This window comes from Kitasatospora sp. NPDC015120 (assembly GCF_043080305.1).
Classification (GTDB): Bacteria; Actinomycetota; Actinomycetes; order Streptomycetales; family Streptomycetaceae; genus Kitasatospora.
The window spans coordinates 946,216-1,001,804 of the sequence record NZ_JBIBVJ010000001.1; the positions used below are offsets into that span (position 1 = coordinate 946,216).

Sequence of the window (55,589 nt, forward strand, 5' to 3'; positions counted from 1 at the left end):
CGGCCACCTTGCGCCCGCACTTCGCCCGCCTGACCGGCACCACGCCGCGCGCCTACCGCGCCCGCCACCGCCGGGGCTGACGCCGCGCATCCGCTCGCCGCCCGGCCGTTCCGCCGGCCGGGCTCCGACTTCAGACCCCGGTCGTCAGCCCGGAGGAACGGCCGGCGGCCTCGGCCGGCCGCGGCTCCCCGCTCCACTCCGAAGCCAGCAGACCGAGCACGACCTCGTCCTCGAACGCCCCGTACACCCAGGCGGCCCGGCGCAGCGTTCCCTCCGGCACGAACCCCGCCCCCGTCGCGGCCTTGATCATCGGCAGGTTGCCGGCCAGGGTGTCGACCTGGAGCCGGTGCAACCCGCGCACGACGAAGCCGTAGTGACAGAGCAGCCGCACGATGTCGCCGGACAGGCCGCGCCCGCGGAAGCCCGGCCGCAGTGCCAGGCCGAGGTGGGCGCGCCGCTGGTGGGTGTCGATGCCCCACAGCAGCGCCTCCCCGGCCAGGTCGCCCGACGCGCGGTTCACCGCCGAGAAGCAGGCGGCTTCGTCGTCGCCCGCCCCCACGACGAACGGGGACTGCGGGGAGCCGGGCGGGATCGGCCGCCAGGGGCGGGTGTCGGCCCGGGAACGGGTGGGGACGTCGTCGTGGAGCTCGGTGTGGAGCACCGGGACGTCGTCGTCGTGACGGGCGCGCAGGATGATGCGGGAACTCTGTAGCATGTCACATTGCTAACAGTCGGGCGGCGATGCCCGCAATCGGATTTCCGCGCCGCCCGCCCGGGGGAATGACGGCGGCGCGGGCGGCCGTTGGCACCGAGGTGACCGTCGCGCCCGCCCTCCGCCTCTCCGTCCTGGACCGCTCCCGCACCCGCCGGGGGGAGGAGCCCGCCCGGGCGCTGCGCGACACCGTCGCCTTCGCGGTGGAGGCCGAACGGCTCGGCTACCACCGGTTCTGGGTCTCCGAGCACCACGGCGTGCCGGGGGTCGCGGGCTCGGCGCCGACGGTGCTGGCCGCCGCCGTGGCCGCCGCGACCTCCCGGATCCGGGTCGGCACCGGCGGGGTGATGCTCCCCAACCACCAGCCCCTGGTGGTCGCCGAGCAGTTCGGCGTCCTCGCGGCACTGTTCCCGGGCCGGATCGACATGGGCCTGGGCCGGTCGGTGGGCTTCACCGACGGCGTGCGCCGGGCGCTCGGGCGGGAGAAGGACGCCGCGGACCGCTTCCCCGGGCAGCTCGCCGAGCTGCTCTCCTGGTTCGACCCCGCCGCGCGCCGCCCCGGGGGTGTGCACGCCCGCCCGGCCGAGGGCCTGGACGTCCCCGCGTTCGTGCTGGCCACCGGCGCGGGCGCGGACGTCGCGGCCGAGGCGGGGCTGCCGCTGGTGATCGCGGCGGTCCGCGGCGAGGAGGCGATGCGGGCGGCGGTCGACCGCTACCGGGAGCGCTTCCGCCCCTCCGCCCGGGCCGAACGGCCCTACGTGGTCGTCTCCGGGACCGTCGCCGTCGCGCCGACCGAGGAGCGGGCCCGCGCGCTGCTCGTCCCGGAGGCCTGGTCGGCCGCCCACAGCCGGACCCACGGGGAGTTCTCCCCGCTCGAACCCGCCGAGGAGATCCTGGCCCGGCCGATGACCCCGCGCGAGCGCGCCGCCTTCGAGCAGGCCCTCACCGGCCACCTCGCGGGCACCCCCGGGCGCGCCGTCGCCGAGCTCGCGGCGCTCATGGAGCGCACCGGCGCCGACGAGTTCCTGGTGACCACCAGCACCTACGACCGGACGGAGCTGCTGGACTCCTACCGCCTGCTGGCCGAGGCCGCCGGCCTGGTCTGACGCGGGGCTGCTGCGGCGCCGGCCCGGTCCGGGCCGGGCCCGGACCGTCCGCAGCGGCGTGCGGCGGCCGGCGTCTGCCGCGCACCCGCCCGCCGGCGACGCCGCACGGCTCGGCGTGCCGCGCCGGATCCTGCCGGCCGACGGGCGGTGACGCCGGCTCACGCGACCGGGTCCGTCCGGAGGGTCACCACCTGCCGGAACGCCGCAGCCGGTCGGGGCTGGTGGTTTTGCCGGGAAAAATACCCCCACCGGTATAGTGGAGGCGAGGGAGAAACCCTCGTCTTCCCCGGATCTGAGGAGTCCTGCGATGTGTCGACGTACGACGTGCCGGAGCTGCGGCAAGGCCACCTACGCGGGGTGCGGCATGCACGTCGAGCAGGTGCTGGCCGGCGTGCCCAGGGCCGGCCGCTGCAGCTGCGACCGCGAGGCGCAGAAGGGCGGCGGCTTCTTCGCGAAGCTCTTCGGCCGCCGCTGAACGGGCGGACGCACACGCGTCGGGCCGTGCCGGGAATCCCCGGCACGGCCCGACGCGTGTGTACGGCCCGACGCGTGTGCGGGTCCCGGGTCGCCGCATGACGCCGCCGGCCCGGACCGCCACGGGGGCGGGCCGGGCCGGCGGCGGACCGACGGGGCTCAGTCGTGCGAGAAGGAGATCCTCGGCAGCACCCGGTCGAGCCAGGCCGGCGTGCGCCAGGCGGCGGCCCCGGTGAGACGGAGCAGGACCGGCAGGAGCACCAGGCGGACCAGCGCGGCGTCCAGGAGGACGGCGACGCCGAGCACGATGCCCATCTCCTTGGGCGGGAGCGGCCCGGACAGGGCGAAGGTGAAGAACACCGCGACCATCACGCCCGCCGCCGCGAAGATCACCCGGCCGGAGTGGGCCAGCGCGCCGACCATCGCCTCGCGCGGATCGCCGGTGCGCTCGTAGTGCTCCTTGGCGGACGCGAGCAGGAAGACCGTGTAGTCCATCGCGATGGCGAAGATCATCGCGAAGAAGAACACCGGCGCCCAGCCGTCCAGGAATCCCTGCGACGTGAAGCCGAGCAGCCCCGCGCCGTGGCCGTCCTGGAAGACCAGCCGGGCGACGCCGAAGGCCGCGCCGGTGGACAGCAGGCTGGCGGCCGTGCCGAGCGCCGCGATCAGCGGGGCGCGCAGCGCGACCAGCAGCAGGAGGAAGCCCAGGCCCATCACCACGCCGATGACCAGGGGGGTCTTCTCGGTCAGCAGGTGCTGGAGGTCCAGGTTCTCCACGGCGGCGCCGCCGACCAGGGTGTCGGCCGGCAGGCCGGCGCGCAGCGTGTCGACGGTGCGGCCCAGGCCGGGGCTGGACGGGTCCACGGTGGGCACGGCCTGGACGATCGACCAGCCGGAGCCGTCGGAGGCCGGCTGCGCGGGCATCACCCCGGCGATCCCGGGGGTGGCGGCGACGTCGGCGGCGACCGCCGCGGCCCCGTCCGTCGGGGTGAGGATCTGCAGGGCGCCGGGCGCGCCGGGGCCGAAGGCCTGCTGGACGGCGGTGTAGCCGGCGCGGGCGCTGGCGTCCTCGGGAAGCACGGTGATGGAGGGCATCGCCGTCCGCAGGCCGATGACGGGTGCGGCCAGCGCGATCAGCGCGGCGAGCGCCAGGGCGCCGTAGCGCAGCGGGTGCTTCCACAGCCGCTCGCCCCAGGCGGCGAAGCGCGGTGAACGGTGCTCGCCGGACTTCACCCACGGCAGGGCGAGGGAGTCGACGCGGTGGCCGAGCCGGCCGAGCACGGCGGGCAGCAGGGTGAGGGTGGCGGCGAGCACGAACAGGACGGCGAGCATGATGCCGCCGGCCATCGAACGGAAGGCGGGGGACGGCACCAGCATCACGGCCGAGAGGCTGACCAGGACGGTCGCACCGGACAGCAGGACGGCCTTGCCGGCGGTGTCCATGGTCTCGGCGACCGCCGTGGCGGCGGAGAGCCGGCCGTCCTGCCCCGGGTTCCGGCGGGCGGCCGCCGCCCGGGCGCTGCGGAAGCGGACCACCAGGAACAGCGCGTAGTCGATGCCGAGGGCGAGGGCGAACATCATCGCGAAGTTCATCGCCCAGACGGAGACCGGGAACAGATGGCTGAGGAGGACCAGCGAGCCGGCCGAGGCGGCGAGGCCGGCCATGGTGAGCAGCAGCGGCAGGCCGGCGGCCACCAGGGAGCCGAAGGCGAGGACCAGGATGGCCAGGGTGACCGGCCAGGACATGATCTCGGACTTCATCATGGCGTCGTGGTTGGCCTTGTTGAAGTCGCTCCACAGCACGGACGCACCGGTGGCGTGGACGTCGACGCCCTCGCCGGAGAGGGCGTTGAGCGGGCCCTTGAGGTCGTCGGCGGCCCGGACCATGTCGTCGGGGGAGGCCTTGGCGCCGGCGAGCAGCACGGCCGTCCGGCCGTCCGGGGAGACGGTCGCGCCGGGCTGCGGCGCCACCACCGTGGAGACGCGGGGGTCCGCCGCGGCGATCTCGCCCGCCCGGGCGATCACCTGCCGGACGTCCGGCTCGGTGACCGGACGGTCGGCGGCGACCACGATCTGCAGCGCCGAGGAGGCGTTCCCGGCGAAGTGCTGTTCGGCGACCTGGCGGACCTTCACCGACTCCGATCCGTCGGCCTGCCAGCCGGCCCCGGACAGCGCCGAGGTCACCTGTGGCGCGAAGGCGCCGAGGCCGACGACGACCAGCAGCCAGCCGGCCAGCACGGCCTTGACGTGGCGGACGGACCAGGCGCCGAGCCGTCCGAGCGGGCCCGGGGGAGGGGCCGGGTCGGACGGCGCGGCGGTGGCCGGCCGGACGGGTGCGGGGTCCGGGTGCTTCACGGGGTGCTCCGTTCCTGCGGCGCCCGAACGGGGCGCGAAAATACGGGTGGGGGTATAGGGGAGGCCGAATGAAGGGGCCCGCTCCGGCGGGCCCCGTCAGGTTCCTCGCTCGTTCGGCCGCTCGGGCGGCGCCGCGCCTCAGCCGGTGAGCGCGGCCAGCGCGGCGCGCAGCCGGGCGGCCGCCTCGTCGGCGACGGCCCGCAGCCCGGGCTGCCCGGTGACCGTGACCAGCAGCTGCGGGTCCATCGCCTCGACGACGGTGCGGTCGCCGTCCGCGCGGACCACGACGTTGCACGGCAGCAGCAGCCCGATGCGCCGGTCCGCCTGGAGGGCGCGGTGGGCCAGCGGCGGGTTGCAGGCGCCGAGGATGACGTAGTCCTCGGTCTCCTCCCCGAGCTTGGCCCGCAGGGTCGCGCGGATGTCGATCTCGGTGAGGATGCCGAAGCCCTGCTCGGCGAGCGCGGCGCGCACGCGCTCGACGGTCTCGGCGAAGGGCAGGTCGAGGGTGACGGGGATTCCGTAGTCCATGGGGTGCTCCATTCCTGGGGGAGGGGCGGCGGGGGTCAGGCGAGGGTGAGGAACAGCTTCTCCAGTTCGGTCTCGCTCATCGGCGGTGTGCCGCCGTCCGCGGCCGCGCACTGGCGCATGCCGCTGGCCACGATCTTGAACCCGGCCCGGTCGAGGGCACGGGAGGCGGCGGCCAACTGCGTCACGATGTCGCGGCAGTCCCGTCCGGCCTCGATCATCGCGATCACGCCGGCCAGCTGGCCCTGGGCCCGGCGCAGCCGGTTGAGCACCGCGCCCGCCGCGTCGTCGCCGACCCGTACGGCCGGTTCGTTCGCCGTCTCCTTCACCCTGTCCTCCTCGCTCACCGGTGCCGTCCTGCCCGCTCGTCCCCGCCGGGCTCAGGCGGCTGCGTCCCAGGCGGCGTAGCCGCCCAGCAGGTCGGCGACCTCGCCCCGGCCGTGGTGGCGGAGCAGGCTGGCCGCGATGGAGGAGCGGTGGCCGCCGGCACAGTGGACGACCAGCGGCCGGTCCTCCGGGATCTCGCCGAGGCGGCCGGGGAGCTCGTTGAGGGGGATGTGCACGGAGCCCTCGACGGCGCCCTCCGCGCGCTCGCCGCAGGTGCGGACGTCGAGCACCAGCGGCGGGCGCTCGCCGGCCAGCGCGCCGCGCAGCTGCTCGACGGTGAGGCGGGCCGCGGGGGTGAGCCGGTCGGCGAGCGCGGGCAGGGCGGCCTCGGGGTCGGCCAGGTGGCCGGCGGCGCGGTCGAAGCCGATACGGGCGAGGCGGGTGACGATCTCGCCCTCGCGGCCGTCCGGGGCGACGACGAGCAGGTCGGCGTCCGGCGCGAGCACGGCGCCGGCCTGCTCGGCGAAGCGGCCGTCGGCGGGGACGTTGACGGCGCCGCGCAGGTGTCCGGCGGCGAACTCCTGGGGGCTGCGGGCGTCGACCACGACCGCCCCGGCGTCCAGGCGGGCCGCGAACTCCTCGGCGGTCAGCGGGCGGTGGGCGGCCGCGGCGTCGAACAGGCCGCGGTCCTGCCGGTTGAGCGCGGCGTCGTGGCCGAAGTAGCCGGGGGCGGCGGACTGGCCGGCCGTGACGATCGCGACGAAGTCCTCCTCGCTCATCGGGGCGCAGGCGTAGTTGGTGGCGCGCTGCGCGCCGATGGTGGACCGGCGCTCGGTGGAGAGGTTCTTGCCGCAGGACGAACCCGCGCCGTGGGCGGGGAAGACCCGGACCTCGTCGGGCAGGCCCATCAGCTTGTGCTGGACGCTGTGATGCAGCATCCGGCCGAGCTCCTCGGCCGTGGTGCCCACGGAGGCCAGCAGGTCGGGGCGGCCGACGTCGCCGATGAACAGCGCGTCGCCGGTCAGCACGCCGTAGGGGACGGTGTCCGCGGCGTGCTCGAACACCAGGACGCTGATCGACTCGGGGGTGTGCCCGGGGGTCTCCATGATCTCCAGCGTGACCTCGCCCAGGGCGATCCGCTCCCCGTCGGCGAGCTTGCGGATCGAGTACTCGGTCACCGCCCGGCTCCCGTACCCGATCCACGCGCCGGTGCGCGCCGCCAGCTCCAGGTGCCCGGCGAGGAAGTCGGCGTGGAAGTGGGTGTTGATGACGGCCTCGACGGTGAAGCCGTGCGCCTCGGCGTCGGCGACGTACTCGTCGACGTCCCGGCGCGGGTCGATCACCACCGCGCGGCCGGTGGCCTCGTCGGCGACCAGGTAGGAAGCCTGGGAGAGGCAGTCGAGGTAGTACTGGGCGAAGAACATGGGGATCTCTCCTGCGTCCGATGGCTTCCGGTTCCGAGATACCCAGTGGGGTATCCGATCGCTTCCCACCATACCCCCGGGGGTAAATTTCCGCGAAGGGGGCCACCCGGCGGCCCGTCCGGGCCTCCCGGGTCGAGCGAGGGGGCCGGGGGGAGCGGAGCCCGCCGTCGGACGGGAGTTCGGCGCGAAGGCACTATTGTCAGGAAACTTTACTTTCTACTACGCTCCCCTCGCCGGTGGGCATGTGCGTGGTGTGCGCCGGTGTGCAGCTCTCACCGTCTCTGAGGTCAGGGAGTCCGAGGATGCGTCCTGGTGTCTCGGTAAGGCCTGTTCATGTCGGAGTGTTCGCCGCGGTTCTCGTGCTGATCGGCGGCCTGGTGCTCGGCTGGTCCGGGCGGGCGGGAGCGGCGGCCGATCCGCTGCTCTCGCGGGGGAAGGCCGCCACGGCCTCCTCCACGGAGGGGTCGTCCTACGCGGCGGCCAAGGCGTTCGACGGAAGCTCCACCACGCGGTGGGCGAGCGAGGAGGGAAAGGATCCGCAGTGGCTGCGGGTGGACCTCGGGGCGGGCGCCACCGTCTCGCGGGTGAAGCTCAGCTGGGAGGCCGCGTACGCCAAGGCGTACCGGCTGGAGGTGTCGGCGGACGGGGTGACCTGGACGGCGATCGCGGAGGAGAAGGCCGGCAACGGCGGGACGGACGACTGGACCGGCCTGGCCGGGAAGGGCCGCTACGTCCGGATGTACGGAACGGCGCGGGCCACCGCGTACGGGTACTCGCTGTACGAGCTGGAGGTGTACGGCACCCCGGACGCCGGCCCTTCGCCGACCGGGCCCTCGCCCACCGGCCCCTCGCCCACCGGGCCCTCCGGCGGGGCGTTCACGGTGGTCGCGGCCGGTGACATCGCCGCGCAGTGCACCGCCTCCGACAGTGGCTGCGCCCACCCGAAGACCGCCGCGCTGGCCCAGCGGATCAACCCGCGCTTCTACCTGACGATGGGTGACAACCAGTACGACGACGCCAGGTTGGCGGACTTCAAGAACTACTACGACAAGAGCTGGGGCGCGTTCAAGGCGAAGACCCACCCGGTGCCGGGCAACCACGAGACCTACGACCCGGCCGGATCGCTGGCCGGCTACAAGGCGTACTTCGGCAGCATCGCCTACCCGCAGGGCAAGAGCTGGTACAGCTTCGACGAGGGCAACTGGCACTTCGTCGCGCTGGACTCCAACGCCTTCGACCAGAGCGCCCAGACCGACTGGCTGAAGGCCGACCTGGCGGCCAACACGAAGAAGTGCGTCGCCGCCTACTGGCACCACCCGCTGTACTCCTCGGGCGGCCACGGCAACGACCCGGTCTCCCGGCCGGTGTGGCGGATCCTCTACGCCGCCGGCGCCGACCTGGTGCTCAACGGGCACGACCACCACTACGAGCGGTTCGCCCCGCAGGACCCGGACGGCAGGGCGACCGCGGACGGCATCGTGGAGATCGTCGGCGGGATGGGCGGCGCCGAGCCCTACCCGATCGAGCAGGTCCAGCCCAACAGCCAGAAGCGGATCAGCGGTGACTACGGCGTGCTGAAGCTGGACTTCACCGACTCCGGCTACGGCTGGAGCTACGTCGGGACGGACGGCCAGGTCAAGGACACCAGCCCGACCTACGGCTGCCACTGATGATGTACCTGGCCACCACCGGCCGCCCGGACGCGCCGCCCCGCCCTGCCGGGGCGGGGCGGCGCGTCCCCGGCACGGTCGTCGCGCTCGGGGCGGTCAGCCTGGTCACCGACGTCTCCTCGGAGATGGTCACCGCCGTGCTGCCGCTCTACCTGGTGCTGGGCCTCGGCCTCTCACCCCTCCAGTTCGGCTTCCTCGACGGGCTGTTCAACGGCGCCACCGCGCTGGTCCGGCTGCTGGGCGGCCGGCTCGCCGACCGGGGCGGGGGCCGCCACCGGACCGTCGCCGGGGCGGGCTACCTGCTGTCGGCGCTCTCCCGGCTCGGGCTGCTGCTGGCCGGCGGCGCGGCCGGCGGGATCGCCGCCGCGCTGGCCGCCGACCGGCTCGGCAAGGGCGTGCGGACCGCCCCGAGGGACGCGATGATCACGCTCAGCGCACCGCCGGAGGCGCTCGGCCGGGCGTTCGGCGTGCACCGGGCGATGGACACCACGGGGGCGCTGCTCGGGCCGCTGGTCGCCTTCGCGGTGCTGTGGGCGACGGCGGACGCGTACGACGCCGTCTTCGTGGTCAGCTTCGCCACCGGGCTGCTCGGCGTCCTGGTGCTGGTGCTCTTCGTCCCGTCCGGGGCGGCCCCGCGCGGCTCGGTCCGGGCCGCCGCGCCGAGGCCGGCCGGGGCATCGGTGCGGGCCGCCGCGCCGAGGCCCGCCCGGCCGGAGCACCGGGCGCTGCGCGACCCCGTCTTCCGCCGGGTGACCGTGGCCGCCGCGCTGCTGGGGGCCGCGACCATCGGCGACTCCTTCCTCTACCTGCTCCTCCAGCGCGGCCTGGACCTCTCGCCCGTGCTCTTCCCGCTGCTGCCGCTCGGCGCGGCCGCCTGCTACCTGCTGCTCGCCGTCCCGGCCGGCCGGATCGCGGACCGGACCGGCCGCCGCACCCCGTTCCTCCTCGGCCACGGCGCGCTGCTCGCGGCCTACCTCACCCTGCTGGCCCCCCTCGGCCCGCTCACCGCCGTGCTGGTGCTCGTCCTGCTGGGCGTCTTCTACGCCGCCACCGACGGCGTGCTGATGGCGCTGGCCGGGCCGGTGCTCCCGGCCGGCGGCCGGGCGGGCGGGCTCGCGGTGCTGCAGACCGGGCAGGCCCTGGCCCGGCTGGTCGGGGCGGCCGGGTTCGGCGTCGCCTGGACGTGGTGGGGGCCGCGTCCGGCCCTGCTCACGGCCGCCCTCGCCCTGGCCGCGGCCCTCGCCGCCGCCTGGAGGATCCTCCCCGGAAGGAACGACACATGACCCCGCCCGCGCTCGTCAGGGCGCGCTCGACCGTGCTGGTCCTCGCCGTGCTCGTCCTGCTGGGAGGCTCGGTCGGCTACGTCCTGCACGCCCGCGAGCGCGGCGGCGGGCACCGGCTCGTCGCGGCGGAGGCCTCGTTCACCCTGGACGAGCCCGGCCTCTACTACCGCGACGGCGCCACCGGCCGGGTCGCCCGCACCCCGGGCGCCCCGGACGGGCCGTCCTGCGAACGCTTCTACGCGGCGGGGGAGCGGGCCCTGTGCCTGCGGGCGCTGCCCGGCACCCCGGCCCGCACCCAGGCCGTGGTCTACGACCGGGCGTTCACCGAACTGCGGACGGTGACCGTGCCGGGCATCCCCAACCGGGCCCGGGTGTCGCCCTCCGGACAGGTGCTCTCCTGGACCACCTTCGCGGTCGGCGACTCCTACGCGGCGAGCGGCTTCTCCACCCGCACGTCGATCCTGGACCTGCGCACCGGCTACCTGGTCAAGTCGATCGAGGAGATCCCGCTGACCCTCGGCGGCGCCCGGCACCACGCCGCCGACGTCAACTACTGGGGCGTCACCTTCGCCGCCGACGACAACCGCTTCTACGCCACCGTGGCGACCGGCGGCCGCACCCACCTGGTCGAGGGCGACCTCGGCGCGTGGTCGGCCCGCACCCTGCGGGAGAACGTCGAGTGCCCCTCGCTCTCCCCGGACGGCACCCGGATCGCCTTCAAGAAGAAGGTCTCGGACGACCCGGCCGCCCCCTGGCGGCTGTACGTCCTCGACCTGGCGGACCTGCGGGAGCACCCGACGGCCGAGCCGCACAGCGTCGACGACCAGGCGGCCTGGCTGGACGGCGCCACCCTCGCCTACGCCCTCCCGGCCCGGCAGGGCAAGGGATCCGACCTCTGGTCCGTCCCGGCGGACGGCACCGGCGAACCGCGGCTGCTGGTCCCCGGCGGCTCCTCGCCGGTCACCGTCGCGCCGGCGCCCCGCTGACCCGGCGGGGCGGCCCGCACGCACCGTGCGGGCCGCCCCGGGCCGGCTCAGGCCTGCTGCGCCAGCCAGTCGGCGAACCGCGCCTCGGCGAGCTGCGCGCCCGGGCCGGGCAGCAGCGTGGTCTCCGCCAGCCCGGCGCCGAAGTAGCGGGCCCGCGGGTCCGTCACGACCGTGCGCGGGTCGTCCGTCCCCGCCAGCACCGTGCGGGCCAGCTCGTCCAGCCCGAAGACCTCGGGGCCGGCCACCTCCACCACCCCGTCGACGGGGGCACCGACGGCCGTACGGGCCACGGCGGCGGCCACGTCGTCGGAGCCGACCGGCCGGATCCTCGCGGCGGGCAGCCGCACGGTGTCCCCCTCGGTCGCCGCCGCCACGATGCCCTTCGCGAACTCGAAGAACTGGGTGGCGCGGACGATCGAGCAGGGCAGCCCGGAGTCCTTGACCAGGTCCTCCTGGGCCTGCTTGGCCCGGAAGTAGCCGCTCTCCTGGAGCCGGTCGGTGCCGACCACCGAGAGCGCCACCACGTGGGTCACCCCGGCGTCCGCCGCGGCCTTGAGCAGATTGGCGGTCGAGGTGCGGAAGAACTCCATCACGGGCCCGTCCTCGAACGAGGGCGAGTTCGACACGTCGACCACCACCGGGGCGCCCCGGAGGACCTCGGCCAGTCCCTCGCCCGTCAGGGTGTCGACCCCGGTGCCCGGCGCGGCCGGCACCGCCTCGTGGCCCTGCTCCCGCAGCCTGGCGACCAGCTTCGAGCCGATGAGTCCGGTACCGCCGATCACGACGACCTTCATGGGGGATCCTCTCTGAGACCGTTCCGCTGCGGACTGCCCCGCCCGCACCAGTAGGACAGCGCACCGCCCGGATCCGTGACAGCGGCCGGGGTGAACCGGGTGGTGTCGCCGGGCTCAGCCGTCCAGGGAGGCCACGAAGGGCGTCAGCTTGGCCGGGTTCATCACCCACATGATCCCCTCGATCCCCGCCGCGGAGACGTCCAGGCACTGCAGGGCCACGGCGGCGCCGCCGGCGGAGACGAGCGCGGCGGGACATCCGTTGGCCTGCACCCACCGCAGGTCCGTCCCCGGCCAGAAGCGCGGCGCGAAGGCCGCCAGGTACCTCGCCACCACGGCGCGGCCGGCCACCGGGATCCGGGAGGCGCCGCGGATCCCCCCGCCGTCGGTGCGGCTGACGACGCCGGCCGCGAGCAGTTCCTCCAGCACCGCCAGGTCGCCGGTCCGCGCGGCGCCGGCGAACACCTCCAGGAGCCGCCGGTGCTCGGCGCGGTCCACCCGCTCCCGGCGCGCGGCGGCCAACGGGTGCGGCTGCCGGGGGCGCCGGACACCGGCCGCGGCCGGTGTCCGGGGGCCGGCTCAGCCGAACTGGCCGGGCTGGTAGGACCCGGCGGGCTGCCGGGTGATGACGTTGATCCGGTTGTACGTGTTGATCACGGCGATCAGCGAGACCAGTGCCGCCAGCTGGTCCTCGTCGTAGTGCTTGGCGGCGTTCTCCCAGGCCTCGTCGGTGACGCCGCCGGCGGCGTCCGCGATCCGGGTGCCCTGCTCGGTCAGCTCCAGGGCGGCGCGCTCCGCCTCGGTGAACACGGTGGCCTCCCGCCAGACCGCCACCAGGTTGAGCCGCAGGGCGCTCTCGCCCGCGTGCGCGGCGTCCTTGGTGTGCATGTCGGTGCAGAAGCCGCAGCCGTTGATCTGGCTCGCGCGGATCTTCACCAGCTCCTGCGTCGCGTGCGGCAGCCCGGTGTCCGAGAGGACCTTGCCGGCCGAGTTGATGTGGCGCAGGACCTTGGCCCCGACGCCGTTGCCGAAGTAGTCGAGACGGGCGTCCATGGTGTGCTCCTCGTGTCGTGGGGATTCACCTCCTTGACCGGGAACACCGCCGGAATGTGACGGGCCTCCCGTGTGACCTGCGTCACGGCTGATTCGTGTCCCGGCCCTCCGGAGGGTGCGGAACGCGTGCGTCCCGTGGTCCGCTCGCCGCCCGCCCGGTCCGGAGGGGGTCCTCGGCGCCGCCGGGAACCCGCCCGGCGCGGGCGGCGGCCCGGGCGGGGCGGGCGAGGTGACGGATGGTCAGGCGCCGGTGTCGGTGGAGGCGCGGACGACGAGCTGGGGCCGGAAGCGCTCCACCCGCTCGGCGCGTTCGCGGCTCGGCGCCTGAAGCAGGGTCAGCGCGCGTTCGGCCATGGCGGAGAGCGGGTGCCGGATCGAGGTGATCGGCGGGTCGAAGAGTTCGAGTATCTCGGTGTCGTCGAAGCCGGTGACGGCGACCTCCCCGGGCACCGCGACCGAGGAGCGGTGCAGGGTGCTCACCAGGCCGACGGCGAGGACGTCCGCGCCGCAGACCACGGCGTCGATCCGGTCGCGCTGTTCGACGATGCGCCGCCCCGCCGTCCGCCCGGCGTCGGTGGTGAAGTTGGGCAGCAGCACGGTGGTGGCGCCGTCGCCCTGCAGTTCGGTGAAGGCCGCGAGGCGTTCCGCGCCCGAGGAGGAGGCCTGGTCCGCGGCGACCAGCGCGATCCGGTGACGGCCCGTCTGTTCCAGGTGCTCGACGAGCAGTCGGACGGCGGCCGCGTTGTCGAGGGTGACGGCGACCGTGCCCGACCCCTCGGCCCACCGGTCGAACAGCACCACGGGGCGGCGGGCGGCGGCGTGGTGGATGGCGGGCCCGGACTCCCCGGCCGAGACGGGGACGACGAACAGGCCGTCGACCCGGCCGCCGAGCAGGGTCTCGATCTGCTCGGCCTCGATCGCGGGGTCGTTCGCCGCGTCGGAGACCATGAGGGTGCCGCCGGCGGCCCGGACCTGCTGCGCGATGGCGTCGGCGAGCTGGACGAAGTACGGGTTGGCGAGCGTGGGGACGACCACGCCGACGGTGCCGGTGGTGCCGGTGCGCAGGGCCCGCGCGGAGTGGTTGGCCTGGTAGCCGAGCCGGTGGGCGGCTTCCTCGACCCGGCGGGCGAGCTCCGGGTCGACGTTGCGCGGCGTGCCGGCGAGGACCCGTGAGGCCGTCGCACGGGAGACGCCGGCGGCCTCGGCCACGTCGAGGAGTCGGGGCGCTGTCACGTGGGGTGTCCTTCGGATGGGCGGTGATGGGGGCCACGACATCGGGGCGGTCTTTTCACGAGGAGGCTACTTGACGGTTGGGGGGTGCTGGTACAGCATGTCGGAAATCGATCTCCCAAGGATTCCCCAAGGAGCGTCAATGCCGTCCATCACCGTCGTCGGTTCGGTGAACCGCGACCTCGTGCTGAGCGTCGAGGGACTGCCGCACCCCGGCGAGACCGTGCTCGCGCGGCACTTCGCCGAGGGCGCCGGCGGCAAGGGCGCCAACCAGGCGGTCGCGGCCGCCCGGCTCGGCTCGCGGGTGCGCCTGGTGGCCCGGGTCGGCGCGGACGCGGCCCCCCTGCTGACCGCGCTCGCCGCCGAGGGCGTCGACGTCGGCGCGGTGCGGTCGGACGAGCGGCACCCGACCGGCCTCGCCGCGGTGGTCGTCGACGGCGCGGGCGAGAACACCATCGTGGTGAACCCGGGCGCCAACGCCGCCCTCACCGCTGAGGACCTCCCCGCACGGCTGGTCCGCGAGCCCGGCGAGGTCCTCCTCGTGCAGAACGAGATCGCCCCCGAGGTGGTCGACCTGGCGGTCCTGCGGGCCCGTGAGCAGGGCGGGACCGTCGTGTTCAACCCCGCCCCGGCCCGCCCGGTCGACCCGGGGGTGCTGGCGGCGGTCGACGTCCTGGTCCCCAACCTCGGCGAACTCGCCTCCCTGCTGGGGGCCGCCCGGCCCGCAGGCCCGCGCGAGGCGCGGGAGCTGCTGGAGCGCGCCGTGCTCCCGTGCCGGGCGGTCGTGGTGACCCTCGGGGCCGACGGCGCCCTCCTCAGGGAGGCCCACAGCCCCGGCGGCGTCACCCACGTCCCCGCACCGCGCGTGGAGGCGGTCGACACCGTCGGCGCCGGCGACACCTTCTGCGGCGCCCTCGCCGACTCCCTCGGCCGCGGCACCCCGCTGCCGGCCGCCGTCGGGCGCGCCGTGCGCGCCGCTTCGCACGCCGTCACCGGCCTCGGCGCGCAGTCCTCCATGCCCTACGCGTCCCAGCTCGACACCCCCATCCTTCCCTCCGCCTCCTGACACCCACCCCCCACGGGTCCCTCACCAGCACACCGGAGAACCACCCATGAAGAACCTCAAGATCGGCCTGTTCGAGAACGCCCAGACCAACGCGAGCGGCACCGCCACCTGGCGCCACCCCGACAGCCGGCGGCACCTCTTCGACACCCTGGGGTACTGGCGCGAGCTCGCCGCGATCTGCGAGGACGCCAAGCTGGACTTCCTCTTCCTGGCCGACGCCTGGGGCTGGTCGGAGATCGACGGCACCCGCCCGCCGATCGCCACCGAGGAGACCCTCGACCTGCCGCGCCTCGACCCGGTGGTGGTGGCGTCCGCGCTGCTGTCGACGACCACCCACCTGGGCCTGGTGATGACCGGTTCCGTCCTGGTCGAGCCGCCCTACGCGTTCGCCCGCCGGATGGCCACCCTGGACCAGCTCTCCGGCGGCCGGATCGGCTGGAACATCGTGACGACGGGCACCGCCGACACCGCGGTCAAGGCGTTCGGCATGGAGATGGTGGCCCACGACGACCGTTACCGGATGGCCGAGGACTTCCTCGACCTCGTCTACAAGTACTGGGAGGGCGCCTGGGAGCCGGACGCGCTGGAGAAGGACAAGGACGGCCGCTTCGCCGACCCCGCCAAGGTGCACCTGGTCAGCCACGAGGGCCCGTTCTTCCGCTCCCAGGGCTACGGCAACACCGCGCGCTCCCCGCAGGGCACGCCGGTCCTCTTCCAGGCCGGGGCCTCGCCCGCCGGGCGCCGGGTCGGCGGCCGCCACGGCGAGTGCATGTTCGTGGGCAGCGGTTCCGTCGAGCAGCTCGCCGGGCACACCGCCTCCATCCGCGAGGAGGCGGTCAGGGCGGGCCGCCGGGCCGACGAGGTGAAGGTCATGTCGGCGTTCTCCTGCGTCGTCGGCGCCAGCACCTCCGACGCCGAGCGCCGCTACCGGCGGATCCTGGACGCCCAGCGGCCCGAGGTCACCGTCGCCAGCTACGCCATGTTCACCGGGCTCGACCTCTCCTCCTACGCGCCGGACACCCCCATGACGGAGCTGTCCACCGAGATGTCGCAGACCCAGGTGGCCCGCTTCGCCGGCAAGACCGTCGGCGACGTGCTCGCCGACTGGCACACCCACGGCGTCGGCGCCCGGCCGGTGGTCGGCACCGCCGAGGAGATCGCCGACGAGATCTGCGCCCTCGCCGAGGGCGCCGACCTCGACGGGTTCCTGCTCTCCCCGGCGGTCCAGCCCGCCTCGACCGTCGAGTTCGTCGAGTCGGTGCTGCCGGTCCTGCGCAAGCGCGGCGTCTTCCGCGGCGAGTACACGGAGGGCGAGAGCCTGCGCGAGCGGCTCACCGGGGCGGACGACCGCGCGCTGCCGGCCAGCCACCCGGCGGCACAGTACCGGCACTGAGAACAGCACCCGCGAGGAGAGGATGTCGATGACCATGGCCACCCTTGCCCATGACCAGGCCGCAGCGTCCACCCCGGCCGAGCTGGACGCGGCCACCCTCCGGCAGGCGTTCGGGGCCTACCCGACCGGCGTGGTCGCGATCGGCGCGCTGCGCGGGGGCGAGCCGGTCGGGTTCGCCGCGAGCTCCTTCGTGTCGATCTCCCTGCAGCCGCCCATGGTCGCCGTCAGCGTCGCCCGCACGTCCACCACGTGGCCGCGCCTGGCGCAGGCGGAGGTCCTGGGACTGAGCGTGCTCAGCCACGGCCAGGGCGCGCTCTGCCGGCGCCTGGCCTCCCGCGAGGCCAACCGCTTCGACGGCGTCGCGTGGACGGCGACGCCCGAGGGCGCCGTCCTCGTCGAGGACGCCGCGCTGTGGCTGACGGCCAGGGTGGGTGCGACCTACGACGGCGGCGACCACGAGATCGTGCTCCTGGAACTGCTGAGCGTCGAACTGTTCGCCGGCGTGGAGCCGCTGGTCTTCCACACCAGCCAGTTCCGCGAGCTGCTGCCCCATGCCTGAGGACCCCCTGCCCGGGCTCCCGGCCGCCCGCCCGCACCTCACCGGCACGGTGGTGCACGGCGCCGGCCGGGGCCACGGGCTCGGGTTCCCCACCGCCAACATCGCGGCCGGCCCGGACTCCCCGGTCCCGCCGGCCGCGGTGTACAGCGGCTGGCTGGTCCGCCACCGCACCGGTGCGGTCCACCCCGCCACGATCAGCGTCGGGTCGAACCCGACCTTCTGCGACACCGCCGACGTCCACGTCGAGGCGTACTGCCACGACCTGGCGGAGGACGTCTACGGCGAGCGGGTCACCGTCTGGTTCGCCGAACGGATCCGCGCCACCGTCACGTTCCCCTCTCCCTCGGCCCTGGTGCGGGCCGTGCGGGAGGACGTCCTGCGCTCCGAGGAGATCCTCGCCTCCGAGCGCGGGCGGCGCGTCCGCGACGACGCGCTCGCCGCCCACCGCGGCACCCCCACCGCTCCCTGAGGCCGCCGCGCACGGTCCTGCCCCCACCACCGTGCTCCGCGCCTTCCCGATCGGCCCGTCCCGGGCCGCAGCTCACACCCAGGCTTGTTCCCCCAGCAAACAAAGGTGTAGGTCATGAGCGCACTCGAATGGTTGAACGATCAGTTCAGCTTCTTCGGCATCCCCGTCTACTGGTCCGACTTCCTCGGCAACATCCTGGCGCTCGCGACCGTCTGGCTCGCGCTGCGGCGGTCGCTCGTCGCCTGGCCGGTGCAGATCCTCGGCTCGGTCCTGCTGCTCATCGCGAGCCTGAACGTCCACCTCGGCGGCAACGCCGCCCGGCAGATCGTGATCATCGTCTCGGCCTCCTGGGGCTGGGCCACCTGGCGGCGCAGCAGACAGCAGGAGGGCACGATCAACGTCCGCTGGGCCTCCTGGCGGGAGCGGGCGGTCCTCGGCGCCGTGATGGCCGTCGGCACCTTCGCGTTCGCCGCCCTGCTCAAGGCGAACGACGCCTCGTTCTACCCGGGCGCGCCCTGGTGGATGGTCCTCGCCGACGCCTGGATCTTCGTCGGCTCGATCCTGGCGATGTACACCCAGGCCCGCCGGTACGTGGAGTTCTGGTTCGTCTGGCTGGCCGTCGACCTGGTCGGCGTGCCGCTCGCGATCCACTCCGAGCTGTACTTCTCCGGCATCGTCTACGGGATCTTCTTCATCATGGTCCTGATCGGCATCCGCGACTGGGCCTCGCGCAGCAAGGGCCAGGAGATCGCCTCCCCGCTGGAGCCGGCGGTCGTCCTGGAGGGCCGCAACGACCGGGCTCCCGCCGCCGGGTCGTAGCCCGGCCCCGGCGGCGCGCTGACCGCCACGTCCTGCGAGCGGCTCTCCCGGGCCCGCAGGACGTGGCGTCGGCGCGCTACCCGCTCCGGCCGTGCTCGACGAGCCTCCGGACGGAGTCGGGGACGGCGGTGCCCGGCTTGACGTGCTGGTCCGGCCGGGCCGGCCCGTAGACCTGGCGGATCGGGAGGATGCCGCCCCAGGCCCTGCCGCCGTCCCAGTCGAGGTCCTCCTGGCCCTCGTGCTCCGGCCCGTCGGGGGCGTGCGTCTTGGCCCGCACCGTGGCGTCCCGGGTGAGGCTGACGGAGAGGACGCCGGTGGTCGGGGTGTGCTTCCCGTCGGTGTCCAGTTCGCCGCCCTTGCCGTCCTTGAGCGGCCGCAGTTCGCTCCAGCGGCCGGGGAAGACCTGGTGGCCGATCGCCTCGATCGCCTTGGCCCGGTCCTTCGCGCCGACCTTCCGGGCGATCCCGTCCACCACCACCGAGCGGTAGCCGAGCGAGGTGCTGATCGCCGCGCGCCCGACGACCAGGGCGTCGACGAGGGTGACGGTCAGGCAGACCGGAACCCCGCCGTCCCTCAGGAGGTGCTTCAGCGAGGGCGGCGTGGTGTCCGGCCAGGCGGTGGAGCCGTGCAGGTAGAGGAGCTTCTCCTCGCCCTCCTCGTGGTACGCGTAGACCATCGGGACGCACTTGGGCGCGGTCGTCGCGGTGTCGACATGGGCGACGACGCAGACGAATCCCTCCCTCAGGACGGCCGTGGCCTTCGTCAGGTCGTCCGTTTCCTTCGTCCGCTTGAGGTGCTGGCTCACGCCGTCTCCTTCTCCGCGTCCTCCTGCGCCTTGCGCAGGATGTCCTGGGCCGCGCCCGCCGGGTCCTGGCCGTGGAAGGGGCGGTCGAAGAGCCAGTTGTAGAGCATGTCCCGGGAGATCTGCGGCTGGTAGTACGGCACCTCGTGCCCGGAGTCGGGCACGGCGACCTGGGTGACGTTCTTCAGCGTCCGCACGAAGCCCTTCGGGTGCCCCTGCGCCTGCTTCCAGACCAACCGCTTGGCGTTGCCCCAGCCGTCCTTCATGATCTCGGCGAGGATCTCCTCGGTGCTCTGGTAGCCGCAGGCGGTGTCGAAGTCCCCGGTGTAGAGCAGGACCTTGTAGTTCTCCGCCGCCCGGATGAGGTCGGCGTACAGCGGTGAGGCGTCCGCCATGATGTCGGCCTTCAGTGCCTCGGCCACCGGACCGGAGTTGTCCGCGAACTGCCACGGGTGCTTGGCGTGCAGGGCCTCCTTGACGGCGTCGGTGCCGAGGTAGACGGGCAGCGCGCCCCAGGACACGTCCTCCCAGCGCCGCACGTCGTAGACGTCGAAGCCGCCCCCGAGCGCCAGCACGGCGTTGACCAGGCCGTTGCCGAGATCGGTGGCCTTCCTCAGGTGTCCGGCCCGGAGGACCTCCTGGAACTCGGCGTAGGCGAAGCCCAGGGCGGCCTTCTGGTTCAGGCCGAGGAACCCGGAGGCGTAGGCGTAGTCGATCATGACGCGGATCGAGAGCTCCGGTTTGATCCAGCCGTTGCCCACGGCGATCCCGCGCAGGTTGAGGTGCTTGCCGGTGCGGCTGCCGTTCTGCTCGTGGATCCTCTTGGCGATGTACGGCACGTACTTGCCGGCGTAGCTCTCCCCGCAGACGTACAGGGGACAGGCCAGGTACTCCGGGTAGGTGTCGAAGAACTGCTGCAGCGCCAGCCAGAACATCTGGCTGAGGGTCTCCTCGTCCTGGACGTAGGTGTCCTTGGTCTCGCAGTAGCTGTATCCGGCGCCGACGGGCTGGTCCCAGTAGAGGACGTGGGCCTCCTGGTTCCAGCTGTCGGGGCTGACCGAGATGGTCCCGGCGGCGTCGTCGGCGATGCGCAGCGGGCCGTTCTCCAGGAACAGTCCCGCGAGCGAGGAGGCACCGGGCCCGCCGTTGAGCCAGATCAGCAGGGGCGTCTGCTCGATCAGCTCCTTCTGCTTGCCCGGGTCGAGGTTGGGATCGCAGGTCTGGCTCTCGAAGAACCAGTGGAACAGGTGGCTCTTCGCCGCTCCCGGGCCGTCGACGTCCGCGTACCCGGCATAGGTCCGGGCGGTCCTCGGGAGTCCTTCCTCCTCCTTCTTGGCGGGGTCGGGGGAGAAGTGGATCGTCTGGGTGTTGGCGGCGTTCGCCGGGATCGAGTAGACGGGCTGACGGGGCATGGGTCGTCTTCCGTTTCGGGAGGGGGTCAGGAGGCCGGCGTGATGCGCCCGGGCAGCGGGCGGACGTAGCGCTCGAAGTGGCGCTCGGTGTGCGCGACCTCCTGGAGGACCCCGATCCGCTGGCCCAGGAGCAGCTGCAGCGCGGGGAACCGGCCCGCCTCGAAGAGCAGGATGTTCAGTGACCCGCCGTACTGGAAGTAGCCGATCTCGTCGCCCTTCGTCACCTGGACCGGGGGCGAGTCCTTGGTGATCCCGCGGAACGGCTCGCGGAACGTCACGGAGCCGATCGAGTTGAGGCCGACGGGCACCAGGGCGACGTAGCCCTTGCCGTCCGGGTTCCCGAGGTGATCGAGGTACGGCGTCTCGATGATGACGTATCCGCGGCGGAAGTCCTCGAACAGGCTGTAGTCGTACCCGTAGCCGACGTTCCCCTTGTTGAGCAGGTCGGGGAAGTCCCGGATCCCGTAGTAGACGCCGCCGATGTCGTCGCGGGACTCGACCACCTGGCCGCCGACCGGGGCGTGGTAGCGGTGGTAGGTGTCGGGCATGAGGATGCACGACACGGCCGTGCCGCCGATGAACCTCTCGGCGTACTCGGAGCCGTCCAGCAGCCGGCCGACGCTCATGGTCACGGCCGCCTTGATCGGCAGCGGCGTGTCGGGCGCCAGATTGTCGACGATCATGTTGATGATGCAGTCGGTCGGGGCGGTCACGACGCTGGGGTCCCCGGGGGCGTCGATCGTCCGGGCCTTGGGCTTCAGCTCCCTGATGAAGAACTTGTTGAGGGTCGACCAGTCGCCCTTCGCGAAGTCGGCCATCCGCTTCGGGCCGAGTTCGGCGATCCACTGCTCGACCAGTTTCCCGGAATCCGGGGAGTCCATCTGCCGGCCCTGCAGCTGGGTGAAGTCGGCCAGGACCTCCCGCCCTGACTCGCTGGTCACGAACGCGAGTCCGGCGGCGTTCTCGTAGCTGATCCAGCTGAACCGGCGGATGTACTGCAGCCCGTCGGAAATGGGCTGCTTCCAGCCCCAGTCGTACCATTCGACGAAGAAGTCCGCCAGGGTCTCCCCGGTCGCCCCCCGCCAGTCCTTGTAGACGTCGGAGTCCGGGTACACCGTGGGCGGCGTCAGACCCTGGATCGCCGCGTCGAACTTCTTCCGGAAGTCGCTTTCCTCGTCGTTGTAGAGATTCTCGACCTTTTCCCTGAACTCTTTGATGTTCTGCGAGGTCACGTCCTGCTGCCTTCCGTGCGGGGGGGGGGATCTCCGGTGCTGCTACACCCTCACCGAGGACGTGCGGATCCGCGAAGAACCGCGCCCACAGCTAGGCCGTTCGTCTGGAAACCACCTCCGGCCGGCGGTACGCGGCGTGTCGTTCCCGGCGGCGGGTGGTCCTGAAGTCGTAGCAGGGAAGGGGCACTTCGGCGGGGGAGTGCGCTACCGGCGGCGGATGCGGCCCGCCGCCGGGCCCCCTACGGTCGCCCCGACGGCCCACCGAGGCACCCGAGGGGAAACACCGTGATCCGCGCCGCGAAGCCGGCCGCCGCTGCGGCGGCACTGGCCCTGACCGTTCTCACCGCGCCGGCCGCGACCGCCGCCGCGGACCCGCTCGCCGCGCTGCGCGGCCAGCAGCCGCGCTGGCACGCCTGCGCGAGCGGCCCGGACGACGCCGCCGGCGCCGAACTCGACGCGGCGGGCGCCCGCTGCACCGAGATCACCGTCCCCCTCGACTACCGCCGGCCCGGCGGACCGACCCTCGGCATCGCCCTCTCCCGGCTGCCCGCCACCGACCCCGCCCACCGCCTGGGCACCCTGTTCCACAACCCCGGCGGCCCCGGCGTCCCCGCCCGCGGGCTGAGCCTCGCCCTGCGGCAGGCCGCCCCCGCCCTCGGCGCCCGCTACGACATCGTCGGCATGGATCCGCGCTTCGTCGGCGCCAGCACCCCCCTCGACTGCGGCTGGCCCACGGCCGGCCCCGGCTCGGCCGGCCCCGACCGGCTGGGCTTCGACCGGGCCGCCGAGGTCGCCAAGGACCTCGCGACCCGCTGCGCCCCGTACCGCGACCTGCTGCCGCACGCCTCCACCCGCAACACCGCGCGGGACATGGACCTGGTGCGCGCCGTCCTCGGCGAGCAGAGGATCGCCTATCTCGGCTCGTCCTACGGCAGCTACCTCGGCGAGGTCTACCTCCAGCTGTTCCCCGGGCACGTCGGGCGGGCGGTGTTCGACGCCGCCATGGACCCGGACCGCTTCGGTCCCGACCTGACCGCCACCCAGGGGCCCGCGATGGCGGCCGCGCTCACCGCCTGGGCCGCCTGGGCGGCCGGCCACGACGACCGCCACCACCTGGGCGGTACGACCGCCGGGGTCCTGGCCTCGGTCGAGCGGGTGCGGCTGGCCACCGAGCGCGCCCCGCTGGCGGTCGGCACCCACCGGGTCGACGCCCGCCTCCTGCCGCAGGTGCTGTGGACCGTGTCGGCCGGTGACGACGCCGCCGCGTACGAGGAGTTCGCCGCCCTGGTGCGGGTCCTGGCGGACGCGGCCGAGGGCCGGCCGGCGCAGCCGACCGCGCTGCTGGAGGCGGTGCTGACCGGCCTGGCCTCCCCGGACACCGGTGGCTACGCCGCCGTGCAGACTGCGGTCATGTGCGCGGACCGCGCCGCCTCGCGCGATCCGCTCGACTACTACCGCGACATCCGGGCCCACCGCGGCGACGAGCCGCTGTTCGGCCCGCTCACCCGCAACCTCACCCCTTGCACCTTCTGGCCCGCGGACCCGGCCGAGCCGCCCACCCGGGTGCGCAACGACGTCCCGGTCCTGCTGGTCGGCGCCGACGGCGACCCGGCCGCCACCTACCCCGGCCAGCTCTCCGCCCACCGGGCCCTGACCGGCTCGCGGCTGGTGACCCTGCGCGGAGCCTTCCGCCACACCGTCTACGCGGGCCTGTTCGCGCCGCGCGACACCTGCGTGGACGCCGTCGTCGACCGCTACCTGCTGGACGGCGTCCTCCCCGCCACGGACGGCGACTGCCCGGCCGCCCGCCCGTAGCCCGGGAGCGCACCGGCGTCCGGTACTCCCCGGGTGACGGGACGGCCCGGCGCGGTGGGTTCCCGCGCCGGGCCGTCCGGCTCGTCCGGTGCCGGATCACCCCCGCCGTTCGAACAGCGGCACCCGCACCGGCTCCGGCCGGGCGGCGGCGGCCCGGCCCGACAGCGAGGAGTCCTGCGGCGACAGCATCAGGGCGATCCCGCCGAGTGCGAGCAGGACGAGGACCGCCACCGCGAGCGGGGTGATGAACTGTGAGGCCGGGAGACCGCCGGCCGGGGTGCGGCCGTCGAGCACGACCGAGACCGCGGCCATGCCGGTGTAGTGCATGGCGACCACCGCGACCCCGGCGATCAGCGCCGCGCCCAGGGAGGCGAGCAGACCGGTGATGTTCAGCGTCATCCACAGCGCGGCGGTGGAGGCGGCCACGGCGATCGCGATGGAGGCGGCCACGACGGCCGTGTCGTAGGACACCCGGCCCTGGACATGCATCGCCGCCATGCCCAGGTAGTGCATGGCGGCGACACCCAGTCCCATCACCGTGCCGCCGACCAGCAGGGTGGACAGGCCGCGCGGCCGGTAGCCGACGTAGAGGATGCCGAGGCCGCAGACCGCGATCGCGAGCAGCAGGCTGCACAGCGTCAGCGGCACGTTGTAGAGGATGGCCGAGCCGGTGACGGTGAAGCCGAGCATCGCGAGGAAGTGCATCGTCCAGATGCCGCAGCCGATCTCGGCGGCACCGAGCAGCAGCCAGCCGAGCCGCCGGCGCGGCGGCAGGTCCAGGGCGCGGACGGTGCAGCGGAGGCCGAGCGCGGCTCCGGTGCAGGCGACGACGTAGGAGAGGACGGGGTTGATCCAGCCGTAGTGGAAGCCGTCGACGGGGGCGGTATGGGTGTGCATGGAGGTACCTGAGCTGACGTGCGGTGGATGGACGGGGGCGGGAGCGGCCCGCGCCGGGACGAGGGGCGGCGCGGTCCTTCCGGCTCCAGGGGTACACGGAGGACCGGAACGTCCGGGGAAGGCCGGTTGAAGGGGAGCGGTCCACCGGTCGGCGGCGCCCGGGGTACCGGGGCCGCATCCGCCCCCGGCCGGTGTACCGTCACCTCGCTCCTCGTGGGCCCGGATCCGGCGGCCCCTGCTGCCCGCCCGGTGGCGTAGGTCACGGGCGGCGCCGCGAAGGTGCCGGCCGACCGCCGCCGGCCTCATGTGCGTGTCCGTCCTGTCGGACCCCCGCAGGCCCCCGCAGGCCAAGGACCGGCCGGGGAACTGACGCCGGGTGCGGTGAGGGGGGAACAGGGCCCGTCCCGGCACCGGCCCCCGCCCCGGCCGCACGCCACGCCCGCCGGGGCGGGGCCCGCCGCTACCGCTTCCGGCGTTCCGCGACCTCCGTGACCAGGGCGGCGATGTGCTCGCGGGTGACGCCGAGGCCGAAGGCGGCGGACTTCGCCACAGGGGCACCTGGCGGGCGGCGGCCAGGAGCCGGGCGTCGCTGTCGGCCAGGGTGGTGGCGAAGGGGAGGCCGGCCATGGCCGGACCACCCGGCCCACGACTGCTTCGAGCGGCGCTACGAGGGCCTCCGCCGGCGCCTCCCCGACAGGCTCGTCGAGCACGCCGCCACCCGGCCGGACACCACCCGGCCGGACCCCGCCCGGCCGGACACCGTGCCCCCGGACGCGGACCGCGCGGCCGAGGCCGCCTGGGCGGCCCGGATCCTGATCGCCGCGACCGACGGACCGCAGCTCCAGTGGCTGCTCGGCCCCCGCATCGACATGGCCGGCGACATCGGCCGCCTCGCCCGCGTCCTGCTGGACGCCCCGGCGGAGCGAGAGCGCCCGGTCAGCCGACCGGGCCGGCCAGCAGCGCCCGCCAGCCCCGCCGGACCAGCCCGGGCACGTCCACCGACGGGTCGTTCAGCCCCTGCAGCTGCGCGCCCTCGACGAGCGCCAGGAACGCGGCGGCCGTGAAGTCCGGGTCCAGGCCCGGATCCGCCGAACCGTCCGCCTGCCGCGCCACCAGGTGGCCGCGCACCGCCGCGCGGAACCGCTCGAACCGCTCCCGGAAGTACGCGTGCGCCGGATGCCCGGGATCGAGCGAGGATGCCGCGAGGTGGACGTACAGTCGCACCCACGCCGGGTTCGCGGCGTTGGTCTCCATGACCCGCGCCATGAACTCACCGGGGTCACCGGCGCCGGCCGACGCGTCCCAGCGCACTGCCGCCGACTCGTCGGTGGCGCGCAGCAGCTCGGTGAGCAGTTCGTCCTTGGAGGTGAAGTGGTGCATCAGCCCGGTCAGGCTCATGCCGCTCTCCCGGGCGATGGCGCGCAGCGACGTGCCGCGCTCGCCCTCGCGGGCGAACACCTCGAAGGCCGCCGCCAGGGCGCGTTCACGCTGCGCCCGTCCCTTGGGCGTCGAGCTGCGGTTGGCCACGGGGGGAGTGTATGCGACCGCCGAGGGTCCCCCGGGCGAGCCCGCGGCGCGGGCAAGCGTGCCGCGCCCACCCTTGTCGCAAAAAACCGAACACTGTACTGTTTCGGTCACCTCCCGATCCGGAGCGACACCAGGGCACCGACGCGCGCCCGGCCGGCCGCCGACTCCGCGGACCGCGCGCCCACCGCCCCCTCCCCCCTCCGTGCGGTCCCGTGACGGCCCTTCCCCGAGGAAAACCCATGGACACTGACGTCATCATCGTCGGAGCCGGCCTGGCCGGACTCACCGCCGCCCACGAACTCACCTCCCGGGGGCGCCGGGTGATCCTGGTCGACCAGGAGAACGCCGCCAACCTCGGCGGCCAGGCCTGGTGGTCCTTCGGCGGCCTGTTCCTCGTCGACTCGCCCGAACAGCGCCGGATGCGCGTCAAGGACTCCCTCGACCTCGCCTGGAGCGACTGGCAGGGCAGCGCGCAGTTCGACCGCCACGCGGACGAGGACAGCTGGGCGGTGCGCTGGGCCCGGGCGTACGTCGAGTTCGCCGCGGGGGAGAAGCGCTCCTGGCTGGCTGGGCACGGGCTGCGCTTCCTGCCCACGGTCGGCTGGGCCGAGCGCGGCGACCTGCGCGCCGACGGGCACGGCAACTCCGTCCCCCGCTTCCACGTCGCCTGGGGCACCGGCACCGGCGTGGTCGTGCCCTTCGCCCGCTCCGCCCGGCGGGCCGCCGCCGACGGGCTGCTGACCTTCCGCCACCGCCACCGGGTCGACGGACTCGTCGTCACCGACGGCGTGGTGACCGGAGTGCGGGGCCGGGTGCTGGCCGCCGACGACGCGGCGCGCGGCGTCGCCTCCAGCCGCGAGGAGACCGGCGACTTCGAACTCTCCGCCCAGGCCGTCGTGGTCGCCTCCGGCGGCATCGGCGCCAACCACGACCTGGTCCGCGCCCACTGGCCCGCCCGGCTGGGCACCCCGCCCCGGCACATGGTCACCGGCGTCCCCGCCCATGTCGACGGGCGGATGCTCGGCATCAGCGCTGCGGCCGGGGCGCGGTTGGTCAACGGCGACCGGATGTGGCACTACACCGAGGGCCTGCACAACTGGGACCCGGTCTGGCCCGGCCACGGCATCCGGATCCTGCCCGGCCCCTCCTCGATGTGGTTCGACGCCCTCGGCCGCCGGCTGCCCGAGCCCTGCCTGCCCGGCTACGACACCCTCGGCACCCTGCGCCACCTGCGGACCGACCCCGCGCTGGCCGGGCACGACCACTCCTGGTTCGTGCTCACCCAGAAGATCATCGAGAAGGAGTTCGCCCTCTCCGGCTCCGAGCAGAACCCCGACATCACCGCCGGCGACCGCAAGGCCTTCGTGCGCGAGCGCCTGCTCGGCAGGGGCGCGCCCGCCCCGGTCGAGGCGTTCAAGCGGCACGGCCGGGACTTCGTCGTCGCCGCGACGCTGGAGGAACTGGTCGAGAAGATGAACGCGCTGACCGGCACCCCACTGTTGGACGCCGCGGCGATGCGCCGCCGGATCGAGGCCCGGGACCGTCAGCTCGCCAACCCCTACACCAAGGACGCCCAGGTGCAGGGCATCCGCAACTCCCGCCGCTACCTGGGCGACCGCCTGGGCCGCACCGCCGCCCCGCACCGGCTGCTCGACCCGGCCGCGGGGCCGCTGATCGGCGTCCAACTGCACGTGCTCACCCGCAAGACGCTCGGCGGCATCCAGACCGACCTCTCCTCCCGCGCCCTCGCGGCCGACGGCACGCCGGTGCCCGGGCTCTACGCGGTCGGCGAGGCCGCCGGGTTCGGCGGTGGCGGACTGCACGGCTACAACGCCCTGGAGGGCACCTTCCTCGGCGGCTGCCTGTTCTCCGGCCGCGCGGCCGGCCGCGCCGCTGCGGAGGCCACCGCCTGACCGGGTCCGACGGTCCCGACCGCCCCGCCCCCTGCCGCCGGTTGCCGCACCGGCGGCAGGGGGCGGCGCGTCCCGGCCGGCCGGTTCCCCGGGGGCACCGCCGGGAGCGACCGCCACCGGCTCCGGCACCCGCCCCTCGCTACCATGGACGACACGATGACCGGTCGTCAGGACGCCGACAGGGGAGTGGACATGGGCGACGAATCGGCCGAGGTGGTGATCCTCGGCGCGGGCCCGGCCGGTCTCGTCCTCGGCAACCTGCTGCACCGGGCCGGCATCGACTGCGCCGTCCTGGAACGCGCCGACCGCGCCCACCTCCACGCCCGCGCGCGGGCCGGGTTCCTCGCCGCGAACACCGTCCGCGTCCTGGACCGCCACGGCCTCGCCGACGGCCTGCACCGCCGCGGCCGGCCCCACGCCACCTGCGAGTTCCGCACCGCCGACGGCGGCTTCCGCCTCGACTACGGGCACCTCGGCCGCGGCGAGCTCCACACCGTCTACCCGCAGCAGTTCCTCGTCGCGGACCTGCTCTCCGCGTACCTGGACGCCGGCGGCCGGCTGCACTTCGCCACCGAGGCCCACCGGGTGCTGGACACCGAGGGCGGGCGCCCCGTCGTCGAGGCCGGCGGACCGGACGGGCGCCCGGTCCGCTGGCGGGCCCGCTACGTCGCCGGCTGCGACGGCCGCCACGGCGCCGCCCGCCGCTCGCTGCCGCCCGGCGCCGTCGTCCACCACCACGACCACGGCCTGTCCTGGCTGGGCCTGCTCGCCGAGGCGCCGCCCAGCCTGGACGCCGTCGGCTACGCCGTGCACGAGCGCGGCTTCGCCGGCCACATGGCCCGCACTGCCGAGATCACCCGCTACTACCTGCAGTGCGAGCGCGGCACCCCGCCCGAGGCGTGGAGCGAGGAGTACATCTGGCACGAGCTCGACACACGGATGCGGTCCGCCGACCACGGCCCGCTGCGCCGGGGGAGCATCGTCCAGCGCAGCGTCGTCGACCTGGAGTGCGACGTCGTCGAACCGCTGCGCCATGGCGCGCTGCTGCTCGCCGGTGACGCCGCGAGCCTCATCACCCCGTCCGCCGCCAAGGGCGCCAACCTCGCCGTGCTGGAGGCGGAACTGCTGGCCGAGGCCCTGGTCGACGACCTCGCCCGCGGTGACGGCCGCGCCCTGGCCGGCTACTCGGACCGCTGCCTGGAGTACATCTGGCGGGCCCAGGAGTTCTCGCACTGGATGGTCCGGCTGCTGCACGCCGTGCCCACCCCGCACGGCGGCCCGTCGACCTTCGACGAGGGGCTGCGCCGCGCGCGCCTGGGAGCCCTGCGCACCTCCCGCGCCCAGCAGGACTGGTTCGCCGAGAACTACGTCGGCCTCTGACCCCGCCCCGCACCGCCGAGGACGCCCGCCGGGGGCGCCCGTCTCGTGGTCGCCACCGCCCATCCCGTGCCGGGAGGCCGACGCCCACGCCTGGCGCGCCTCCGGCCTGCCCGCCACCTGCGAGGGCCGCCACTTGGCTGACCCCTGACCTGACACGATCTCTGAGACGGCGAAACGCCCCGGCTTGCCGGGGCGTTTCGTGCGTGCCGCTCAGTTCAGTGCAAGCCGTCCGTGTCGTCGTGCTCTTCGCCGACCGGGAGTGGCCAATGGTCCTCCTCCACCGGCTCATCGCTCTGGATGGCCGCGGAGACCGCCCTGTTGTAGGCATCGTCGAGGCCGTCACCGCTTGCGCCGAGTATGTTCTCCCAGTCAATTCCCATACCTACGAGCCTACCCGTAGCGTGCGAGGAGCCGAGCGATGTGGGCGTTGAGCTCGTCCGCCCGGGCAAAGATCACAGCTTCCTCTCCTGGGAGGACGGGCGGCGCGGCCGGCCTCGTCATCGGGCTGAAAGCGTTGCTGCTGGTCATGCAGAAGCTCATCGACTGGACCAAGGCGACTCGCAACCAGCAAGTCTTCGCGAAGCCTGTGATCCACCGACGATTCACCCCCCCCGAGGGCGGCGGTCCTCGGGGGGCTCGGATGCGAGTCGTCAGCCCTGGCGACCTGTGGCGGCCCGGAAGTCGGGCATGCCGAAGTGGACCGCGCCGTGGCGTGCGGTGAGGCAACTCATCGCGGTGAGCTTCTCGTTCGCTGCCGCGATGTGCACCTCCAGGCCCGCGATTTCGCCGAGCCAGCCCTGTTGCTGGGCCTCGGTGACGCGGGCGTGGAGGTTGGCGATGATCTCGCGCAGGCGTGGGGCCTGCGCGGGGTCCGGCCGTAGGGCCGGGCATCGGATGCAGGCTTCTCTGAACCAACGATCGCCCATCGTCCTCAGACCCTCGGGCCGATCGACGGTGTGGTGTGGACTTCGGCCTCCGGGTCCAGCCTCAAGCCGGCCGTGGCGAGGAAGTCTGTGAGTTCGATCCGGCCGCCGTTGGTTCCGTCGTCCCAGCTGGTCCAGAGCCTCGACTCCTCGCCGTCCCAGGTGTCGACGTCCTCGCTCGGATGCTGCTCGACAGTCCCTTCGCCGTGCCGGTACCGCAGGTACAGGTACTGGCCCATGGTCGTCCAGGCGTCCCACTGCGACGGGCAGCCCCCGGAGGTCTGCACCACCCGCGCGAGGGCCACATCCTCGTGCAGGTGGGCCTCGACAGCGCCCAGATGCTGGTCGTGGGCGATGAGGAGACCGTCCACGAGACCGAGCAGGCGGACGCTGCCGCCGGGGAACTGGAGCGTGAGGCCGGCCGTGAATCCGACATGGCCGTCGTTGTAGTCGATCTGCCGAACCGACCGGATCATCTGTCCGACGAACCAGGTCACCGGAACATCCGGCGAATCATCGATCACGGAGACGCTGCCGTGTTCCGCCATTGAGTACGGTCCGTGCGGCTGATCGGCCCGCAGGGACAAGCCGGTCGAAGGCGTGTGGAACAGGACTGGCCCCAGCCCCTCCAGGTGAAGCCACAGGTGCACCAGCGATGGTCTGTCGTCAGCGTGGTGATGCCAAGCAGTGGTCACCTTCAGCAGCCGCCGCCCGATCAGGTCGGCGGCAAACAGCTCCGCATCGTCGATCACCCGCCGATGCTCCCACGGCCTCACCAACAAGACACCCGAATACGCGCGCCACGGACCAGGGCTACTGCAGGCTCCGAGCAGGCCCAGAGCCAGTGCGCCGAAGCCGGACCCATCTGGGGCCGGCCCGGTGCAGCTGCTCGCTGACATGTGCCACTCCTCGGTGACTGTTCGCGTTGAGTCTCTCACCGATCACCGAGGGCCTTGACAGGGCTGGTGCAGCATGACCACACGCATGGCCATGATTGTTCGCCGTGCTGTGCCGGCGACGAGCTTCGCGCCCTTTGTCGGGCACGGCCGCCGTCGTCGCCGAGACCGACACCAGAGCCCTCCTCGAACGACCTACGCTGCGGCTGGGAGATCATGGTGGTTTCAGCGTGTGGTCCCGGGGTGCATTTCGGGACACGGTCGAGTGGAACAGGTACATGGGATGAAGGTCGGGTTCGGGTGGAAGCTGCACGGGGACGGGCGTGCGCCGCGGCCCGGGGCTGTGGTGCGGCCGGACGAGCGGTTGTCGTGGGGGCGGACGGTCGGGCTCGGGGCGCAGCACGTGGTGGCTATGTTTGGGGCCACCTTTGTGGCGCCCATTCTCATGGGGCTGGATCCGAACCTCGCGGTGATGCTGTCGGGTGTGGCGACGGTATTCTTCCTGCTGGTGACGCAGGGCCGGATCCCGTCGTACCTGGGTTCCAGTCTGTCGTTCGTGGGCGTGGCCGCGGTGATCAAGTCGCAGGGCGGGGACACGGCGACGGTGACGGGTGCGCTGCTGGTGGCGGGTGCGGTGCTCGCGGCGTGCGGTGCGGTGGTGCAGGGGCTCGGGGCGAAGGTGGTGCACGCGGTGCTGCCGCCGGTGGTGACCGGTGCGGTGGTGATGCTGATCGGGTTCAATCTGGCGCCGGTGGCGGCGGGGACGTACTGGCCGCAGGACCAGTGGACGGCGCTGCTGGTGATGGCGTTCACGGGGTTGGCGCTGGTGGTGTTGCGGGGGTTCTGGTCGCGGATCGCGATCTTCCTGGGGCTGGTGTTCGGGTACGCGGTGTCGTGGCTGTTCGACCGGGTCTTCGGGAAGATCCACTCTCCGGTCGGCGGCGGGGCCGCGACGGAGCACTGGCGTCTGGACCTGTCGGGCGTGGGGAAGGCGGACTGGATCGGTCTGCCGTCGCTGCACGCGCCGAGCTTCCAGGCGTCCGCGGTGCTGGTGGCGCTGCCCGTGGTGGTGGCGCTGATCGCGGAGAACGCGGGGCACGTGAAGGCGGTTTCGGAGATGACGGGTGATCCGCTGGACGACCGGATGGGTGCCGCGATCATGGCGGACGGCACGGCGACGGTGCTGTCGACGGCGGTGGGTGGTCCGGCGACGACGACGTACGCGGAGAACATCGGCGTGATGGCGGCGACCCGGGTGTACTCGACGGCCGCGTACTGGTGCGCGGCCGGCTTCGCGATCCTGTTCGGTTTGTGCCCGAAGTTCGGCGCGGTGGTCGCGGCGATCCCGGGCGGGGTGCTGGGCGGGATCACGGTGGTGCTGTACGGCATGATCGGTCTGCTGGGCGCGCAGATCTGGATCCACAACAAGGTGGACCTGACCAATCCGCTGAACCTGGTGCCGGTCGCGGCGGGTGTGATCGTCGGCATCGGCAACGTGACGCTGAAGTTCAGCGACGACTTCGAGCTCGGCGGCATCGCCCTGGGCACCCTGATCGTGCTGCTCGGCTATCACGGCCTGCGCGCCCTCGCCCCCGCCCACCTGAAGCACCCCCAGTCCGGGAGCGGCCCACTGCTGGACGAAGGCACCAGTGCCTACGACGACCACCGGGGGAAGGAGTGACGGACCTCGGCCGCACCCGCTGAACGCCGCCGAGCGGGTGGTGCCGGAGCACCGGCCCGTGGCGCACTTCCCGGCCCGCAGCCCGGCTGCGGGCCGGGCCTGACGGCTTCGATGTGGTCGGGGCGTCGATCTTGGCCCGGCGCGGCCGCCGCCTCTCCTGGGTGCGGTCGTGGCTGCTCCCGGTGGGCGGCGAGGCGGGCCAGTACACCAGCGAGCTCCTGCGCGGCACCGGCACCCAGGGAGCAACCCCCGCGAGCGCGGGGCCGATGGCTTCCAGGCCTTCGGGTTGAAGCTGTTCGGGGGGCAACCCCCGCGAGCGCGGGGTCGATATGCGCCGCCAGATCGAGGCGGCCACCACCCTGGGGCAACCCCCGCGAGCGCGGGGTCGATTATTCGAGGAGGTTCATCATCAGCGCGGTGTTAGGGCAACCCCCGCGAGCGCGGGGTCGATGATCCGGCACCTGCGGCGCGCCGCCCAGCTGAGGGGCAACCCCCGCGAGCGCGGGGTCGATTCGCCGCCGCCCTGCGTGATGAGCGTCAACTCTGGGCAACCCCCGCGAGCGCGGGGTCGATCATGCCGACCCCGCCGCCGAAGTTGTCGAGCAGGGGCAACCCCCGCGAGCGCGGGGTCGATACTTGCTGACCTGCGGCGATTCTCCTCAGTGGGCTCCGATTGATTCAGTTCGATTCGGTGGACGGGCCGTTGAGGAGCTCATGCGTCGCCGCCGTCTCTCGTTCTGTCCGGGTGGATTGTCAGTGTTGGGCTCTACGCTCCGCAGCGTACTCGTACGTGGAGGTCGGGACGATGGCCGAGGATCGCTGGCGGTGGTATCCACCGGAGGTCAGGGGCTGGCTGGGTGCGTTGTGGGGAAAGTCGGCGGGGCGGGCTGGCGGGACGGTGAATCTCCTGCTGTCGCACATGCTGGACACCGCCGCGGTTGCCGAGCTGGTCTGGGACCGGTACCTGCCGCAGGTGACGAGGTGGCGTCTGGACGCTCTGGCGGGGGGTGCGGGGAAGGGACGGCGTCTGTTCGCGTGGTTGTGCGGGATTCATGACCTGGGCAAGGCCACGCCGGTGTTCCAGCGCCTGGACGCTGCCGGGGAGGCCGCGGTCCGGCAGGCGGGGCTCGCCTGGGACAAGTACGCGGTGAAGGGGGCGTCCTGGCGGCACGACAAGGCCGGTGCCCGGGTGCTGATGGCGCTGCTCGCCGAGGCGAAGTGGTCTGAGGAGCAGGTCGGTTGGGTCTGGCCGCTGGTCGCCGGCCACCACGGTCTGATCCCGACGGTAGGGGATCTGAAACCGCCGAGGAGGAACGAGAAGCTGCAGGGCCACGATCGGTCGTGGAAGCTCGCGCAGCTGGCCCTGGCGGAAGTGTTCTCACGGGAGGTCGGCTACGAAGGTCAGTCGCCGCTGGCCGCGGTTGAGCCCGCTCTGGTGCCGAGTCGCGCGATGCAGCTTCAGCTGTCCGGCTTCGTGGTGATGGCGGACTGGATCGCCAGCGACGAGCGGCACTTCACCGGCGTGTCGGATCTGTCGAAGGTGGCGATGCCCCAGGCGCGCCGGCGGGCTTCGGCGGCGTGGTCGAGGCTCGGACTGCGTGGTGGCTGGGGCGCGTTGGCGGTGCCCGGGCCGGAGACCTTCCAGGACCGTTTCGGGCACGGAGCAAGGCCTTCACAGGAGATGGTCCTGGATGTGGTGCGCCGGATGGGCGGGCCGGGGCTGGTGATCGTCGAGGCGCCGATGGGGGAGGGGAAGACGAAGGCAGCGCTCGCGGCGGCGGAGCTGATGGCGGCCCGTCACGGGGCGGACGGGGTGTTCCTGGGCATGCCGACCCAGGCGACCGCGGATCCGATGTTCACGCAGGTGCGCTCGTGGCTGCGCGGGGTCGGGGACGGGCTGGAGGACCAGGTCGCACTGCTGCACGGCAAGCGGATGTTCAACAAGGAGTGGCGTGGCCTGCTGGAGGGCGCGGGGGAGTGGGGCCAGGGCGCGGACGACCCGTTCACCTCGGTGGGGGAGGACGAGTACGGCATGGCGGCCGACTCCTTCGACGGATGCGAGGGCGCCGCACGCAGAGCGCCCGCGGAGTGGTTCCTGGGCCGTCGCCGTGGTCTGCTGAGCCCGTTCGCGGTCGGTACGATCGACCAGCTCCTGTATGCCGCGACCCGCACCAAGCACGTGATGCTGCGGGCGGCCGGCCTGGCCGGCAAGGTCGTGATCCTGGACGAGGTCCACGCCGCCGATGTCTACATGTCGCAGTTCCTGCTGGAGGGACTGTGGTGGCTCGGGCAGGCCGGAGTGCCGGTGCTGCTGCTGTCGGCGACCCTGCCGCCCGAGCAGCGGCGGCATCTGGTCGCCGCTTACGTGGCGGGTACGCAGTCGGCGCAGGGCCCGGTGGCGCTGGAGCTTCCCGAGCCGCAGGGCTATCCGAGCGTGACGGCCGTCTGGCCGGGCCGGGACGGGCGGCCGGAGCTGCTGGTCGAGAGCACCGAGTCGTGGCGCGACGACCTTCAGGTCCGGGTCGAGGTGCTCGATGAGCCGCCGCCGACCGGCCCGGCAGGGCGGCAGGACGGGACGCCCGCGGCCGATACGGCCGTGACCGACTGCCTCAAGGAGCGCCTGGCCGACGGCGGATGCGCCCTGGTCATCCGCAACACCGTCGCCCGCGCCCAGTCCACCTTCGAAGCCCTCCAAAAGGAGTTCGGCTCCGATGTCCGCCTCCTGCACGGCCGCCTGCACGCCGGCCACCGGGCGGACCGCACGCAGCAGGTGTTGGACCTCCTCGGACCACCCAGCCGGGGACACGAGCGCCCCGACAGGCTGGTCGTCGTTGCGACCCAGCTCGCCGAGCAGTCCTTCGACGTCGACGCCGACCTGCTGATCACCGACCTCGCCCCGGTCGACCTGCTCCTCCAGCGCATCGGCCGCCTCCACCGCCACGACGGCGTGGAACGCCCGCACCGGCTGTCCCAGCCCACCGTGGTCGTCACCGGCCTCCACCTCCACGACGACGAAGCCCCGTACATCATGGGCGCCTCCGAGAAGATCTACGGCCGCTACCTGCTCCTGCGCACGGCCGCCGAGGTCAAGCGAGTGACCAAGGACAGCGGGGACACGTGGAGCATCCCCCGTCAGGTGCCGGACCTGGTGGCCCGCGTGTACGGCACCGGCCCCGTCGTCCCGGACGCATGGGCCGAGGCCGAGACCCAGGCCCGGCAGGACTGGGAGAGGCGGCAGGCCGATCGCCGGGAGAACGCCTCCCAGTACCTGCTCACCCGTGCCGGCGAACACGGCGAACCGACCCTGGCCGGACTGCACCGCGGCGCCCACGGCAAGCTGACCGAGGGACAGTTCGAGGCACTCGTCCGCGACGGCGAACGGAGCGCGGAAGTCGTCCTGGTACGCCGCACCGAGAGCGGCTTCCACGCGATGACCGGCCGCAGGCTCGGCCCGAACGGCGAGGTCGCCGCCGAACTGCTGGACGACGTCCTCGCGGGAACGGTACGCCTCCCCGCCAAGCCGACGGCGGCGGCCGAGCAGGCGCTCGGCCCGCTGGCGGGCTGGCGGGACCACCCCTGGCTGCGCTACAGCCTGGCCCTCGAACTCGACGAGCGCGGCGAAGCAGCCCTCGGAGACTTCCGGCTGCGCTACGACGACGACCTCGGCCTCGTGGTGAGCGGGGGGCGCCGGTACGGATGACGGCGAGGTGGTGGGCCGGGCGATTGCCGGGCCCACCACCCAACCCCGCGAGCGCGGGGCCGACTTGTGCCCGTCACGGGCGGCCAAACACGGCCAGGGGCCATCCCCGCGCGAGCGAACGTGCGGGGCCCAAGGGGCAATTCAAGCATTCGCCCCACGATCGGCCGACGATGATGCCACGATGATTCAACAACGCGCTAAACATGGCTAGTTGGGAGAATGTGCGTGCCTGGGTACAACCTTGTCGACGAACCGTGGCTGACGGTGCGGCCGGTCGACGGAGGGCCTCCCGTCGAGCTGGGGATCGCCGAGGCCCTGGCCCGGGCCCACGAGTTCGAGGGGATCGTCGTCGAGTTCTCCACCCAGCTCCCGGCCCTCCTGCGCCAGGTCCTGCTGCCCGTTGTCGCCCACGCCACCGGAGCGCCCGAGACCCTTCGCGTGAAGGGCGAGCGCCTCACGCAGAACGGCGGGTTCGCGGAGAGCGAGCGCAAACGCCTCCAGTTCTATCTCGACGAGCACCGGGCGAAGTTCGACCTCTTCGGCCAGGCCGCCCCGTTCGCGCAAGTCGCGGGGCTGCGCACCGCGAAGGACGAGACGAAGGGTTCCGCCACCCTCGTGGCGACGGCCGCGAGCGGCAACAACGTCCCGCTGTTCGCCAGCCGCACGGACGCGGACCCGCTCGACCTGACACCGGCCCAGGCCGCCCACTGGCTCGTGCACGCGCACTGCTGGGACACCGCGGCGATCAAGACCGGCGTGGTCGGCGACGACCAGGTCAAGGCGGGCAAGACCACCGGGAACCCGACCGGCCCGCTCGGCCAGCTCGGCGTGATCGTCCCCACCGGGCGCACCCTGTACGAGACCCTCCTGCTCAACCTCCCGGTCACCCCGCCCAGCGTCCTCGGCACCCCGCAGTGGACGCGAGGCCCCCACGGCCCGTCCTGGACGGCGCGCGCAGCCGAGGGCCTGCTCGACCTGTGGACGTGGCAGGCCCGGCGGATCCGTCTCATTCCGCACCAGAACGACGCCGGGCAGCTGAGAGTCGCACGGGTGGTCATCAGCGCCGGCGACCGCCTCACGCGGCTGCCCGAGCAGGAGCCGCACACCGCCTGGACGTTCACCGCCCCCGTCAAGAAGTCCGTTTCGGCCCTGCCCGAGCGCCGGCCGCGCCGCCACACCCAGGGCAAGGCCGCCTGGCGTGGCCTGGACGCCCTCCTCGCCCCCACCCGTCAGAGCGCCGACGGGGCCTTCGAGACCAGCGTCCTGCTCGATGAGGTCAGCGGCCTGCAGGAGAGCGGCAAGCTCGGCGCCGACTACCCGCTGCAGGTCGAGACCTTCGGCGTGGTCTACGGCACCCAGTCCGCCGTCGTCGAGGACGTCATTCACGACGCCATTCCGCTGCCGCTGCTCGCTCTCCATCAGGACAGCGAAGCCCACCAGCTCCTCCTGGACGCGGCCGAACAGGCGGAACTCCTCGCGAGGGCCGTCAACAACCTCTCCGCGGACCTGCGCCGCGCCGCCGGAACCGACCCCATCCCCTGGGACAAGGGCCAGCGCCCCGGCGACCTCCTCCTGCACAGCCTCGACCCCCTGGTGCGCCGCCTGCTCGCCGGCGTGCGCGACGCCGGCGACGACGAGGATGTCCTGGAGCGGGGCCGGCTCGCCTGGGAGCAAGTCGCCCACCGTCACGTGTGGGAGGCGGCGAACACGCTCCTGCTGGCCGCACCCGCCACCACGTTCGGCGGCCGGACGCTCGACCAGAGCGGCACATCGGGCAGGGCCCAGACCTACCGGCTCGGCACGGCCGGCGCCAACTTCCGGCGCCAGGTCGACGAGATCCTCCCCCGCCACGCCGATGCCGTCCGGCAGGCCGCTGCCGCCCGGGAAGCCGGGACCGGACCCGACCTCAACCCCGAACCCGCCCCTGGAGCGGACTTTGACTACTGAACACACCACCGCCCGCAAGAGGCGCCGGTACTGGGACGATTTCACCGCCCCGGACCACACCTGGCGCATCGACCCCCGCACCAAGCAGCCGCGCCGCCCCCCGGGCGAGGACCTTGCGGCCATGCGCTCGGGCCTCGGACGGCCCGCCATGGACAGCCCCAGGATGTGGCCGCTCTACAGCTGCGACGTCGACGACCGTCTCGCACTGCGCGACGAGGTCTCCGACGAACAGAAGGCCGAACACGCCGCCCTGGCCCTCTACGGCCTGCACCAGCAGAGCCAGGCCGCACCGATGCACCGACGCGGCGTCAAACTCGGCGAGGCCCTGCGTGCCCTGCGCCGCAGCGGCAAGTTCAGCGAGGAAGCCCTCGACACCCGGGTCGCGCAGCTCGCGGGCGCCACCAGCGTGTCCGCGCTGCTGGTCCACCTGCGCGGCCTGATCACCCAACTGCGCACGGTCGGGCAGCCGCTGGACTACAACCACCTGATGGCCGACATCCAGGCCTGGCACCACACCGACCGGCGCCCGCAGGTCCGCCTCAAGTGGGCCGTCGGCTACCAGGCGTGGAAGGACAAGGCACCCACCGACTGACCCCTCCCGCCCGCCTCCCAGCTGCCCGTACCGCCATCCCGAGGAGAAGCGCATGACCGACCGCCTCTACATCGACGTGCACATCCTGCAGACCGTCCCCCCGGCCAACCTCAACCGGGACGACAACGGCAACCCCAAGGAGGCCTACTTCGGCGGCAAGCGCCGCTCCCGCGTCTCCTCCCAGGCCTGGAAGCGCGCCACACGCCTGCACTTCGCCGAGAGCCGCGACCGGCAGGAGCTCGCCACCCGCACCAAGCGGATCGCCTCCCAGCTCGCCAAAGGCATTGCCGAACGCACCCCCGTCTCGGCGGAGGACGCCCAGCGGATCGCCGACGCCCTGATCAAGGCCACCGGGATCTCCGCGGGCAAGAAGGAAGGCGACACCGCCTACCTCCTCTTCTACGGGCGCAGGCAGCTGGACGGCATCGTCGATCTGGTCGCCGACACCGCCGCCGACCTCGCCGCCCTCGACGCCAAAGCCCTGGAGGAGGCCGTCAAGGCCCTGCCGGTCAAGGAGCAGCTGCAGACCGGCCACCCGGCCGACGTCGCCCTCTTCGGCCGCATGGTCGCCGACATCCCCGGCCTGAACGTCGACGCCGCCACCCAGGTCGCCCACGCGATCTCCACCCACGCCGCGGAACTCGAATTCGACTACTACACGGCCGTCGACGACGAGAACACCGCCGACGAGACCGGCGCCGGAATGATCGGCACCATCGGCTTCAACTCCGCCACTCTCTACCGCTACGCCACCGTCGGCCTGCACCAGCTGCGCGAGAACCTCGGCGACGACAAGGCCGCCGTCGACGCCGTTGACCTCTTCGTCGACTCCTTCGCCCGCTCCATGCCCACCGGCTACGGCAACTCCTTCGCGCACCGCACCCGCCCCAGCCTGGTCGCCGTCGTCGTCCGCGCAGACCAGCCCGTGAACCTCGTCTCCGCCTACGAGAACCCCGTCCCGGCGAGCCGGGGCATCGTCACCGAGTCCGCGCGCCGCCTCGCAGGGGAGTTCGCCACCGCCACCGAGCAGTGGGGCGACGAGCCGCTGTACGTCGCCATCTGCCACACCCTCGGCCCCGGCACCGACAGTGACGGGCCGGGGCGGGAGTTGGCGGACGCGTTCGGGGCGAACCGCACCTTCACTGCGCTGCGTGACGGCCTGCGCGCCGCCCTCACCGAGCGGGTGAACGGCAACTGATGCCCACCGACCCCACACCCGGTCCCGCCCCCGCCGGGGACCGGCAGGACGAGGCGCAGGCGGTCCTCGTCCTGCGCCTGGCCGGCCCGCTCCAGTCCTGGGGCGACCGCAGTGCGTTCAACCGCCGTGACAGCCGGCCCCAGCCGACCAAGTCCGGCGTCGTCGGCCTGCTCGCCGCCGCCACGGGCCGACCGCGCGAGGCGGACATCACCGACCTGGTCGGCCTTCGCCTGGGCGTACGCATCGACCAGCCCGGAACCCTGCTGCGCGACTACCACACCGTCAGCGACTACCGCGGCCGTCCGCTGCCGCAGGCCGGCGTCAACGCCAAGGGCCTGCAGAAGCCGACCTCCCCGGCCAAGGACACCCACGTCACCCACCGCTACTACCTCCAGGACGCGGTGTTCGTCGCCGCCGTCCAGGGCCCTGCGGCACTTGTCACGGCGCTCGCCGAGGCGGTCCGCCGCCCCGCGTTCCCGCTCGCGCTCGGCCGGCGCTCGTGCGTCCCGACCCAGCCGATCGTCCTCGGCGCGGTGCGCGACGCCACCCTGGAGGACGTCCTGGCCGCGGAGCCCTGGCAGGCGGGCGCGCCTGCCAGGGACGCCTACCGGCGGCGGGCCGAACGGGGTCCGGAGCCGTTCTCGCCGCACCGGATCGACCTGGCGGCGACCTTCGACGACCCGGCGGGCGAGGACACCCTCCAGGATGTCCCGCGCACCTTCGCACCCCGCGAACGCGGCTTCTCCACCCGGCGGATCCGCCACGCATGGCTCAGCGTCCCCACCGGCTTCGCCCCGTCCACCACGAGCACGCACCCGGCCACCGACGCCGGCGGCCACGACCCGTTCGCCCTGCTGGGCTGGTGACCTTCATGACCTACCTCTCCCGCGTCCGCATCAACCCCCTGCGCGCCGCCAGCCGCACCCTGCTCGCCAACCCCCGCGCCCTGCACGGCGCCGTCACGGCCGGCATCCCCGACACCGCCCCCGGCGACCGGATCCTGTGGCGCCTGGACGCCGACCACCCGCGCCGCCCGATGCTGCTGGTCCTCACCCCGTCCAAGCCGGACTGGACCCACCTCGTCGAACAGGCCGGCTGGCCCGACGCCGACGGCGAGCATTACGCGGTCCGCGACTACAGCCCGCTGCTCGCCCAGCTCGCCGTCGGCCGGGAGTTCGCGTTCCGCCTCAAGGCCAGCCCCGTCCAGAACACGGCCAAGCCCGACGGAGCGAGCCCGCACCGCACCAGGACCGAAGCCGAACTGCGCCACCGCTCCTACCGCATGGCCCACCGCACAGCCGCCCGGCAGCTCGGCTGGTTCCTGGACCGGACCACCCGCTGGGGCTTCACGGTCCCCGAAGCGCGGACGGACGAGCCGGCACCGGGCCTCGCACCGCCGCCCTCGGACACCCCCGCGGATGCGCAGCCTGCCCGGGAGGTGAGGATCACCGACCGCGGCCGCAGCACCTTCACCAAGCCCGGCACCCGCACCCCCGTCACCCTCACCACCGCCACCTTCGAGGGCCACCTGCGCGTCACCGATCCCGGTCTGCTGCAGGCCGCCCTCCTCGGGGGCGTCGGCCCGTCCAAGGCCTACGGCTGCGGCCTGCTCACCCTCGCCCCGCTCCAGGCAGGGGCACGCTGACCGGTGGCCGACATCTGGTGGAAAGCCCACCCCCACGACCTGCACCGCCTCGCCGACCGCGTTTCCAGCGTCTACGTCGAGCGCAGTCACATCGACCGTGACGAGAACGCCGTCGTCGTCATCAACAAACGCGAGACCGTCCGTGTCCCCGCGGCCATGGTGGCCGTCCTGCTCCTCGGCCCCGGCACCCGGATCACCCACGGCGCCGTCAACCTCCTCGCCGACTCCGGCACCACGGTGTGCTGGGTCGGCGAACAGGGCGTGCGCATGTACGCGGCAGGGCTCGGCCCCAGCCGCGGAGCCGCGCTCCTCAACCGGCAGGCCTGGCTGGTCAGCCGCACCAAGGAACGCCTCGCCGTCGCCCGGGCCATGTACCGCATGCGGTTCCCGGGCGAGGACGTGAGCGCGGCCACCATGCAGCAGCTGCGTGGCCGCGAGGGCGCCCGCATCCGCAAGCTGTACCAGGCCGAGGCGCACCGCACCGGCGTGCCCTGGAACGGCCGCGTCTACAAGGCCGGCGACGCCCACGCCGCGGGCGACGACCTGAACCGCCTGCTGTCGGCGGCCAATGCCGCGCTCTACGGCATCTGCCACGCCGTCATCACCGGCCTCGGTGCCAGTCCCGGCCTCGGCTTTGTCCACACCGGGCTGGCCACCTCGTTCGTCCTCGACATCGCCGATCTCTACAAGGCCGAGTACACCATTCCCCTCGCCTTCGACCTCGCCCAGCAGGGCCACACCGAGGAACGCGACGCCCGCCTCGGTCTGCGGGACCGCATCGCCCAGGACAGGCTGCTCGGCCGCATCGTCCACGACGTCAAGACCCTCCTCAGCCCGGAGGGAACCGACATGCCCGACGTGGAGGTCAACGAGCTCTGGGACGAACGCGTCGGCACGGTCCAGGGCGGCGTCAACTGGTCCGGAACCGAAGACGAGCCAGCGCCGAAGGCCTCCGACCCGGGAATGGGCGACGAACACCTCGCCATCATCGGCCCGGAGTTCACCCAGGACACGAGCAGCCCATGACCGTCATCATCCTCATCGCTGCTCCCGAAGGCCTCCGTGGTCACCTCACCCGCTGGATGGTCGAGGTCAACGCCGGCGTGTTCGTCGGCACCCCCAGCCGCCGCATCCGCGACCGTCTCTGGGACCTCCTCGCCACCCGCATCGGCGACGGCCAAGCCGTCCTCGTCGAACCCGCCACCAACGAACAAGGCTGGACCGTCCGCACCGCGGGTAAGGACCGCTGGAAGCCCGTCGACTTCGACGGACTGATTCTCTCAGCCCGATCCCGCCGATAAACCCGCAGGTCACGAAGTGTCGGCCCCGCACGCGCGGGGATTGCTCCCGGATCGCCCCCGACGCGGATCACCTGTTCGTGTCGGCCCCGCACGCGCGGGGATTGCTCCTTCTTGGGCCAAGACTTGGGGCCGACCTTGCCGTCGGCCCCGCACGCGCGGGGATTGCTCCGCGAAGCGCCCGCAGTTGAGCACGACCAGCCCGTCGGCCCCGCATGCGCGGGGATGGCTTCTCCTCGATCTCGTCTGACTGCCCCGGCCGACCGGGCTTGACGCCGGTCACCGGCGGCATAGCAGCTGCTCAGGCTCGTCATGCGTGCGCTGGCGCTACGTTCGTGGCGCCGGTGCTGATGGGGCTCGACCCCAACCTGGCGATCATGATGTCCGGCGTCGCGACCGTCATCTTCCTGCTCGCGACCCGCGGCCGGGTGCCCAGCTACCTCGGCTGCTCGCTCTCCTTCGTCGGCGTGGCCGTGGTGATCCGGGCCCAGGGCGGCACCAGTGCGACGGTCACCGGTGCGGTGTTCGTGGTGGGCGTGGCGCTGTTCCTGGGTGGGCGTGGCGGTCCAGCGGTTCGGGGCGCGGATCATCCAGCCCTGCTGGTGATGCTCTTCACCGGTCCGGCCGTGGTCTGTCTGCGCGGCTTCTGGTCGCGGGTGGCGATCTTCCTCGGCCTGCTCTTCGGCATCTGCCCGAAGTCCGGCGCCGTCGTCGCCGCGATCCCCGGCGGGGTGCTGGCGGCATCACCGTCATCCGCTACGGCATGATCGGCCTGCTCGGTGCGCAGAGCTGGACCAGGTCCGGGGTGGACCTGCGCAACCCGCTGAACCTGGTGCCGGCCGCCGCGGGCATCATCATCGGCATCGGCAACGTCACCCTGAAGTTCACCGACACCTTCAGCCTCAGCGGCATCGCGCTGGGCACCCTGGTCGTCATCACCGGCTACCACGTGCTGCGGGCGCCGTCCCCGGCGCACCTCAGGACGCAGGAACCGCTGCTGGACGAGGGCACCTCCTCCTACGACACCGGCTCCGAGGACGGCACCCGCTAGCGCCCCACCACCCCCCCGGTGCCCCGGCGGCCGGAGAGGTGCCCGAAAGGGCCTTCTCCGGCCGTTCCGCTTGGCCCGCCCGGACCGGGGGTGGTCGAATCGCCTTCCCCGTCCGTCGCGGCCACTCACCCACCGGGAGAAGCATGTCCCTTCCGTCCCGTCACCGCAGGACCACCGTCGGCGCCGTCGCCGCCACCGCGCTCGCGCTCTCCTGCGGCTGGGCCACCGCCGGCAGCTCCGCCGCCGAGACCGGCACCGTCCTGTGGAGCCCGAGCACCGCCACGGGCCCGTCCTCCTTCGCCGCCGTCCAGTGCGCCCAGGGCGGCTTCGGTGTCGTCACCGACCCCGCCAAGGGCACGGTGTGGCGCGCCCACCAGGCCGCCGGCGAGGAGCGCTGCGAGACGCTGGGCCCCGACCTCACGGAGGGCGACACCTTCTACCTCGGCTGGTCGTCCAAGGTGGACATCAAGGACACCAACAGCCGGTACGTCTTCCAGCTGAAGTGCTCGCCCAGCACCGGCACGGCCAACCACCCGATCGAGATCGACGCGACGACCGGGCGCATCCGCCTCCAGGAGTGGGACACCGACCACGTCGCGCACACGCTGTGGACCGCGCCGACCGCCAACAACCAGTGGCACTCCTACGCGCTGAAGATCCGGCTGGGCCGCACCGACGGCACCATCGACTTCTGGTTCGACGGCGTCAAGCAGACCTTCACCACCGGCTCCGGCACCTTCACCGGCACCACCTGGGACGGCGACCGCAACTACCTCAAGTGGGGCTCCTACCACCTCTCCACGGGCGCCGCGACGAACACCTTCACCAGCCCGGTCATGGCGACCACCCTGGAAGCGGCCACCGCCGGTTCCTGAGGCCGCCCCGGCCCGTACGCTACGGGCCATGACGCACACACCAGCGGCACGGCGGCCCGGACTGGCCGAACACCTGCGCGACAAGGGCGCGGCCATGCGCGACGCCGCCCGGCGGCGGCCGGACGGCGCGGACTGGGAGGAGGAGGTCGGCGCAGTCTGCGTGGCCGACGACGCCACCGGGGTCCGCAAGGTCAGGGTGGGGGACTGGTCCCTCATCGGCGACGGCGGGCCCGACATCGGCGGGTTCGGCCTCGGCCCGTCCTCGCCGGAACTGTTCTGCGCGGTCGTCAGCACCTGCCTGACCCACACCATCCTGTGCGTCGCGGCACTGGCGGACGTCCCGCTGGACCGGGTCGAGGTCCGGGTCGGCGCCCGCAACAACGACGCCCGGTTCTTCGGCGTGCCGACCGACGCGCCCGCCGTGCCCTACGACCTGACGGCGGAGGTCGAACTGCGCGGTCCGGCGGAGCCGAAGGACCTGGCGGAGCTGCTGGCCACCGCGGACGCCCGCTGCCCGATGCTGCGGCTGGTCCGCGCCGAGCACAGCGTCACCGTCCGCCTCGCCGCGGACGTCCCCGGGGAGCCCCCCGCCGTTCTCCCCGCGGGGGACTGACCCGCCCGGCCGCCGCCCTGTTCCCCGGCCCGCCCCGGTGGCGTACCGTGCCGACCATGGCGAACTCGTCCTCCCGGCACGACGTCGTGATCGTCGGCGGCGGCCACAACGGACTGGTGGCGGCGGCCTACCTCGCCCGCGCCGGCCACCGGGTGCTGCTCCTCGAACGGCTCCCGGTGCTCGGCGGCGCGGCGGTGTCGGCCCCGGCGTTCACCGGCGTGGACGCCCGGCTCTCGCGCTACTCCTACCTGGTGAGCCTGCTGCCGCGGACGGTGGTGCGGGAGCTCGGGCTGCGCCTGGAGCTGCGGCGGCGCCGGATCGCCTCCTACACCCCCACCGTCCGCGACGGGCGGCCCACCGGACTGCTGGTCGACGCGGCCGACGCCGGCCGCACCCGGGAGTCGTTCCGGGCGCTGACCGGCGACGACCGCGCATGGGAGGCCTGGCGGCGCTTCTACGCGATGACCGCCACCGTCGCCGAGCGGGTCTTCCCGACCCTCACCGAACCGCTGCCCGGCCGCGCCGAACTGCGCCGGCGGGTCGGCGACGACGCGGCCTGGACGGCCCTGTTCGAACGGCCGCTGGGCGAGACCGTCGAGCAGTCCTTCGCCGACGACCTGGTGCGCGGCGTGGTGCTCACCGACGCGCTGATCGGCACCTTCACCCACGCCCACGACCCGTCGCTGCGCCAGAACCGCTGCTTCCTCTACCACGTGATCGGCAACGGCACCGGCGACTGGGACGTCCCGGTCGGCGGCATGGGCGCGGTGACCGACGCCCTCGTGGCGGCGGCCCGGGCGGCCGGGGCCGAGCTGCGCACCGGCTGCGAGGTCACCGCCCTCGCCACCGACGGCACCGGCACCGGCGAGGCCGAGGTGACCTACCGTCACCGTGACGGCGAGGCGGTGGCGGCGGCCCGGCGGGTCCTGGTGAACGCCGCCCCCGCCACCCTGGCCCGGCTGCTGGGCGAGGAACCCGGGCCCGCGCCGGAGGGCGCCCAGCTGAAGGTCAACATGGTGCTGCGCCGGCTGCCGCGGCTGCGCGACCCCGCCGCCGACCCGCGCGAGGCCTTCGCCGGCACCTTCCACATCGCCGAGGGCTACCGGCAGCTGGAGACCGCCTACACCGAGGCGGCGGCCGGCCGGATCCCCTCCGCGCCGCCGTCCGAGATCTACTGCCACTCCCTCACCGACCCCTCCGTCCTCGGCCCGGAGGCCGTCCGGCAGGGGTGGCAGACCCTCACCCTGTTCGGCCTGCACCTGCCCGCCCGGCTGTTCGCCGACCCGGCCGCCAAGGAGCACGCCCTGGCGGCGACCCTCGCCCGGCTCGACGAGGTGCTCGCCGAGCCGCTCGCCGGATGCCTGGCCCCCGACGCCGACGGGCGGCCCTGCCTGGAGGCGAAGACCCCGCTCGACCTGGAGCGGGAGCTCGGCCTGCCGGGCGGTCACATCTTCCACCGCGACCTCGCGTTCCCGTTCGCGACCGGGGAGCCGGAGGGCGCCGCCGCGCGCTGGGGCGTGGCGACCGCGCACCCGAACGTCCTGCTCTGCGGCGCGGGAGCGCTCCGGGGCGGCGGCGTCAGCGGGATCCCGGGACACAACGCGGCCCGCGCCGTCCTGGAGGAACTGCCCCGGTAGCCGCTTGCGGGAACGGCTCCGCCGCCCCGGCCCGGAATCGAAAACGGGCTGTTCGCGCCAGGCTCGCCCGGAACCGCCGAGGTTGAACGGCCGCGGGCGACGGGGCAGGATCCGTCGCCATGAGAGCCCCCTGGAGGACAGCCAAGTCCTCGACCGGAAAGCCGAGTTCCCCCAGCTGCCCGCCTCCCGGACCAGCCGCCCGGCGGCCGGTCCGCGGGTGCCGGGAGGCGGCCGGATGAGCTCCCCGACCCCCACCACCGGGAAGGCCGGCGCAGCCGACGGTGCCGACGACTCCGTGATGATGGAGTGGCAGCCGCCCGGCAGCGACGCCGAGATCATCGACGGCACCAAGACCACCCTGCGCGCCACCGCCCGCGCGTTGCCCCGGCTCCTCGCCCTGTCGCTGCGCCTCGGCCGCCGGGCCGACCGCCCCGCCCTCGCCGTCCTGCTCGGCTGCGCCGCCGCCTCCGCAGCCGCCCAGGCCTTCGGCCTGCTGGCGACCACCGGCATGATCACCCACCTGGTGGCCGGCACCGACTCCTTCGCCGACCGCCTGGCCCGCTCGGTCCCCTCCGTGGCGTTCCTCGCCGCCATGTCCGGGACCTCCGCCCTGCTGCGCATCGCCGGCGAGTGGGCCGCCGAGCGGATCGGGCCGAAGGTCGCCCGGGCCGCCGAGCTGGAGCTGATCGACGCCGCGACCCGCGCCGAACTCGTCGCCTACGACAACCCCAGCTTCCAGGCGGCCTGGGACGCCGGCGACCGCGGTGCCGGCGCCACCCGCGACCTGCTCTCCCAGGCACGCGACGTGATCGGCCACACCGCCGGCCTCGCCGCGGCCGGGATCGTGATCGCCACCGTCCACCCCGTGCTGCTCCCGCTGCTCGTCCTCGCGGTGATCCCGCAGGCGCTGGCGCGCACGGCGGCGGCCAACGCCTTCTACCGGGCGATGATGTCCACCTTCGGCGCGACCCGGGCGGCCAACGTGCTGCGCTGGTTCCTGTGCGACCGCCGGCTGGCCGCGGAGGTCCGCTCGAACACCGTCGCGCCGTTCCTGCTGCGGATCCACCGGCGGGCGGTCGCCAAGGTCACCGACGCGAGCGACACCGCCGCCCGCCGCGGCGCCCTCCTCGGCCTCTACGGAGCGGTGGCGTCCGGTGCGGGGGCGTGCCTGGTCTGGGGAGGCCTCGCCTGGCTCCTCGCGGACGGCCGGGTCACCCTGGCGTCGGCCGGCACGGCGGTGATCGCGCTGCGCTCGGCCGCCTCCGACCTGCACTCCGCCGCCAACTACAGCGCCGCCGTCCACCGCACCGGCCTGTACGTGGGGGACTGGCAGAAGTTCATCGCGATGGCCCGCGCCCAGCGGCTGGACCGCGGCACGCTCGCCCCGCCGCCCGGTACGGCGGTGATCGAGGCCCGCGGCGTCACCTTCAGCTACCCGGGATCGGACCGGGCGGCCCTCAAGGGCGTGGACTTCCGGGTCCGCAGGGGCGAGATCGTCGCCGTGGTCGGTGTCAACGGGGCGGCGAAGTCCACCCTGATGAAGCTGCTGTGCGGCCTGACCCTGCCCGACGCCGGGACGGTGACCTGGGACGGCGTCGCCACCCGGGACCTCGACCCCGACCTGCTGTGGCGCCAGACGGCGCTGGTGCAGCAGGACTTCGCGCACTGGCCGCTCACCGCACGGCAGAACATCACCCTCGGCCAGCCGCGCGAACCCGGCGACGGCGCCGTGCTGGAGGCGGCGGCCGCCACCGGAGCGGACGAGGTGATCGCCGAGCTGGAGCACGGCCTGGACACCCTGCTGGCCAAGGAGTTCTGGGGCGGCGCCGAGATCAGCGAGGGCCAGTGGCAGCGGGTGGTCACCGCGGCCGCCTTCCACCGGGCCGGGTCCGGCACGCTGCTGATCCTCGACGAGCCGACCAGCGCCATGGATCCGAGGGCCGAGCACCGGATCTTCACCGGTCTCGCGGACGTCGCCCGGGACTGCGCGACGGTGCTGGTCACCCACAACCTGGAGAACACCAGGGTGGCGCACCGGATCGTGGTGCTCGACCGCGGCCGGGTGATCCAGGAGGGGACCTTCGAGCGCCTGGCCGCCGAACCGGGGATGTTCGCCGACCTGCGGGCCCTGCAGCACGACCGGGCCTCGACCGTGCCCGCGCAGCGCCGCTCGGGCACCACGGGAGGGGGAGCGGGGTGATGCGTGCGGCCGTGGATCCCGCCCTCGCCGGGGTGCGGCACGGCGAGGGCGGCTCCGGCGGCCCGCGAGGTGCGCAGGTGGGTGCCGGCCAGGCCGCGCAGCAGGCCGCGGCGCCGGGGCGGGGGCAGCACGGCGACCTCGCCGAGGCCGGCGGCGGGTCGGGGAGCGCGGCCGGCGCCGGGCGGGTGCTCCACCGGTGCGTCGGGGCCGGGTGCGCCGGCGCCGGGTGCGTCGGCGCCGGCTCCCCGGGCCGGCCCGGCGGTGGCCGGGCCGGTCGTGGCGGCGCGGGTCAGAGGTGCAGCTGGGCGGCGAGCCGCTCGGCCACCGTGCGCAGCGGCTCCCCGGTCAGCGCCGCGTCGGGGGAGGCGGCTCCGGTGCCCTGGCTGACCAGCAGGGCGAGGTCGCCGCGGTCCGCGACGGGGAGCCGGGCGACGGCGACCGACCCGCGGCCGGGGGCGGTGGTCGCCCGGCCGGGGGCGGGCTGGTCGGCGGAGACGGTGACGAGCTGATCGGGCGTGAGGCCACCGGCCCGCTGGATGTAGGGCAGGGCCAGGTTGACGGCGATCCGCTCCGCCGGGGCGGCGAGCACACCGATCTCCACCGGGGTCGTCCCGGCGGTGTAGGAGCACCAGACCTGGACGCTCTCGGGCCGCGCCGGCGCCGTCGCCGGACCGGAGGCGGGGCCGGAGGGCAGTGGCCGGGCCTCCTCGGGCGGCACGACCTCCGCCCGCACCGCCCGGTCGGGGCCGGCGGCCGGGGTGACGGCGCGTTCGATCCCGGCGGCCCTCAGCGCCCCGGCCAGGTCCAGGCCGAACGGGCACGCCGGGTCCGGACCGAGGTCCCGGACCGCCGACTTCAGGGTGGCGAAGGAGAGCTTCCCGCCGGCGGACGGGCCGTCCGTACCGCCGGCGGAGGAGCAGGCGGCCGTGCCGAGCAGGAGCCCGGCCAGGACCACCGGGGCGAGCAGGGTCGTGCGGTCGGTCGTCATCCGGTCAGCCTACGGCGTGCGGCCCGGCCCCACCGCCGCGCTCCCCGGGCCTGCGGTCCGGGATCGTGCCGTCCGGTCCGGTGGTTCACGGGACCGCGCCTTCCCCCGGAAGGGTGTCGGGGGTGAGGTGCTCCCCGGCGTTGCGGCAGGTGCTGCAGGTGTGCCAGTGCTCCCGGGACTGCGGCCGTTCGGGGTGGACGGGCCGGTGCGGAGCGAGGGTCATGTCCGAGGTGTCCAGGCCGCACAGGGTGCGCGGGCCGCAGGCGCCGGAGGCCTCGGTGGGGGCGGAGTGCGCGCGGCGCACCGGGATGTCGGGCTCGGCGGGCCGGTGGTCGGCGCCGAGGAGGCGGATGTTGGTCGGTGTGTCAGGTTCCAGTACGACGACGATGTCCATCTCCACAACGTGGACTCGGGACCGGCCCGCCGCACCCCCATGACGGCATCCGGACCAACCCGGCTCGCGACCCCATCGGCCGGCGACCGACCGCGACCGACCGCGACCGACCGCGACCGACCGGGACCGACCGCGACCGGGCCCGGGCGCGCGCGGCGCCCGGGCCCGGCCGTCGGCCGATCGGACCACGGATCAGAAGACGGATCAGAACGCCGAGGTGTACGCGGTGAAGAAGCGGGACGGGACCGGCGAACCGGAGCCGTTGAAGCAGAGCGGGTTGAGGTTCACCGTGCCGGAGCTGCGGGCCCAGGGCGTGGCCAGGCCGCAGTAGTCCGGGCCGGGGCCGAAGGCGGTGACCTGCGCGGTGTCCGCGGGCACGGCGATGTTCGGCAGGTTGACGGTGTAGGGGACGGACCCGCCCAGGGTGTTGGGCGGGCCGGAGGAGTTGAAGTTGGTGGTGGCCGGCACGCCGCCGTTGAACCACAGGTAGCCGTAGGACTTGGGCGGCAGCGCCGGCCCGTGCACGGCCCGCTTCTCCGAGTAGCTCAGCGTCCAGCGGGTGTCGTACGGGACGTTGGCGGCGTTGTAGCAGTTCACCAGGACGGTCTGGCCGCTCGTGGAGGGCGACCACTCGCCGACCTTGCAGCGCGCGCCGTTGACCGCGTCGACGGCGGTGACCTCCAGGTTGCCGGCGGGCGTCGCCTGGCCCAGGCCGGGCAGCCAGACCTTCCAGATGCCGGTGCCGCCGTAGCCGACCGCGTTGGTGCCGCCGGTCGAGTTGTACTGGGTGATCACCGCGCCGGTGGTGTTCGAGTAGACGTAGCCGTAGCCGCCCACGGCCGGGGCCGGCACCCCGCTGCTGGTCGTGTAGAGGACGGTGAACCGGGTGTTCTCGGGGGCGCCGCCCGGCCGGTAGCAGCCGACCGCGACGTCCTGGCCGGTGCCCACCGTCGACCAGCCCCTGACCTGGCACCAGCTGCCGGTGCGGCCGACGGCCGTCACGTGCGCGATGCCGCCGGGGCCGGCGATCAGCGGGAAGTGCACGACGTAGGACCCGGCGCCGACCTGGTCCACCGTCACCGGGTTGGCGGCCGGGGACGGCCAGCTGCCCCACTGGCGGCTGGTGTCGGGGACGTAGCCCGGCGGCGGGGTCGGGTTGTCGAGGTACGCGAAGCCCCAGCGGTCGGGCACGGCGGCGTGCGCCGGGCCGGCCGCCGGGAGGCTGACGCCCACCAGGGCGGCCAGCACGGCGAGGACGAGCAGCAGGGCGCGGACGGCGCGGAACGCGCGGTCGGCGGGAACGGGTCTGACCGGTGGTACGGCGGTGCCGGCGTGCATGGGCATACCCCTTGGGTGTGAGGAATCACGGGCGGCCTGCGCGGTGGTGCCCGCCCTGCTGTTCCGCCCGTGCCGGGGTGAGCCGGCGGACGGCGGCCGACGGGACGACCGGTCCCTCAGGGAGGGGACCGGCGCTACCCGGCGTCGGCCGGCAGTGACGGGGTCGGGGGTCAGGCCCGACGGCGCTCACATCGTAGGGGCGCGCCGGGCGGCGGCACAGGTCTGCGGTACGCGCCGCCCGGCCCTTCGCGCGACGGGCGGAAGCCGCCCCTCCGGGTGCCTCCCGCCCCGGCCGCCCCGCCCGCCGCCGCACCGGCACCACCCGCCCCACCCCGCCCGCGCCGTCCCGCCGGGGCCCTGACCGGAAACCGCCCTTCCGGCCGGGCCCGCGCCTCCTTGAGTCCCTGCCGCACCGGGCGGGGACAGCGTTGGTCCGGGCGTCGGCGGGACGGCCCCGGCCGTTCACCTGCCGGACGCCCCCGACCGCGCGCGGGGCCTGCGCACCGTCAGCGCGGGTGCCGCAGCCAGGCGTCGAGCACGGCGTAGTCGCCGTCGGTCAGCCCGACCCGCGGATCGACCCGGTGCAGCAGCGCCGGCCCCGGATGGTGCACGGCGACCCACGCCCGGTCGGCACCGGTGATCTCGTCGTCGACCCAGGCGAACGGCCGCCCACCCGCCCACGCGACGAGGCCGCGGGTCTTCCAGTGCAGGCCGTCCCCCTCCTCCACCGCGTCGGCGTCCTCGGGCACCGGCCGGTCCATGACGGGCAGGGGCGGCAGTCCGAGCAGCGGAGCGATGCAGGTGTTCGCGTCGTCCATCCAGGTCGTCGCCCAGACGGCTTCGCACGGCAGCGCGGCCAGGCGCGGTCCGTGCCCGGGATCGATCCTGGCGAGCAGCGGGTTCCCGCCGGCCGCCGCCCCGTACGCCGGATACGGGCCCTTGCCGCCGAACGGGATGAGCGGTCCGTCCACGTCGAGGAACAGCAGCGGAGGCAGCGGGGATCCGGTCATCCCGGCACCCTACCGGCCCCTTCGGTCAGCGCGCGGGCCCGGCCGCGCCCACCCTCGCACAGCCCGTCCTGTTCCGCCCGGGGCGAGGACGAACGGGTCGGGATGACGCTCCATCACCACGCGTCAGGGTGAGCGGTCACCGGGAATCCGGGGCGGGCGCCACGATCGAGTGATACTCCGGTCGTACGGTTCGTCTCCGGAGTGTTGCGGCCGGACGGGGGACGGCGGATCGCTAGCTTGGGCCCCGGTCCCCGGCCCGCCGCCCCGACAGGCGCGGGCCCTCCCCCGGAGAAGGAGCACCCATGATCCAGAAAGGCCTGCGGGCCGCCTGTTCCGCGGTCGTGGCGTTCGCGGCCGCCGCCGCGCTGACCCTCGGCGTGCCGGGCGGCACGGCCTACGCCATCGACCACGTCGAGTGCGTCGGCGGGGAGAGCTTCCTCAAGATCTGGTCGCACCTCGACGGCCGCCAGAGCGTCGACTGCTACGCGAACGCCGGCCGCACCGACTTCGAAGGGTGGTGGGTCGACCGGATCTACACGGGCAACAACGACCTGATCTACTACGACGTCAACGGCGACTCGGTGAAGATCGAGCGCTGGCACGACATCACCTTCCCCAACCAGCCTCCCCGGGTCGCCTCCATCCAGATCCTCTGACCCGACCGCCATCCCCGGACCGGTCGACGGGACGGACGGGGGCGGCGGCAACGCCGGGAACTCCGCGATCCCGGACTCCTACCGGCAGGGCCGGCCCGGCGCGGTGAGGCGGCGCAGTGCGGCCTGCGCGGGCGGGCCCCAGCTCGGCTTGCCGCCCGGGCGGCCGTGGACGCCCGCCTCCCCGATGAGGGCGCAGGCGAGGGCCTTCAGCACCGCCCAGCCACGGGCCCGGCGCCGGGTGGCCGGGTCCGCGGCCGGCCGGTAGGCGTCGAGGAGGCGGTCGGCGGCGCCGTCCGGCAGCAGTGTCCAGGCGGCGGCGAGGTCGCAGGCCGGATCGCCCGCGCAGAGGTCGCCGAAGTCGACCACACCGCAGACGGTCCCGTCCGAGGTGAGAACGTTGGCCGGGTGCAGGTCGCCGTGCAGCCACAGCGGCGGGCCGGTCCGGCCGGGCGCGGCGACGGCGTCCGCCCAGACCGCGCGCAGGGCGTCCGGGTCGGGGACCAGCCCGGACCCGGTGGCCGCGGCCAGTGCCCGGGCGAACCCCTCCGCGTGGTCGGCCAGTGGCCCGCCGCGGCCACGGCCGGCGGGTGCGCCGTCGGGCGCGGGCCGGTGAAGGGCGCTCAGGAACGCCGCCAGGGTGTCGGCCGCCTCGGCGGCGCGGGTGACGGGGGCGCGGTCGGCGGGCGTTCCCGCGACCCAGGTGGTGACGGTCCACGGTCGCGGGAACCGCGCGGAGGGCTCGCCGAGGCGCTGGGGAACGGGGACCGGCAGCGGGAGCCCCGGTGCCAGGACGGGAATCCAGGCGTGCTCCTTGCGCAGCAGCGTGTCCGCGGCCTCCGTCGCCCAGGGCAGCCTGACGGCCAGGTCCTCGCCGAGCCGCCACAGTTGGTTGTCCCAGCCCCGCGCGCCGAACCGCACCGGCAGGCCGGCCAGGTCGGGGTGCTGCTCGCGCAACAGCTCCCGGACCAGTTCCGCGGTGACCTCGGTCCCGGTGTTCGTCATGCCCGTCACGGTAGCCGACGGCCCGCCGCCCGGCAGTTGATAGCGTGATCTCCATGACGCAGCTCGGAGAACTGGTCCTGACCCCCGACGAGCGGGCCCGGGGGACCGCGGTCGACAGCGTGATGTTCACGATGGACTGGACGGGCGAGGAGGAACCGGGCGGGCTGGAGGACTTCGTGGCCGCCCGGGTGCGGGCCTTCGGGGTGGAGCCGGCCGGCATCGACACCGATGCCGTCCGCCGGGCGGCCGAGGCCGATCCGACGCTGCGCCGCGGCGACCTCCCGGTCCGCCGGCTCGACCACCTCTCCGGTGTGCTGGCCGGCCTCGGCTGCACCCTCCTGGTGCGGGACAGCGGCACCGACGCCTACGAGCTGCTGGTCGCGCTGACCGGCGAGCGGGAGCCGGCCGGGCTGACCCACGAGGGCCTCCCGGTCCGGGCCTGGGGCGCGGAATCCGGAACGACCCTGGTCAGCCTGGACTGCCCGCAGTGCGCGCAGATGCTGGTCTGGGAACTGCCGCCGGAGGAGACCCTGGCCGACGAGTCCTGCGAGTGCGGCACCGCGTTGTTCGACGCCGCCGGCCGGCCCCTGCCCGGCGTGACGCTCCACGACTGAGGCACCGGGCCGGGCGGACGGACGGGCCGGGGGAGCGCCCCCGGCCCGTCCCGCCGCCCGTCCCCCCGGTCCCCGTCAGCCCCGGTAGACACCCACCTCGTACAGCGAGTA

At 74.0% G+C, this 55,589-nt stretch carries 51 protein-coding genes, 2 pseudogenes and 2 CRISPR repeat arrays (2 of these 55 only partly in view); of the genes and pseudogenes, 30 read left to right on the forward strand and 23 right to left on the reverse strand.

The window, feature by feature from the left end; genetic code table 11:
- On the forward strand, window positions 1-80 hold the final stretch of the coding sequence (locus ACF1AK_RS04380; protein WP_391497230.1) for a helix-turn-helix domain-containing protein. 217 nt of this gene lie to the left of the window's left edge; the window shows 80 of its 297 coding nt (coding positions 218-297); its start codon lies off the left edge, out of view; the stop codon is at window positions 78-80.
- 50 nt (window positions 81-130) lie between these two features.
- Here ACF1AK_RS04380 and ACF1AK_RS04385 read toward each other — a convergent pair whose 3' ends face one another.
- Window positions 131-715 carry a GNAT family N-acetyltransferase gene (locus ACF1AK_RS04385; RefSeq protein ID WP_391497231.1) on the reverse strand — a complete coding sequence of 195 codons (585 nt, stop codon included), beginning with the start codon at window positions 713-715 and terminating at the stop codon, window positions 131-133.
- Between the two features lie 65 nt (window positions 716-780).
- Between ACF1AK_RS04385 and ACF1AK_RS04390 the strand changes: the two genes are divergently transcribed.
- Complete coding sequence (locus ACF1AK_RS04390) at window positions 781-1,818, forward strand: LLM class flavin-dependent oxidoreductase (RefSeq protein WP_391497232.1); 1,038 nt, start codon at window positions 781-783, stop codon at window positions 1,816-1,818.
- A 307-nt stretch (window positions 1,819-2,125) separates the two neighbouring features.
- Window positions 2,126-2,293, forward strand: coding sequence for a hypothetical protein (locus tag ACF1AK_RS04395; RefSeq protein WP_391497233.1), 168 nt, complete (start codon window positions 2,126-2,128; stop codon window positions 2,291-2,293).
- Window positions 2,294-2,451: 158 nt separating this feature from the next.
- Here ACF1AK_RS04395 and ACF1AK_RS04400 read toward each other — a convergent pair whose 3' ends face one another.
- From ACF1AK_RS04400 to ACF1AK_RS04415, 4 genes are all read right to left on the reverse strand, one after another.
- Window positions 2,452-4,647 carry an MMPL family transporter gene (locus ACF1AK_RS04400; protein WP_391497234.1) on the reverse strand — a complete coding sequence of 732 codons (2,196 nt, stop codon included), beginning with the start codon at window positions 4,645-4,647 and terminating at the stop codon, window positions 2,452-2,454.
- A gap of 138 nt (window positions 4,648-4,785) precedes the next feature.
- Window positions 4,786-5,175: a DUF302 domain-containing protein gene (locus ACF1AK_RS04405; RefSeq protein WP_391497235.1), complete on the reverse strand. Its 390-nt coding sequence runs from the start codon at window positions 5,173-5,175 to the stop codon at window positions 4,786-4,788.
- A gap of 35 nt (window positions 5,176-5,210) precedes the next feature.
- The gene (locus tag ACF1AK_RS04410) at window positions 5,211-5,501 is read right to left on the reverse strand and encodes a metal-sensitive transcriptional regulator (RefSeq protein WP_391497356.1); all 291 of its coding nucleotides are present in this window, start codon (window positions 5,499-5,501) and stop codon (window positions 5,211-5,213) included.
- A 51-nt stretch (window positions 5,502-5,552) separates the two neighbouring features.
- The gene (locus ACF1AK_RS04415) at window positions 5,553-6,923 is read right to left on the reverse strand and encodes a rhodanese-like domain-containing protein (RefSeq protein WP_391497236.1); all 1,371 of its coding nucleotides are present in this window, start codon (window positions 6,921-6,923) and stop codon (window positions 5,553-5,555) included.
- A 341-nt stretch (window positions 6,924-7,264) separates the two neighbouring features.
- On the opposite strand from ACF1AK_RS04415, the gene ACF1AK_RS04420 reads away from it, so the two are divergent.
- From ACF1AK_RS04420 to ACF1AK_RS04430, 3 genes are read left to right on the forward strand one after another with little or no spacing between them, the layout of a single operon-like run.
- Window positions 7,265-8,593, forward strand: coding sequence for a discoidin domain-containing protein (locus ACF1AK_RS04420; protein ID WP_391497237.1), 1,329 nt, complete (start codon window positions 7,265-7,267; stop codon window positions 8,591-8,593).
- A 2-nt stretch (window positions 8,594-8,595) separates the two neighbouring features.
- The gene (locus ACF1AK_RS04425) at window positions 8,596-9,876 is read left to right on the forward strand and encodes an MFS transporter (RefSeq protein WP_391497357.1); all 1,281 of its coding nucleotides are present in this window, start codon (window positions 8,596-8,598) and stop codon (window positions 9,874-9,876) included.
- On the forward strand, window positions 9,873-10,862 hold the full coding sequence (locus ACF1AK_RS04430) for a hypothetical protein (RefSeq protein WP_391497238.1): 990 nt from the start codon (window positions 9,873-9,875) through the stop codon (window positions 10,860-10,862). Before ACF1AK_RS04425 ends, ACF1AK_RS04430 begins: the two co-directional genes overlap by 4 nt.
- 47 nt (window positions 10,863-10,909) lie before the next feature.
- On the opposite strand, the gene ACF1AK_RS04435 is transcribed toward ACF1AK_RS04430, so the two are convergent.
- The 4 genes and pseudogenes from ACF1AK_RS04435 to ACF1AK_RS04450 all read right to left on the reverse strand — a co-directional run bounded on the left by ACF1AK_RS04435 (window position 10,910) and on the right by ACF1AK_RS04450 (window position 13,939).
- Window positions 10,910-11,656 (reverse strand): SDR family oxidoreductase, encoded by a 747-nt coding sequence (locus ACF1AK_RS04435; protein WP_391497239.1) that lies wholly within the window; start codon window positions 11,654-11,656, stop codon window positions 10,910-10,912.
- Between the two features lie 114 nt (window positions 11,657-11,770).
- A pseudogene (locus ACF1AK_RS04440) lies at window positions 11,771-12,175 on the reverse strand (RNA polymerase subunit sigma-24); the annotation flags it as partial.
- A 57-nt stretch (window positions 12,176-12,232) separates the two neighbouring features.
- The gene (locus ACF1AK_RS04445; RefSeq protein WP_391497240.1) at window positions 12,233-12,706 is read right to left on the reverse strand and encodes a carboxymuconolactone decarboxylase family protein; all 474 of its coding nucleotides are present in this window, start codon (window positions 12,704-12,706) and stop codon (window positions 12,233-12,235) included.
- A gap of 240 nt (window positions 12,707-12,946) precedes the next feature.
- On the reverse strand, window positions 12,947-13,939 hold the full coding sequence (locus tag ACF1AK_RS04450) for a LacI family DNA-binding transcriptional regulator (RefSeq protein ID WP_391497241.1): 993 nt from the start codon (window positions 13,937-13,939) through the stop codon (window positions 12,947-12,949).
- A gap of 139 nt (window positions 13,940-14,078) precedes the next feature.
- Between ACF1AK_RS04450 and ACF1AK_RS04455 the strand changes: the two genes are divergently transcribed.
- The 5 genes from ACF1AK_RS04455 to ACF1AK_RS04475 all read left to right on the forward strand — a co-directional run bounded on the left by ACF1AK_RS04455 (window position 14,079) and on the right by ACF1AK_RS04475 (window position 18,242).
- Window positions 14,079-15,002, forward strand: coding sequence for a ribokinase (locus ACF1AK_RS04455; protein WP_391497242.1), 924 nt, complete (start codon window positions 14,079-14,081; stop codon window positions 15,000-15,002).
- Between the two features lie 46 nt (window positions 15,003-15,048).
- Window positions 15,049-16,395, forward strand: coding sequence for an NtaA/DmoA family FMN-dependent monooxygenase (locus tag ACF1AK_RS04460; RefSeq protein WP_391497243.1), 1,347 nt, complete (start codon window positions 15,049-15,051; stop codon window positions 16,393-16,395).
- A 28-nt stretch (window positions 16,396-16,423) separates the two neighbouring features.
- Window positions 16,424-16,954: a flavin reductase family protein gene (locus tag ACF1AK_RS04465; RefSeq protein ID WP_391497244.1), complete on the forward strand. Its 531-nt coding sequence runs from the start codon at window positions 16,424-16,426 to the stop codon at window positions 16,952-16,954.
- Window positions 16,947-17,423, forward strand: a complete 477-nt coding sequence (locus ACF1AK_RS04470; protein ID WP_391497245.1) for a riboflavin kinase — start codon at window positions 16,947-16,949, stop codon at window positions 17,421-17,423. Before ACF1AK_RS04465 ends, ACF1AK_RS04470 begins: the two co-directional genes overlap by 8 nt.
- 114 nt (window positions 17,424-17,537) lie before the next feature.
- Complete coding sequence (locus tag ACF1AK_RS04475; RefSeq protein WP_391497246.1) at window positions 17,538-18,242, forward strand: nicotinamide riboside transporter PnuC; 705 nt, start codon at window positions 17,538-17,540, stop codon at window positions 18,240-18,242.
- Window positions 18,243-18,318: 76 nt separating this feature from the next.
- Here the strand turns inward: ACF1AK_RS04475 and ACF1AK_RS04480 are convergent, their stop codons facing one another.
- From ACF1AK_RS04480 to ACF1AK_RS04490, 3 genes are read right to left on the reverse strand one after another with little or no spacing between them, the layout of a single operon-like run.
- Entirely contained in the window at window positions 18,319-19,047 is a 729-nt protein-coding gene (locus ACF1AK_RS04480; protein ID WP_391497247.1) for a pyridoxamine 5'-phosphate oxidase family protein, read from the reverse strand.
- A complete protein-coding gene (locus ACF1AK_RS04485; protein ID WP_391497248.1) occupies window positions 19,044-20,456 on the reverse strand; it encodes a hypothetical protein in 1,413 nt (470 codons plus the stop codon). The genes ACF1AK_RS04480 and ACF1AK_RS04485 overlap by 4 nt, the downstream gene beginning before the upstream one ends.
- A gap of 26 nt (window positions 20,457-20,482) precedes the next feature.
- A complete protein-coding gene (locus tag ACF1AK_RS04490) occupies window positions 20,483-21,688 on the reverse strand; it encodes a phosphatidylserine decarboxylase (protein ID WP_391497249.1) in 1,206 nt (401 codons plus the stop codon).
- 285 nt (window positions 21,689-21,973) lie between these two features.
- On the opposite strand from ACF1AK_RS04490, the gene ACF1AK_RS04495 reads away from it, so the two are divergent.
- The gene (locus ACF1AK_RS04495) at window positions 21,974-23,503 is read left to right on the forward strand and encodes an alpha/beta hydrolase (RefSeq protein ID WP_391497250.1); all 1,530 of its coding nucleotides are present in this window, start codon (window positions 21,974-21,976) and stop codon (window positions 23,501-23,503) included.
- Window positions 23,504-23,599: 96 nt separating this feature from the next.
- On the opposite strand, the gene ACF1AK_RS04500 is transcribed toward ACF1AK_RS04495, so the two are convergent.
- Together ACF1AK_RS04500 and ACF1AK_RS04505 are read right to left on the reverse strand one after the other, a co-directional pair.
- Window positions 23,600-24,400 carry an MHYT domain-containing protein gene (locus ACF1AK_RS04500; RefSeq protein ID WP_391497251.1) on the reverse strand — a complete coding sequence of 267 codons (801 nt, stop codon included), beginning with the start codon at window positions 24,398-24,400 and terminating at the stop codon, window positions 23,600-23,602.
- Between the two features lie 936 nt (window positions 24,401-25,336).
- Window positions 25,337-25,927, reverse strand: a complete 591-nt coding sequence (locus ACF1AK_RS04505) for a TetR/AcrR family transcriptional regulator (RefSeq protein ID WP_391497252.1) — start codon at window positions 25,925-25,927, stop codon at window positions 25,337-25,339.
- A 239-nt stretch (window positions 25,928-26,166) separates the two neighbouring features.
- Between ACF1AK_RS04505 and ACF1AK_RS04510 the strand changes: the two genes are divergently transcribed.
- Together ACF1AK_RS04510 and ACF1AK_RS04515 are read left to right on the forward strand one after the other, a co-directional pair.
- Entirely contained in the window at window positions 26,167-27,840 is a 1,674-nt protein-coding gene (locus ACF1AK_RS04510; protein ID WP_391497253.1) for an FAD-binding dehydrogenase, read from the forward strand.
- Between the two features lie 156 nt (window positions 27,841-27,996).
- On the forward strand, window positions 27,997-29,220 hold the full coding sequence (locus ACF1AK_RS04515) for a 4-hydroxybenzoate 3-monooxygenase (RefSeq protein ID WP_391497254.1): 1,224 nt from the start codon (window positions 27,997-27,999) through the stop codon (window positions 29,218-29,220).
- A gap of 215 nt (window positions 29,221-29,435) precedes the next feature.
- Here the strand turns inward: ACF1AK_RS04515 and ACF1AK_RS04520 are convergent, their stop codons facing one another.
- From ACF1AK_RS04520 to ACF1AK_RS04530, 3 genes are all read right to left on the reverse strand, one after another.
- Entirely contained in the window at window positions 29,436-29,600 is a 165-nt protein-coding gene (locus ACF1AK_RS04520) for a hypothetical protein (RefSeq protein WP_391497255.1), read from the reverse strand.
- A 270-nt stretch (window positions 29,601-29,870) separates the two neighbouring features.
- A complete protein-coding gene (locus tag ACF1AK_RS04525; RefSeq protein WP_391497256.1) occupies window positions 29,871-30,146 on the reverse strand; it encodes a hypothetical protein in 276 nt (91 codons plus the stop codon).
- A 5-nt stretch (window positions 30,147-30,151) separates the two neighbouring features.
- Window positions 30,152-30,895 (reverse strand): hypothetical protein, encoded by a 744-nt coding sequence (locus tag ACF1AK_RS04530; protein ID WP_391497257.1) that lies wholly within the window; start codon window positions 30,893-30,895, stop codon window positions 30,152-30,154.
- A 427-nt stretch (window positions 30,896-31,322) separates the two neighbouring features.
- Here ACF1AK_RS04530 and ACF1AK_RS04535 point away from each other — a divergent pair, with 427 nt between their 5' ends.
- From ACF1AK_RS04535 to ACF1AK_RS04600, 14 genes and pseudogenes are all read left to right on the forward strand, one after another.
- Window positions 31,323-32,720: a uracil-xanthine permease family protein gene (locus ACF1AK_RS04535; protein ID WP_391497258.1), complete on the forward strand. Its 1,398-nt coding sequence runs from the start codon at window positions 31,323-31,325 to the stop codon at window positions 32,718-32,720.
- A gap of 240 nt (window positions 32,721-32,960) precedes the next feature.
- Window positions 32,961-33,354: a CRISPR direct-repeat array (repeat unit 28 nt; unit sequence GGGCAACCCCCGCGAGCGCGGGGTCGAT).
- A 171-nt stretch (window positions 33,355-33,525) separates the two neighbouring features.
- Window positions 33,526-36,420, forward strand: coding sequence for a CRISPR-associated helicase Cas3' (gene cas3 / locus ACF1AK_RS04540; protein WP_391497259.1), 2,895 nt, complete (start codon window positions 33,526-33,528; stop codon window positions 36,418-36,420).
- A gap of 219 nt (window positions 36,421-36,639) precedes the next feature.
- The gene (gene casA, locus ACF1AK_RS04545) at window positions 36,640-38,367 is read left to right on the forward strand and encodes a type I-E CRISPR-associated protein Cse1/CasA (RefSeq protein ID WP_391497260.1); all 1,728 of its coding nucleotides are present in this window, start codon (window positions 36,640-36,642) and stop codon (window positions 38,365-38,367) included.
- Window positions 38,357-38,959 carry a type I-E CRISPR-associated protein Cse2/CasB gene (gene casB, locus ACF1AK_RS04550; RefSeq protein ID WP_391497261.1) on the forward strand — a complete coding sequence of 201 codons (603 nt, stop codon included), beginning with the start codon at window positions 38,357-38,359 and terminating at the stop codon, window positions 38,957-38,959. The genes casA and casB overlap by 11 nt, the downstream gene beginning before the upstream one ends.
- 52 nt (window positions 38,960-39,011) lie before the next feature.
- Window positions 39,012-40,157, forward strand: a complete 1,146-nt coding sequence (gene cas7e, locus ACF1AK_RS04555) for a type I-E CRISPR-associated protein Cas7/Cse4/CasC (RefSeq protein ID WP_391497262.1) — start codon at window positions 39,012-39,014, stop codon at window positions 40,155-40,157.
- Window positions 40,157-41,023, forward strand: coding sequence for a type I-E CRISPR-associated protein Cas5/CasD (cas5e, locus tag ACF1AK_RS04560; protein WP_391497263.1), 867 nt, complete (start codon window positions 40,157-40,159; stop codon window positions 41,021-41,023). Before cas7e ends, cas5e begins: the two co-directional genes overlap by 1 nt.
- 5 nt (window positions 41,024-41,028) lie before the next feature.
- A complete protein-coding gene (cas6e, locus tag ACF1AK_RS04565; RefSeq protein WP_391497264.1) occupies window positions 41,029-41,802 on the forward strand; it encodes a type I-E CRISPR-associated protein Cas6/Cse3/CasE in 774 nt (257 codons plus the stop codon).
- Between the two features lie 3 nt (window positions 41,803-41,805).
- Window positions 41,806-42,828, forward strand: a complete 1,023-nt coding sequence (gene cas1e, locus ACF1AK_RS04570; protein WP_391497265.1) for a type I-E CRISPR-associated endonuclease Cas1e — start codon at window positions 41,806-41,808, stop codon at window positions 42,826-42,828.
- Window positions 42,825-43,103 (forward strand): type I-E CRISPR-associated endoribonuclease Cas2e, encoded by a 279-nt coding sequence (gene cas2e / locus ACF1AK_RS04575; RefSeq protein ID WP_331744407.1) that lies wholly within the window; start codon window positions 42,825-42,827, stop codon window positions 43,101-43,103. The genes cas1e and cas2e overlap by 4 nt, the downstream gene beginning before the upstream one ends.
- A gap of 18 nt (window positions 43,104-43,121) precedes the next feature.
- Window positions 43,122-43,333: direct repeats of the CRISPR family, unit length 29 nt; unit sequence GTCGGCCCCGCACGCGCGGGGATTGCTCC.
- A gap of 6 nt (window positions 43,334-43,339) precedes the next feature.
- Window positions 43,340-44,151: pseudogene (locus tag ACF1AK_RS04580) on the forward strand (solute carrier family 23 protein).
- A gap of 143 nt (window positions 44,152-44,294) precedes the next feature.
- Window positions 44,295-45,026, forward strand: coding sequence for a hypothetical protein (locus ACF1AK_RS04585; RefSeq protein ID WP_391497266.1), 732 nt, complete (start codon window positions 44,295-44,297; stop codon window positions 45,024-45,026).
- A gap of 28 nt (window positions 45,027-45,054) precedes the next feature.
- Complete coding sequence (locus ACF1AK_RS04590) at window positions 45,055-45,639, forward strand: OsmC family protein (protein ID WP_391497267.1); 585 nt, start codon at window positions 45,055-45,057, stop codon at window positions 45,637-45,639.
- 56 nt (window positions 45,640-45,695) lie between these two features.
- On the forward strand, window positions 45,696-47,276 hold the full coding sequence (locus ACF1AK_RS04595; RefSeq protein WP_391497268.1) for a phytoene desaturase family protein: 1,581 nt from the start codon (window positions 45,696-45,698) through the stop codon (window positions 47,274-47,276).
- Window positions 47,277-47,511: 235 nt separating this feature from the next.
- Window positions 47,512-49,476: an ATP-binding cassette domain-containing protein gene (locus ACF1AK_RS04600; RefSeq protein WP_391497269.1), complete on the forward strand. Its 1,965-nt coding sequence runs from the start codon at window positions 47,512-47,514 to the stop codon at window positions 49,474-49,476.
- Window positions 49,477-49,765: 289 nt separating this feature from the next.
- Here ACF1AK_RS04600 and ACF1AK_RS04605 read toward each other — a convergent pair whose 3' ends face one another.
- From ACF1AK_RS04605 to ACF1AK_RS04620, 4 genes are all read right to left on the reverse strand, one after another.
- Window positions 49,766-50,464, reverse strand: coding sequence for a hypothetical protein (locus ACF1AK_RS04605; RefSeq protein ID WP_391497270.1), 699 nt, complete (start codon window positions 50,462-50,464; stop codon window positions 49,766-49,768).
- 85 nt (window positions 50,465-50,549) lie between these two features.
- The gene (locus ACF1AK_RS04610; RefSeq protein WP_391497271.1) at window positions 50,550-50,858 is read right to left on the reverse strand and encodes a hypothetical protein; all 309 of its coding nucleotides are present in this window, start codon (window positions 50,856-50,858) and stop codon (window positions 50,550-50,552) included.
- Window positions 50,859-51,062: 204 nt separating this feature from the next.
- Window positions 51,063-52,196, reverse strand: a complete 1,134-nt coding sequence (locus tag ACF1AK_RS04615) for a hypothetical protein (RefSeq protein WP_391497272.1) — start codon at window positions 52,194-52,196, stop codon at window positions 51,063-51,065.
- A 506-nt stretch (window positions 52,197-52,702) separates the two neighbouring features.
- On the reverse strand, window positions 52,703-53,206 hold the full coding sequence (locus ACF1AK_RS04620) for a hypothetical protein (protein ID WP_391497273.1): 504 nt from the start codon (window positions 53,204-53,206) through the stop codon (window positions 52,703-52,705).
- Between the two features lie 302 nt (window positions 53,207-53,508).
- Between ACF1AK_RS04620 and ACF1AK_RS04625 the strand changes: the two genes are divergently transcribed.
- The gene (locus ACF1AK_RS04625) at window positions 53,509-53,862 is read left to right on the forward strand and encodes a beta/gamma crystallin domain-containing protein (protein WP_391497274.1); all 354 of its coding nucleotides are present in this window, start codon (window positions 53,509-53,511) and stop codon (window positions 53,860-53,862) included.
- A gap of 78 nt (window positions 53,863-53,940) precedes the next feature.
- Here ACF1AK_RS04625 and ACF1AK_RS04630 read toward each other — a convergent pair whose 3' ends face one another.
- Window positions 53,941-54,864 carry an aminoglycoside phosphotransferase family protein gene (locus ACF1AK_RS04630; protein WP_391497275.1) on the reverse strand — a complete coding sequence of 308 codons (924 nt, stop codon included), beginning with the start codon at window positions 54,862-54,864 and terminating at the stop codon, window positions 53,941-53,943.
- 53 nt (window positions 54,865-54,917) lie between these two features.
- On the opposite strand from ACF1AK_RS04630, the gene ACF1AK_RS04635 reads away from it, so the two are divergent.
- Window positions 54,918-55,478, forward strand: a complete 561-nt coding sequence (locus tag ACF1AK_RS04635) for a hypothetical protein (RefSeq protein ID WP_391497276.1) — start codon at window positions 54,918-54,920, stop codon at window positions 55,476-55,478.
- 75 nt (window positions 55,479-55,553) lie between these two features.
- On the opposite strand, the gene ACF1AK_RS04640 is transcribed toward ACF1AK_RS04635, so the two are convergent.
- Window positions 55,554-55,589, reverse strand: the 3' portion of a protein-coding gene (locus tag ACF1AK_RS04640) for a discoidin domain-containing protein (RefSeq protein ID WP_391497277.1). The gene runs 2,025 nt beyond the window's last position; only the last 36 of its 2,061 coding nucleotides appear in the window; the start codon falls outside the window, past its right edge; the stop codon is at window positions 55,554-55,556.

Bases quoted from the DNA above. Each gene is read 5' to 3' on its own strand.
- ACF1AK_RS04385 (WP_391497231.1), bottom strand. From the start codon at position 715: ATGCTACAGAGTTCCCGCATCATCCTGCGCGCCCGTCACGACGACGAC.
- ACF1AK_RS04390 (WP_391497232.1), top strand. From the start codon at position 781: ATGACGGCGGCGCGGGCGGCCGTTGGCACCGAGGTGACCGTCGCGCCC.
- ACF1AK_RS04395 (WP_391497233.1), top strand. From the start codon at position 2,126: ATGTGTCGACGTACGACGTGCCGGAGCTGCGGCAAGGCCACCTACGCG.
- ACF1AK_RS04405 (WP_391497235.1), bottom strand. From the start codon at position 5,175: ATGGACTACGGAATCCCCGTCACCCTCGACCTGCCCTTCGCCGAGACC.
- ACF1AK_RS04415 (WP_391497236.1), bottom strand. From the start codon at position 6,923: ATGTTCTTCGCCCAGTACTACCTCGACTGCCTCTCCCAGGCTTCCTAC.
- ACF1AK_RS04425 (WP_391497357.1), top strand. From the start codon at position 8,596: ATGTACCTGGCCACCACCGGCCGCCCGGACGCGCCGCCCCGCCCTGCC.
- ACF1AK_RS04430 (WP_391497238.1), top strand. From the start codon at position 9,873: ATGACCCCGCCCGCGCTCGTCAGGGCGCGCTCGACCGTGCTGGTCCTC.
- ACF1AK_RS04435 (WP_391497239.1), bottom strand. From the start codon at position 11,656: ATGAAGGTCGTCGTGATCGGCGGTACCGGACTCATCGGCTCGAAGCTG.
- ACF1AK_RS04445 (WP_391497240.1), bottom strand. From the start codon at position 12,706: ATGGACGCCCGTCTCGACTACTTCGGCAACGGCGTCGGGGCCAAGGTC.
- ACF1AK_RS04455 (WP_391497242.1), top strand. From the start codon at position 14,079: ATGCCGTCCATCACCGTCGTCGGTTCGGTGAACCGCGACCTCGTGCTG.
- ACF1AK_RS04460 (WP_391497243.1), top strand. From the start codon at position 15,049: ATGAAGAACCTCAAGATCGGCCTGTTCGAGAACGCCCAGACCAACGCG.
- ACF1AK_RS04465 (WP_391497244.1), top strand. From the start codon at position 16,424: ATGACCATGGCCACCCTTGCCCATGACCAGGCCGCAGCGTCCACCCCG.
- ACF1AK_RS04470 (WP_391497245.1), top strand. From the start codon at position 16,947: ATGCCTGAGGACCCCCTGCCCGGGCTCCCGGCCGCCCGCCCGCACCTC.
- ACF1AK_RS04475 (WP_391497246.1), top strand. From the start codon at position 17,538: ATGAGCGCACTCGAATGGTTGAACGATCAGTTCAGCTTCTTCGGCATC.
- ACF1AK_RS04485 (WP_391497248.1), bottom strand. From the start codon at position 20,456: ATGCCCCGTCAGCCCGTCTACTCGATCCCGGCGAACGCCGCCAACACC.
- ACF1AK_RS04500 (WP_391497251.1), bottom strand. From the start codon at position 24,400: ATGCACACCCATACCGCCCCCGTCGACGGCTTCCACTACGGCTGGATC.
- ACF1AK_RS04510 (WP_391497253.1), top strand. From the start codon at position 26,167: ATGGACACTGACGTCATCATCGTCGGAGCCGGCCTGGCCGGACTCACC.
- ACF1AK_RS04515 (WP_391497254.1), top strand. From the start codon at position 27,997: ATGACCGGTCGTCAGGACGCCGACAGGGGAGTGGACATGGGCGACGAA.
- ACF1AK_RS04520 (WP_391497255.1), bottom strand. From the start codon at position 29,600: ATGGGAATTGACTGGGAGAACATACTCGGCGCAAGCGGTGACGGCCTC.
- ACF1AK_RS04525 (WP_391497256.1), bottom strand. From the start codon at position 30,146: ATGGGCGATCGTTGGTTCAGAGAAGCCTGCATCCGATGCCCGGCCCTA.
- ACF1AK_RS04535 (WP_391497258.1), top strand. From the start codon at position 31,323: ATGAAGGTCGGGTTCGGGTGGAAGCTGCACGGGGACGGGCGTGCGCCG.
- cas3 (WP_391497259.1), top strand. From the start codon at position 33,526: ATGGCCGAGGATCGCTGGCGGTGGTATCCACCGGAGGTCAGGGGCTGG.
- casA (WP_391497260.1), top strand. From the start codon at position 36,640: ATGTGCGTGCCTGGGTACAACCTTGTCGACGAACCGTGGCTGACGGTG.
- cas7e (WP_391497262.1), top strand. From the start codon at position 39,012: ATGACCGACCGCCTCTACATCGACGTGCACATCCTGCAGACCGTCCCC.
- cas5e (WP_391497263.1), top strand. From the start codon at position 40,157: ATGCCCACCGACCCCACACCCGGTCCCGCCCCCGCCGGGGACCGGCAG.
- cas6e (WP_391497264.1), top strand. From the start codon at position 41,029: ATGACCTACCTCTCCCGCGTCCGCATCAACCCCCTGCGCGCCGCCAGC.
- cas2e (WP_331744407.1), top strand. From the start codon at position 42,825: ATGACCGTCATCATCCTCATCGCTGCTCCCGAAGGCCTCCGTGGTCAC.
- ACF1AK_RS04585 (WP_391497266.1), top strand. From the start codon at position 44,295: ATGTCCCTTCCGTCCCGTCACCGCAGGACCACCGTCGGCGCCGTCGCC.
- ACF1AK_RS04590 (WP_391497267.1), top strand. From the start codon at position 45,055: ATGACGCACACACCAGCGGCACGGCGGCCCGGACTGGCCGAACACCTG.
- ACF1AK_RS04595 (WP_391497268.1), top strand. From the start codon at position 45,696: ATGGCGAACTCGTCCTCCCGGCACGACGTCGTGATCGTCGGCGGCGGC.
- ACF1AK_RS04600 (WP_391497269.1), top strand. From the start codon at position 47,512: ATGAGCTCCCCGACCCCCACCACCGGGAAGGCCGGCGCAGCCGACGGT.
- ACF1AK_RS04605 (WP_391497270.1), bottom strand. From the start codon at position 50,464: ATGACGACCGACCGCACGACCCTGCTCGCCCCGGTGGTCCTGGCCGGG.
- ACF1AK_RS04610 (WP_391497271.1), bottom strand. From the start codon at position 50,858: ATGGACATCGTCGTCGTACTGGAACCTGACACACCGACCAACATCCGC.
- ACF1AK_RS04615 (WP_391497272.1), bottom strand. From the start codon at position 52,196: ATGCACGCCGGCACCGCCGTACCACCGGTCAGACCCGTTCCCGCCGAC.
- ACF1AK_RS04620 (WP_391497273.1), bottom strand. From the start codon at position 53,206: ATGACCGGATCCCCGCTGCCTCCGCTGCTGTTCCTCGACGTGGACGGA.
- ACF1AK_RS04625 (WP_391497274.1), top strand. From the start codon at position 53,509: ATGATCCAGAAAGGCCTGCGGGCCGCCTGTTCCGCGGTCGTGGCGTTC.
- ACF1AK_RS04630 (WP_391497275.1), bottom strand. From the start codon at position 54,864: ATGACGAACACCGGGACCGAGGTCACCGCGGAACTGGTCCGGGAGCTG.
- ACF1AK_RS04635 (WP_391497276.1), top strand. From the start codon at position 54,918: ATGACGCAGCTCGGAGAACTGGTCCTGACCCCCGACGAGCGGGCCCGG.